At 73.3% G+C, this 47509-nt stretch carries 42 protein-coding genes and 3 pseudogenes; 26 read left to right on the forward strand and 19 right to left on the reverse strand.

Annotated elements, in window-relative coordinates; translation table 11 throughout:
- The first annotated feature begins 135 nt into the window (after positions 1-135).
- Positions 136-498 (forward strand): hypothetical protein, encoded by a 363-nt coding sequence (locus ACWGIF_RS03485; RefSeq protein WP_453490380.1) that lies wholly within the window; start codon positions 136-138, stop codon positions 496-498.
- A 131-nt stretch (positions 499-629) separates the two neighbouring features.
- Here the strand turns inward: ACWGIF_RS03485 and ACWGIF_RS03490 are convergent, their stop codons facing one another.
- Entirely contained in the window at positions 630-1352 is a 723-nt protein-coding gene (locus ACWGIF_RS03490) for a lysophospholipid acyltransferase family protein (protein WP_453490383.1), read from the reverse strand.
- Between the two features lie 233 nt (positions 1353-1585).
- Between ACWGIF_RS03490 and ACWGIF_RS03495 the strand changes: the two genes are divergently transcribed.
- The 5 genes from ACWGIF_RS03495 (at position 1586) to ACWGIF_RS03515 (ending at position 6276) form a co-directional block, all read left to right on the forward strand.
- Entirely contained in the window at positions 1586-1951 is a 366-nt protein-coding gene (locus ACWGIF_RS03495) for a TlpA family protein disulfide reductase (RefSeq protein ID WP_453490386.1), read from the forward strand.
- 294 nt (positions 1952-2245) lie between these two features.
- The gene (locus ACWGIF_RS03500) at positions 2246-2794 is read left to right on the forward strand and encodes a flavin reductase family protein (protein WP_453490477.1); all 549 of its coding nucleotides are present in this window, start codon (positions 2246-2248) and stop codon (positions 2792-2794) included.
- A 200-nt stretch (positions 2795-2994) separates the two neighbouring features.
- Positions 2995-3780, forward strand: coding sequence for an electron transfer flavoprotein subunit beta/FixA family protein (locus tag ACWGIF_RS03505; protein ID WP_453490389.1), 786 nt, complete (start codon positions 2995-2997; stop codon positions 3778-3780).
- A 60-nt stretch (positions 3781-3840) separates the two neighbouring features.
- Positions 3841-4803 carry an electron transfer flavoprotein subunit alpha/FixB family protein gene (locus ACWGIF_RS03510; RefSeq protein WP_453490391.1) on the forward strand — a complete coding sequence of 321 codons (963 nt, stop codon included), beginning with the start codon at positions 3841-3843 and terminating at the stop codon, positions 4801-4803.
- Positions 4804-4977: 174 nt separating this feature from the next.
- The gene (locus ACWGIF_RS03515) at positions 4978-6276 is read left to right on the forward strand and encodes a DUF6986 family protein (RefSeq protein WP_453490394.1); all 1299 of its coding nucleotides are present in this window, start codon (positions 4978-4980) and stop codon (positions 6274-6276) included.
- 185 nt (positions 6277-6461) lie between these two features.
- On the opposite strand, the gene ACWGIF_RS03520 is transcribed toward ACWGIF_RS03515, so the two are convergent.
- Positions 6462-7448 (reverse strand): LacI family DNA-binding transcriptional regulator, encoded by a 987-nt coding sequence (locus ACWGIF_RS03520; RefSeq protein WP_453490480.1) that lies wholly within the window; start codon positions 7446-7448, stop codon positions 6462-6464.
- A 189-nt stretch (positions 7449-7637) separates the two neighbouring features.
- On the opposite strand from ACWGIF_RS03520, the gene ACWGIF_RS03525 reads away from it, so the two are divergent.
- Positions 7638-8675 carry an NUDIX domain-containing protein gene (locus ACWGIF_RS03525; RefSeq protein ID WP_453490397.1) on the forward strand — a complete coding sequence of 346 codons (1038 nt, stop codon included), beginning with the start codon at positions 7638-7640 and terminating at the stop codon, positions 8673-8675.
- Between the two features lie 234 nt (positions 8676-8909).
- On the opposite strand, the gene ACWGIF_RS03530 is transcribed toward ACWGIF_RS03525, so the two are convergent.
- Together ACWGIF_RS03530 and ACWGIF_RS03535 are read right to left on the reverse strand one after the other, a co-directional pair.
- Complete coding sequence (locus tag ACWGIF_RS03530; protein ID WP_453490400.1) at positions 8910-9605, reverse strand: MBL fold metallo-hydrolase; 696 nt, start codon at positions 9603-9605, stop codon at positions 8910-8912.
- A gap of 143 nt (positions 9606-9748) precedes the next feature.
- Positions 9749-11113, reverse strand: coding sequence for a M20/M25/M40 family metallo-hydrolase (locus tag ACWGIF_RS03535; RefSeq protein ID WP_453490403.1), 1365 nt, complete (start codon positions 11111-11113; stop codon positions 9749-9751).
- Between the two features lie 181 nt (positions 11114-11294).
- Between ACWGIF_RS03535 and ACWGIF_RS03540 the strand changes: the two genes are divergently transcribed.
- Complete coding sequence (locus ACWGIF_RS03540) at positions 11295-12779, forward strand: geranylgeranyl reductase family protein (RefSeq protein ID WP_453490406.1); 1485 nt, start codon at positions 11295-11297, stop codon at positions 12777-12779.
- Positions 12780-12936: 157 nt separating this feature from the next.
- Here the strand turns inward: ACWGIF_RS03540 and ACWGIF_RS03545 are convergent, their stop codons facing one another.
- The gene (locus ACWGIF_RS03545) at positions 12937-13395 is read right to left on the reverse strand and encodes a nitroreductase/quinone reductase family protein (protein WP_453490409.1); all 459 of its coding nucleotides are present in this window, start codon (positions 13393-13395) and stop codon (positions 12937-12939) included.
- A gap of 158 nt (positions 13396-13553) precedes the next feature.
- Between ACWGIF_RS03545 and ACWGIF_RS03550 the strand changes: the two genes are divergently transcribed.
- From ACWGIF_RS03550 to ACWGIF_RS03560, 3 genes are all read left to right on the forward strand, one after another.
- Positions 13554-14252, forward strand: a complete 699-nt coding sequence (locus tag ACWGIF_RS03550) for a TetR/AcrR family transcriptional regulator (RefSeq protein WP_453490412.1) — start codon at positions 13554-13556, stop codon at positions 14250-14252.
- Between the two features lie 168 nt (positions 14253-14420).
- The gene (locus tag ACWGIF_RS03555) at positions 14421-15359 is read left to right on the forward strand and encodes a spherulation-specific family 4 protein (protein WP_453490415.1); all 939 of its coding nucleotides are present in this window, start codon (positions 14421-14423) and stop codon (positions 15357-15359) included.
- A gap of 66 nt (positions 15360-15425) precedes the next feature.
- The gene (locus ACWGIF_RS03560) at positions 15426-15935 is read left to right on the forward strand and encodes a hypothetical protein (RefSeq protein ID WP_453490418.1); all 510 of its coding nucleotides are present in this window, start codon (positions 15426-15428) and stop codon (positions 15933-15935) included.
- A gap of 93 nt (positions 15936-16028) precedes the next feature.
- On the opposite strand, the gene ACWGIF_RS03565 is transcribed toward ACWGIF_RS03560, so the two are convergent.
- Both ACWGIF_RS03565 and ACWGIF_RS03570 read right to left on the reverse strand, forming a co-directional pair.
- Positions 16029-16595, reverse strand: coding sequence for a GNAT family N-acetyltransferase (locus tag ACWGIF_RS03565; RefSeq protein ID WP_453490420.1), 567 nt, complete (start codon positions 16593-16595; stop codon positions 16029-16031).
- Between the two features lie 33 nt (positions 16596-16628).
- Positions 16629-17270 (reverse strand): TetR/AcrR family transcriptional regulator, encoded by a 642-nt coding sequence (locus ACWGIF_RS03570; protein WP_453490483.1) that lies wholly within the window; start codon positions 17268-17270, stop codon positions 16629-16631.
- Positions 17271-17381: 111 nt separating this feature from the next.
- Here ACWGIF_RS03570 and ACWGIF_RS03575 point away from each other — a divergent pair, with 111 nt between their 5' ends.
- The 3 genes from ACWGIF_RS03575 (at position 17382) to ACWGIF_RS03585 (ending at position 19955) form a co-directional block, all read left to right on the forward strand.
- Positions 17382-17999 carry a dihydrofolate reductase family protein gene (locus ACWGIF_RS03575; protein WP_453490423.1) on the forward strand — a complete coding sequence of 206 codons (618 nt, stop codon included), beginning with the start codon at positions 17382-17384 and terminating at the stop codon, positions 17997-17999.
- Positions 18000-18102: 103 nt separating this feature from the next.
- Positions 18103-18903 (forward strand): VOC family protein, encoded by an 801-nt coding sequence (locus tag ACWGIF_RS03580; protein WP_453490425.1) that lies wholly within the window; start codon positions 18103-18105, stop codon positions 18901-18903.
- A gap of 158 nt (positions 18904-19061) precedes the next feature.
- Positions 19062-19955: an N-acetyltransferase family protein gene (locus ACWGIF_RS03585; RefSeq protein WP_453490486.1), complete on the forward strand. Its 894-nt coding sequence runs from the start codon at positions 19062-19064 to the stop codon at positions 19953-19955.
- Positions 19956-20054: 99 nt separating this feature from the next.
- Here ACWGIF_RS03585 and ACWGIF_RS03590 read toward each other — a convergent pair.
- The 3 genes and pseudogenes from ACWGIF_RS03590 to ACWGIF_RS03600 form a co-directional block, all read right to left on the reverse strand.
- A pseudogene (locus tag ACWGIF_RS03590) lies at positions 20055-20806 on the reverse strand (helix-turn-helix domain-containing protein); the annotation flags it as partial.
- Positions 20807-20972: 166 nt separating this feature from the next.
- A complete protein-coding gene (locus ACWGIF_RS03595; RefSeq protein ID WP_453490488.1) occupies positions 20973-21224 on the reverse strand; it encodes a DUF6332 family protein in 252 nt (83 codons plus the stop codon).
- Positions 21225-21315: 91 nt separating this feature from the next.
- Positions 21316-22059, reverse strand: coding sequence for a maleylpyruvate isomerase family mycothiol-dependent enzyme (locus tag ACWGIF_RS03600; protein ID WP_453490428.1), 744 nt, complete (start codon positions 22057-22059; stop codon positions 21316-21318).
- A gap of 37 nt (positions 22060-22096) precedes the next feature.
- Here ACWGIF_RS03600 and ACWGIF_RS03605 point away from each other — a divergent pair, with 37 nt between their 5' ends.
- Entirely contained in the window at positions 22097-22768 is a 672-nt protein-coding gene (locus ACWGIF_RS03605) for an alpha-ketoglutarate-dependent dioxygenase AlkB family protein (protein WP_453490431.1), read from the forward strand.
- Between the two features lie 43 nt (positions 22769-22811).
- Complete coding sequence (locus ACWGIF_RS03610) at positions 22812-24071, forward strand: ROK family protein (protein WP_453490434.1); 1260 nt, start codon at positions 22812-22814, stop codon at positions 24069-24071.
- Between the two features lie 309 nt (positions 24072-24380).
- On the opposite strand, the gene ACWGIF_RS03615 is transcribed toward ACWGIF_RS03610, so the two are convergent.
- A complete protein-coding gene (locus tag ACWGIF_RS03615) occupies positions 24381-24926 on the reverse strand; it encodes an ATP-binding protein (protein WP_453490436.1) in 546 nt (181 codons plus the stop codon).
- Positions 24927-25124: 198 nt separating this feature from the next.
- On the opposite strand from ACWGIF_RS03615, the gene ACWGIF_RS03620 reads away from it, so the two are divergent.
- A complete protein-coding gene (locus ACWGIF_RS03620) occupies positions 25125-26270 on the forward strand; it encodes a PLP-dependent cysteine synthase family protein (RefSeq protein WP_453490439.1) in 1146 nt (381 codons plus the stop codon).
- Positions 26271-26466: 196 nt separating this feature from the next.
- Here ACWGIF_RS03620 and ACWGIF_RS03625 read toward each other — a convergent pair whose 3' ends face one another.
- Positions 26467-26955 (reverse strand): SRPBCC family protein, encoded by a 489-nt coding sequence (locus ACWGIF_RS03625; protein WP_453490442.1) that lies wholly within the window; start codon positions 26953-26955, stop codon positions 26467-26469.
- A gap of 178 nt (positions 26956-27133) precedes the next feature.
- On the opposite strand from ACWGIF_RS03625, the gene ACWGIF_RS03630 reads away from it, so the two are divergent.
- Positions 27134-29584 carry a hypothetical protein gene (locus ACWGIF_RS03630; protein ID WP_453490490.1) on the forward strand — a complete coding sequence of 817 codons (2451 nt, stop codon included), beginning with the start codon at positions 27134-27136 and terminating at the stop codon, positions 29582-29584.
- Here ACWGIF_RS03630 and ACWGIF_RS03635 read toward each other — a convergent pair.
- The 5 genes from ACWGIF_RS03635 to ACWGIF_RS03655 all read right to left on the reverse strand — a co-directional run bounded on the left by ACWGIF_RS03635 (position 29526) and on the right by ACWGIF_RS03655 (position 35892).
- Positions 29526-31982: a right-handed parallel beta-helix repeat-containing protein gene (locus tag ACWGIF_RS03635; protein ID WP_453490445.1), complete on the reverse strand. Its 2457-nt coding sequence runs from the start codon at positions 31980-31982 to the stop codon at positions 29526-29528. The genes ACWGIF_RS03630 and ACWGIF_RS03635 overlap by 59 nt on opposite strands.
- Positions 31983-32196: 214 nt before the next feature.
- Positions 32197-32808: an Rv1733c family protein gene (locus ACWGIF_RS03640; RefSeq protein ID WP_453490448.1), complete on the reverse strand. Its 612-nt coding sequence runs from the start codon at positions 32806-32808 to the stop codon at positions 32197-32199.
- Positions 32809-33066: 258 nt separating this feature from the next.
- Positions 33067-33915, reverse strand: coding sequence for an MOSC domain-containing protein (locus tag ACWGIF_RS03645; protein WP_453490451.1), 849 nt, complete (start codon positions 33913-33915; stop codon positions 33067-33069).
- Between the two features lie 51 nt (positions 33916-33966).
- Positions 33967-34467, reverse strand: coding sequence for a DUF6643 family protein (locus tag ACWGIF_RS03650; protein WP_453490454.1), 501 nt, complete (start codon positions 34465-34467; stop codon positions 33967-33969).
- A gap of 246 nt (positions 34468-34713) precedes the next feature.
- Positions 34714-35892 (reverse strand): glycosyltransferase, encoded by a 1179-nt coding sequence (locus tag ACWGIF_RS03655; RefSeq protein WP_453490493.1) that lies wholly within the window; start codon positions 35890-35892, stop codon positions 34714-34716.
- Positions 35893-36895: 1003 nt separating this feature from the next.
- Here ACWGIF_RS03655 and ACWGIF_RS03660 point away from each other — a divergent pair.
- From ACWGIF_RS03660 to ACWGIF_RS03670, 3 genes and pseudogenes are all read left to right on the forward strand, one after another.
- Positions 36896-37687, forward strand: a complete 792-nt coding sequence (locus ACWGIF_RS03660; protein ID WP_453490457.1) for a glutamate racemase — start codon at positions 36896-36898, stop codon at positions 37685-37687.
- 953 nt (positions 37688-38640) lie between these two features.
- A pseudogene (locus ACWGIF_RS03665) lies at positions 38641-39161 on the forward strand (ATP-binding cassette domain-containing protein); the annotation flags it as partial.
- Between the two features lie 615 nt (positions 39162-39776).
- Positions 39777-40250 carry an ATP-binding cassette domain-containing protein gene (locus ACWGIF_RS03670; protein ID WP_453490496.1) on the forward strand — a complete coding sequence of 158 codons (474 nt, stop codon included), beginning with the start codon at positions 39777-39779 and terminating at the stop codon, positions 40248-40250.
- On the opposite strand, the gene ACWGIF_RS03675 is transcribed toward ACWGIF_RS03670, so the two are convergent.
- The gene (locus tag ACWGIF_RS03675) at positions 40220-41167 is read right to left on the reverse strand and encodes an ADP-ribosylglycohydrolase family protein (RefSeq protein ID WP_453490460.1); all 948 of its coding nucleotides are present in this window, start codon (positions 41165-41167) and stop codon (positions 40220-40222) included. The two genes, ACWGIF_RS03670 and ACWGIF_RS03675, sit on opposite strands and share 31 nt — an antisense overlap.
- Positions 41164-41754, reverse strand: a complete 591-nt coding sequence (locus ACWGIF_RS03680) for a TetR/AcrR family transcriptional regulator (protein WP_453490463.1) — start codon at positions 41752-41754, stop codon at positions 41164-41166. Before ACWGIF_RS03680 ends, ACWGIF_RS03675 begins: the two co-directional genes overlap by 4 nt.
- A gap of 200 nt (positions 41755-41954) precedes the next feature.
- Between ACWGIF_RS03680 and ACWGIF_RS03685 the strand changes: the two genes are divergently transcribed.
- From ACWGIF_RS03685 to ACWGIF_RS03705, 5 genes and pseudogenes are all read left to right on the forward strand, one after another.
- Positions 41955-42977: an FAD-dependent oxidoreductase gene (locus ACWGIF_RS03685; RefSeq protein WP_453490499.1), complete on the forward strand. Its 1023-nt coding sequence runs from the start codon at positions 41955-41957 to the stop codon at positions 42975-42977.
- 156 nt (positions 42978-43133) lie between these two features.
- Positions 43134-43649, forward strand: coding sequence for a hypothetical protein (locus tag ACWGIF_RS03690; RefSeq protein ID WP_453490466.1), 516 nt, complete (start codon positions 43134-43136; stop codon positions 43647-43649).
- 279 nt (positions 43650-43928) lie between these two features.
- Positions 43929-45491, forward strand: coding sequence for an apolipoprotein N-acyltransferase (lnt, locus tag ACWGIF_RS03695; protein ID WP_453490501.1), 1563 nt, complete (start codon positions 43929-43931; stop codon positions 45489-45491).
- Between the two features lie 37 nt (positions 45492-45528).
- A pseudogene (locus tag ACWGIF_RS03700) lies at positions 45529-45993 on the forward strand (NUDIX hydrolase); the annotation flags it as partial.
- A gap of 230 nt (positions 45994-46223) precedes the next feature.
- The gene (locus tag ACWGIF_RS03705) at positions 46224-47414 is read left to right on the forward strand and encodes an acyltransferase family protein (RefSeq protein ID WP_453490468.1); all 1191 of its coding nucleotides are present in this window, start codon (positions 46224-46226) and stop codon (positions 47412-47414) included.
- Positions 47415-47509: the final 95 nt, after the last annotated feature.

Here is a 47509-nt window from a genome sequence, read left to right on the forward strand (position 1 = left end):
GGCGACAGGCCCACGCGGTCCTCTAGCGGGGTCGCCGCGACACGTCAAGACACGAGAGGGAGGGACATGACGCGAGGCGGGAGACGGGGCGTACTGGAGGTGTCCGTTCCGCTCTCTCGTCGGAGGAGAACCGTCATGCCCCACCCCGTTCGAACGCGACGCCTGGCCCTGTTCGCCGCCACGACCGCCATGGCCGCCGGAGCCGTACTGGTGCCCACGGCCGCCTTCGCCGCCGCCCCGGCCGCCCCGCACGCGGCCGTGGCGGACCGTCGTGACGCGGACGCAGACGGCCATTCCACCTCGCCGTGGACTGAGAACCGTCCCGGCGAGCGGGGCGACGGCAAGGGGAGGAAGAACGGGAAGTGGGGCGGCAAGCGCCCCGGCAAGGGCGGCTCCCATGGCGGGGCGCACGTTCCGGAGAAGCCGCAATGGCAGTGCATCACCGCTCCGTGCGGTCCCCCCGGCAGCACGGAGGATCACCGCACACCCTCGGGCTGAGCCGCCCGCAGTCCGTCATCGCAGCCCGTCCCCGCAGCCCGTCACGGCGGCCGACCGGCGCGACCGGCAGGCCGCGGCAGTCCTGGCTCCGCTCCCGCCCGGGGCGGAGTCGCACTGCTGTGGGTGGGGACTCAGCCCGCTTCGCGGACCTGGGCCGCCGTCGGCGCGGTGCCGCCCAAGTGGGCCGGCAGCCACCACGAGTCGGTGGCGTCCTTGGGCTTGTCCGGGTAGGCGCGCTGGGCGGCGTCCAGGAGCTCCTGCACGCGGTCGCGCAGGCGACGGGTGATCGCCCCGGCGTACTGGTCGGCGGGAGCGTCCATCGGCTCGCCCACCCGCATCGTCACGGGGATGTGGCTGCGCTTGAGGTTCTTCGGGCGCCCCTTGGTCCACAGCCGCTGGGTACCCCACAGCGCGACCGGGATCAGCGGGACCCCGGCCTCCTGCGCCATGCGCGCCGCGCCCGACTTGAAGCTCTTCAGCGTGAACGACTGGGAGATCGTCGCCTCCGGGAAGACGCCGATGATCTCGCCGGCCCGCAGCGAGTCCAGGGCGTGCTGGTAGGCCGCCTCACCCTGCTTGCGGTCGACGGGGATGTGCTTCATCGCGCGCATCAGCGGACCGGACACCCTGTGCCGGAACACCGACTCTTTCGCCATGAAGCGCACCAGGCGCTTCTGCGGCCGCGCCGTCAGGCCGGCGAAGATGAAGTCGAGGTAACCGATGTGGTTCGACACGAGGACCGCACCGCCCTTGCGGGGGATGTTCTCGGTGCCCTTCATGTCGATCCGGATGTCGAGCGCGCGGAAGAGTCCGTGGGCGGTGCCGATCACGGGAGGGTAGACGAGCTCAGCCATGGTGGGGAGACCCCGCTTTCTGCCTGGGGAGGTTCTCCCGGCCGGAAGTTACGGAAGCGTAGGTACGCGACCATGGGATCGTGCCCCATACGAGGGCTGCTGGCCAGCCCAGAGGCCCGTGCCCGGGGAGATTCTCGTCACGCCGGGAATGTGGTGGGCCCTTCGGGTGCTCCGGTCCACGGACGAGCGTACGAGGATGACGTACGCGGACGAAGACGGCGACGGGAGTGCGGGTGCTCGGGCGGGATGGCGGGCGGGTCGAACGGCCGGAGGGCGGTCCGGACGGTGCGCGGGCACGTCTGGGCGCCGCGGAGCTGGGCGCGGAGCCGGGGGAGCGGGCCACCCTGGTGCAGTTCTCCAGCGCGTTCTGCCAGCCCTGCCGGGCCACCCGGCGGATCCTCGCCGAGGTCGCGGCGATGGTCGAGGGAGTCACGCACATCGAGATCGACGCCGAGGACCGGCTCGACCTGGTGCGGGCCCTCGGGATCGAGAAGACCCCGACCGTGCTCGTCCTGGACGCGGAGGGCCGGATCGTGCGGCGGGCGGCGGGGATGCCGCGCAAGGTGGATGTGATCGCCGCTCTCGGGGCGGCGGTATGACGAGCGGTGCGGGCGGTGCGGGCGGCGCGGCCGGCGGGCGGCCCGGTACCGGGGCGCCGGACGCGCCGGTGCGCGCGCCCGCACGCAGCGTGACGCGCCTGACATCTGCCCGATCTCGCTTGACTGTGTCCGCGGGAGATCGCCAGGCTGGCGGTATGCGGTATGAACTCCTGCTCTACGGACGGGCCCACGTGGACCTGGTCCGCCACGCGAGCGCGCGCTGTCGGGATCACTGAACGCCCCGCCTCCCGATCCCCGACAGTGCCCGCGTGTCCCGCGGCAGAAGGCAGAACCCTGATGAGTGCTCCGACGGTCCCGACCGTCCAGACGGCTGCTTCCACCCGTTCCGGCGTCTTCGCCGGCCACCCCGGCTCTCCCGACCTGCTGCGTTCCGTCTTCCGGCAGCACGCCGCCGGAGTGGCCGTGATCACCGCTCAGGACGGCGGGCGGCCGGTGGGCTTCACCGCGACCTCGCTCAACTCGGTCTCCGCCGACCCTCCGCTGCTGTCGTTCACGATCGGCACCCGGGCCTCCACCTGGCCAGCGGTGCGCGACAGCGAGTACATCGGCGTCCACATACTCGGCGAGCACCAACGGGACCTGGCCGGCCTTTTCGCCCGGAGCGGAGCGGACCGTTTCGGCCCGGCGACCGGCTGGGACGCGGGCCCGCACGGCGTTCCCGTGCTGGGCGGCGTCCTGGCGTGGCTGGTCTGCCGGGTGGTGGCACGGGTGCCCGCCGGCGAACATCGTGTGATCATCGCGGAGGCGGTGGTCGGGGATCCCGCCGGGGAGGGCCGTCCCCTGCTGTACCACCAGGGGCGCTTCAACGCCTTGCGCGACTGAATCGTCCCTGCTTGGGCGGGTCGGAGGGCGTTGGGCAGATCACAGTTCGCCAGCCTTGCGACTTGGCGGGAGCCACGGTGTACTGACGAGTAACATTCCCTTCGGAGCGCGGGCCGCCCCGACCGGGATCCGCCCGACAAGGCGCCTATGCTGCCTGCATAAGGCGGTACCAGAAAAGACGATGCGGTAGGAGAGCCGGCGTGAGCCTGAGGATCGTTGTCTGTGTGAAGTACGTGCCCGACGCCACGGGCGACCGGCAGTTCACCGAGGACTTGACCGTCAACCGTGACGACGTCGACGGCCTGCTGTCGGAGCTCGACGAGTACGCCGTCGAGCAGGCGCTGCAGATCGCCGAAGAGGCCGACGATGCCGAGATCACCGTTCTGACGGTGGGCCCCGAGGACGCCAAGGACGCGCTGCGCAAGGCGCTGTCGATGGGCGCCGACAAGGCCATCCACGTCGAGGACGACGACCTGCACGGCTCCGACGTCATGGGCACCTCGCTGGTGCTCGCCAAGGCGATCGAGAAGGCCGGTTACGACCTGGTCATCACCGGCATGGCGTCGACCGACGGCACCATGGGCGTGCTGCCGGCGATCCTGGCCGAGCGCCTGGGCGTCCCGCAGGTCACCCTGCTCTCCGAGGTCAAGGTCGAGGACGGCACCGTGACCGGCCGCCGCGACGGCGACACCGCGAGCGAGCAGCTGGAGGCCTCCCTCCCCGCGCTCGTCTCGGTGACGGACCAGTCGGGCGAGGCCCGCTACCCGTCCTTCAAGGGCATCATGGCCGCCAAGAAGAAGCCGGTGGAGTCCTGGGACCTGGAGGAGCTGGAGATCGAGGCCGACGAGGTCGGTCTGGAAGGCTCTTGGACCACGGTGGACGCCGCGGCGCAGCGCCCGGCCCGCACGGCCGGCACGATCGTCAAGGACGAGGGCGAGGGCGGCAAGCAGCTGGCCGAGTTCCTGGCCGGCCAGAAGTTCATCTGAGAACTCCGGCCACCCCTCTCATAGCCCCCAGACACTTCGCAATAGCAGGAGAGCAGTCCCATGGCTGAAGTTCTCGTCTACGTCGACCACGTGGACGGCGCCGTCCGCAAGCCCACCCTCGAGCTGCTGACGCTGGCCCGCCGCATCGGCGAGCCCGTCGCCGTCGCCCTGGGCGCCGGTGCCGACGCCACCGCCGCGGTGCTCGCCGAGCACGGCGCGGTCAAGATCCTCACCGCCGACGCCCCCGAGTTCACCGAGTACCTCGTCGTACCGAAGGTGGACGCGCTCCAGGCCGCGTACGAGGCCGTCTCCCCGGCCGCCGTGCTCGTCCCGTCCTCCGCCGAGGGCAAGGAGATCGCCGCGCGCCTGGCGGTCCGCATCGGCTCCGGCATCATCACCGACGCCATCGACCTGGAGGCGGGTGACGAGGGTCCGGTCGCGACGCAGTCCGCCTTCGCCGCGTCGTTCACCACCAAGTCCCGCGTCTCCAAGGGCACCCCTGTCATCACGGTGAAGCCGAACTCGGCCCCGGTCGAGGCCGCTCCGGCCGCCGGCGCCGTCGAGGCGCTCGCCGTCACCTTCGGCGCCCTGGCCACCGGCACCAAGGTCACCGGTCGCACCCCGCGCGAGTCGACCGGCCGCCCCGAGCTGACCGAGGCCGCGATCGTGGTCTCCGGCGGCCGTGGCGTCAACGGTGCCGAGAACTTCCACATCATCGAGGAGCTCGCGGACTCCCTCGGTGCGGCCGTCGGCGCCTCGCGTGCCGCGGTCGACGCCGGCTGGTACCCGCACTCCAACCAGGTCGGCCAGACCGGCAAGTCGGTCTCCCCGCAGCTGTACATCGCCTCCGGAATCTCGGGCGCGATCCAGCACCGGGCCGGCATGCAGACCTCGAAGACCATCGTGGCCATCAACAAGGACGCCGAGGCCCCGATCTTCGACCTCGTCGACTACGGCGTGGTCGGCGACCTCTTCGCGGTCGTCCCGCAGCTGACCGAGGAGATCAAGACGCGCAAGGGCTGACCTGCGCTTCTCTCCGTAGCTTCGCTTCTCCGGGGCCGTGTGGTGATTGTCACCGCGCGGCCCCGAGTCGTTTGTCCAGGACGGCGGAGGGACCATTGACGGAGCGGAACCCCGTGGCTAAATTCTGCTATGCGGATCTAAGCTTCCGTGAAGCGGAAAAGAGGAGAGTGCACGATGGGTCAGCAGGAGAAGGTGGCGACGAGCCTCGCAGGCGCGGTCAGCGAGGGCATCAGCGCCTCCCTCGCGCCGGTGGACGCGGAACTCGCGCGCCACTACCCGGGCGACCCCGGCACCCGGCAGCCCATCCACACGGTTTACGTGCCCGGTGACGTCTTCGCCGCGGACACGATCCGCTCCTGGGGCGACCAGGCCCTCGCCGCGCTCGACCAGCACGCCCCGGACGCCGCCACCTTCGCCACGCTCCTGGGCATCTCCGACGAGCTCGCCGTACCGGTCTACGACCGCGTCCGCGCCAAGCTGCAGCGCGAGCCCGTCGAGGACCTCCGCGTCGACTTCGAGGACGGCTTCGGCGTCCGCTCCGACGAGGAGGAGGACCAGGCCGCTGCCCGCGCGGCGCGCCTCGTCTCGGAGGCCTTCTCCAACGGCACCAACGCCCCGTACATGGGCATCCGCATGAAGTGCATGGAGTCCAACGTCCGCGACCGCGGCATCCGCACCACCGACATCTTCCTCTCCGGGCTGCTGGAGCACGGCGGCCTGCCCGACGGCCTCGTCCTCACCCTCCCCAAGGTCACCTACGCCGAGCAGGTCAGCGCCTTCGTCAAGCTGCTGGAGGCCTTCGAGACGGCCCGCGGCCTGCGCCCGGGCCGGATCGGCTTCGAGATCCAGATCGAGACCAGCCAGTCCATCCTGGCCTCCGACGGCACCGCCACCGTCGCCCGGATGATCGAGGCCTCCAAGGGTCGCGCCACCGGCCTGCACTACGGCACCTTCGACTACAGCGCCTGCGTCGGCGTCTCCGCCGCCTATCAGGCCAGCGACCACCCCGCGGCCGACCACGCGAAGGCGATCATGCAGGTCGCGGCCGCCGGGACCGGCGTCCGTGTCTCCGACGGCTCCACCAACGTGCTGCCGATCGGTACCACCGAGAAGGTCCACGAGGGCTGGAAGCTGCACTACGGCCTCACCCGCCGCGCCCTGGCCCGCGCCTACTACCAGGGCTGGGACATGCACCCGGCACACCTGCCGACCCGCTACGCGGCCGTCTTCACCTTCTACCGCGAGGGCCTCGAGGCCGCCGCCGCGCGCCTGAAGGCGTACGTAGCCAAGATCGAGGGCGACGTGATGGACGAGCCCGCCACCGCCAAGGCCCTGGCCGGCTACCTGGTCCGTGGCCTCGACTGCGGCGCGGTGGGCGCCGAGGAGGTCACCGCCCTGACCGGCCTGACCCGGGCCGAGCTGGACGCCTTCGCGATCCCGCGTCGCTCGGCGACGCTGACGGCGACCGCCTGACCCCGACGCGCCCTACGGCCCGGCCCCGGAGCATCGGAGCCGGGCCTGGGCCGCTCTCCCTCCTCATCGGCGGCGTGCTCGGCCACCTCGGCGGGATCCCGCCCGGGCGGTCCGTGCCCGCCGGGCTGACGGCGGCCGGTGGCGCTGCCGCTGTTCCCGTCGTACCGCGGCTGCTCCGGTATCCGTCAGGGTGCGGGCGGGAGTTCGCCCGAGCCGCGTGCGATCAGGCGGGTCGGGAGTTCGATGCGCGACGTCGGGAGCGCGGCCCCCGCCAGGCGCTGGAAGAGGCGGTCCGTGGCCACCCGGCCCAGCGTCGCCGGGTCCTGGGCGACCACCGTCACGCCGGGGCGGAGCAGGTCGGCCAGCTCGAAGTCGTCGAAGCCGACCAGGGCCACCGGCCGCTCCCGGCCGGCGAGGATCCGTACCACCGTGACCGTCACGCGGTTGTTGCCGGCGAAGACCGCGGTCACCGCCTCCGGACCCTCGAGCATCGAGTTCGTCGCCGCCGCGACCCGGTCGGGGTCCGTCGAGCCGAGGTTGACCCAGGACCCCTCCACCGGCAGGCCCGCCTCCGCCATGGCCGCGCGATAACCGCGCAGGCGTTCCGTCGCCGTGTGGATGCGGGGGTGGTCGCCGATGAAGCCGATCCGGCGGTGGCCGCCCGCGATCAGGTGGGCGACCCCGTTCCGGGAGCCGCCGAAGCTGTCCGACAGCACCACGTCCGCGTCGATCCGCCCGGCGGGGCGGTCCACGAACACCGTGGCCACGCCGGCCCGGATCTCCGGCTCCAGGTAGCGGTGGTCGTCCCCGGCCGGGATCACGATCAGGCCGTCCACCCGGCGGGCGCACAGCGCGAGCGCCAACTCCCGCTCGCGCTCCGGGTCCTCGGCGCTGGAGCCGTTGATGAGCAGCGCCCCGTGCGCGCGGGCCACCTCCTCCACCGCCCGGTTCAGCGGACCGTAGAAGGGGTCCGCGAGGTCTTCCAGGACCAGGCCCACGGTGGCGGTCCGGCCCTTGCGCAGGACGCGCGCGCTGTCGTTGCGGCGGAAGCCCAGCGCGTCGATCGCCTCCTGGACCCGCTTCTCGGTCTCGGGGGTGACGCCCGGCTCGCCGTTGACCACCCGCGACACCGTCTTCAGGCCGACGCCCGCCCGGGACGCCACATCCTTCATGGTCGGCCGGTTGCCGTAGCGGGGCTCGGACGGACGGCGGTTGAGGGGCACGGTGGTGAATCCTCCGGGGCTCTCGGGCAGGGCTGTGACCTTGAGGATAAGCACACGGCCGAGAGTGAGGTTTCCGTGGCAGGGTGGTGCGGGCAAGGCACTGGGGGCTCCGGACGAGCCATGGGGAGAGGGGTAGACGTGATTGTCTGGATCAACGGCACATTCAGCGCCGGAAAGACCAGCACGGCCCGCGAACTGACCGGAATCCTGCCGGACGGCACCCTGTTCGACCCGGAGTTCATCGGTGACGCGCTGCGCGTGCTGCTGCCGCCCAAGCGGCTGGCGGAGGTCACCGACTACCAGGACCTGCCGAGTTGGCGGCGCCTGGTCGTGGACACCGCCGCGGCGATGCTCGCGGAGCTGGGCGGCGTGCTCGTCGTGCCGATGACGCTGCTGCGCCAGGAGTACCGGGACGAGATCTTCGGCGGGCTGGCGGCGCGGCGGATACCGGTGCGGCACGTGCTGCTCGCCCCTGCGGAAACGATCCTGCGGGAGCGGATCGCCACGCGGCGGGAGCCGGGGGAGCCCGAGGAGGTGGACCGCCGGGTCCGCCGGTGGGCATACGACCACATCCCGGTCTACCAGCAGGCCCTCGGCTGGCTCACGGGGGACGCGCACGTCATCGACAACGGGAACCTGACCCCGCGGGAGACGGCGGAGCGGATCGCCGAAGCCGTCCGCTCGGAGGCGGCGCGGGTCTGCGACATCGTGCAGACCCCGGAACCGACGCGGGAGACGGTGGCGGCCGGCGTGCTGCTCTTCGACGAGCAGGACCGGGTGCTGCTGGTGGACCCGACGTACAAAGCGGGCTGGGAGTTCCCGGGCGGGGTCGTCGAAGCGGGCGAGGCGCCGGCGGGCGCGGGCGCGCGGGAGGTCGCGGAGGAGCTGGGTCTCGTACTGGACCGGGCGCCCGGGCTGCTGGTGGTCGACTGGGAGCCCCCGCAGCCGCCCGGGTACGGGGGGTTGCGCCTGCTCTTCGACGGGGGCCGCCTGTCGGCAGAGGCGACGGCCCGGCTCCGGCTGCCGGGTCCGGAACTGCGGGCCTGGCGCTTCGTCACGGAGGCCGAGGCCGCCGGCCTCCTCCCGCAGCACCGTCACGAACGCCTCCGCTGGGCCCTGCGCGCCCGGGAACGCGGACGCCCGCTGTACCTGGAGGCGGGCACCCCGGTCGGCTGAACGGCGTCAGAGCGGACGCATGCGCGGACCCGTGCGCGGGCGTGTGCGTGTGGCGTGTGCGTTGGCGTCCGCGCGTGGATCCGCGCTGGGAACCGGGTGTGGGTCCGTGCCTGGGCCGCGCGGGTATCCGGCATTCTGTTCGACGGGTGATTCACGGGATGCGACTGTGACGGGTACCCTGCAGGCCCCCGGACACGGGCCCCCTCCGACGGATCGTGGGGACGGGCCGGGCGCTCAGGAAGGCGTCTCTGCGGCGGCCTTGGCCAGGGCGGCCGCCGTGTCGACCGTCAGCGGATCGCCGTGGCCGAAGCAGGCGATCGAAGGGGCGAGCCCCGCCAGGTGGTGGAAGGAGTCGATCGCACGGGCCCGGTCCACGTTGAAGACGCCCAGCATCAGCGGCCCGACCGCGGCGATGCAGTCGCCGGTGAACAGCACGCCGTGGCGCGGGAGGTGGACCCCGATGCTGCCGTCCGTGTGGCCCGGGGCGTGCACCACGTACGCTCCGTCCCCGAAGCCCAGCGCGTCCCCGTCCTCCAGCTCACGGTCGACGCGGGTGGGCGGGGCCTCGGGGACGGTCATGCCGTGCGCGTACAGCGGTATCTCCCAGTCCAGCAACACCGGTTCGGGAACGGGCCGCTCGCCTCGGATCACGGGCGCGTCCAGGCGGTGCGCCAGTACCCGCGCGCCCCAGCGGGCGGCGAGCTCACCGGCCGCACCGACGTGGTCGCGGTGGCAATGGGTGAGGACGATCCGCTCCAGCCGCTCGGGCAGCAGCCCGAGGGAACGTATCGCCTCCTCGATCCCGGCGGCGGACTCGACGTTGCCGGCGTCGATCAGGGTGAGGGCCTCGCCGTCCTGCCAGAGATAGGCCTGACCGATGGGGAAGCGGAGCATGTGGAGCCGGTTCGGAAGCACTTCTACAAGATCCATACGGCGAACGTACGCACGGCCCACCGCCCCGTGCACGTGACTTCACCGGGAGCGCAGTACGCCCAGGGCGCACTGCGCCCTGGGCGTACACACACGCGGGCGGATCCGGGCCGCGGCAGCCGCCTCCCGAAACCCGGATCGGTTCAGGCGCGCCGGGACTCCGCGTAGTTGACGAGGAAGAGGGCCTCCGCCACCGACAGGCGCTCCAGTTCTTCGGGCGACACGCTCTCGTTGACCGCGTGGATCTGCGCCTCCGGCTCGCTCAGCCCGATCAGCAGCATCTCCGCGGCCGGGTACAGCGACGTCAGCGTGTTGCACAGCGGGATCGACCCGCCCATGCCGCTGATCTGCATCTCCTGGCCGGGGTACGCGTCCTGCAGCGCCGCCCGCATCGACGCGTACGCCGGGCTGTCGGTGTCCGCCTGGAACGGCTGGCCCTGGCCGACCACCTCGAGTTCGAGGCGCGCCTTCCACGGCGTGTGCGCCTCCAGGTGCGCCTGCAGCAGCTTGACGGCCTCGGCGGTGTCCGCGCCCGGCGGCACCCGCAGGCTGATGAGCGCTCCGGCGCTCGCGTGAACCGACGGCGTCGCGCCGACCACCGGCGGGCAGTCGATGCCGAGGACCGTCACGGCCGGCCGGGCCCACAGCCGGTCCGCGATCGTGCCGTCGCCTATCAGTTCGACCCCGTCCAGGACCTTCGCGTCGGCGCGGAAGTCCGCCTCCGAGTACTGCAGGCCGTCCCACACCGCATCCGAGGCGAGCCCGTCCACGGTCGTCGAACCGTCCGCGGCGCGGAGCGAGTCGAGCACCCGGATGAGCGCGGCCAGTGCGTCGGGGGCGGCGCCGCCGAACATGCCGGAGTGAAGATTGCCGCCCAGCGTGTCGATCTTCACCTTGAGCAGGCACATGCCGCGCAGGGTGGCCGTCACCGTAGGCAGGCCGAGGCGGAAGTTCCCCGCGTCGCCGATGACGATGGTGTCGGCGGCCAACAGCTCCGGGTGCGCCTCGGCGTACTGCTGGAGGCCGCCGGTGCCCTGCTCCTCGGACCCCTCGACGATCACCTTCACGCTCACCGGCACGCCGCCGTTGGCCTTCAAGGCCCGCAGCGCCAGCAGGTGCATGATGAACCCGCCCTTGCAGTCGGCCGCGCCGCGCCCGTACCAGCGGCCGTCGCGCTCGGTCAGCTCGAAGGCGGGAGAGATCCAGGCGGCGTCGTTCAGGGGCGGCTGGACGTCGTAGTGCGCGTAGAGCAGAACGGTCGGCGCGCCCTGGGGGCCGGGCAGGAAGCCGTAGACGGACTGGGTGCCGTCGGGGGTGTCGAGCAGCGCCACGTCCTGGAAGCCCTCCACGCGCAGGGCATCGGCCACCCAGTCGGCGGCGGCCCGGCTCTCGCTCTGCGGGAACTGCGCCCAGTCCGCCACCGACTGGAAGGCCACCAACTCGGTCAGCTCCTGCTTGGCACGGGGCATCAGCGAGGCGACGGTCTCGGCGATCGGATTCCGGGGCATGGGCACGCTCCTTTTGGGTGCGACGTTGTTCTTTGTGTACGCCGCCCGCATCCGCGGGGTGTGCGTATGCCGGGTACGGCGAAAGACAGTCCCGATCCTCGCACAGCAGGGCGAGGCGGCGTCTCGCCGTAGGATTTCACCGGCATCGGAGCAACCGGGTGATCAGGAGCGGCAACACATCGTGAGCAGCGACGACGACGTACGCGACGCAGGTGCGGACGCAGGTGCAGGTGCAGACGCAGGCGTGGGCGCGGGCGGGGACGCAGGCGCAGGCGCAGAGGCGGGCGTCGGCATGGGCAAGGGCGCGGAGCGGGCCGCGCGGGACGCGGGCGACGAGGCGGCCCGGGAGACGGCAGCGGCTGGAGAGGCCGGGGAAACCGGGGAGGCGGGGGAGACCGCTGGTGCCGGGAAAACGGCTGAGCCCGAGGACACCGGTGAGCCCGAGGACACCGGTGAGACCGGTGAGGTGTGGGATGTGGTCGTGGTCGGAGCCGGACCGGCCGGCTCCTCGGCCGCGTACGCGGCGGCGACGGCCGGGCGGCGGGTCCTGCTGCTGGAGAAGTCCGAACTGCCCCGCTACAAGACCTGCGGTGGCGGCATCATCGGCCCTTCGCGCGACGCCCTGCCCCCGGGCTTCGTCCTGCCTTTGAAGGACCGCATCCACGCGGTCACCTTCTCGATGGACGGCAGGCTGGCCCGTACCCGGCGCTCCAAGCAGATGCTCTTCGGACTCATCAACCGGCCGGAGTTCGACGCGGGACTGGTCGCCGAGGCCGAGAAGGCGGGTGCCACTGTCCGTACGGGTACCGCCGTGGCCCGGGTCGAACAGCACGGGGCGGCCGTCCCCGACCGGCGCACCGTCGCCGTGGTGCTCGCCGACGGGGAGACCGTGCTGGCCCGCGCGGTGGTCGGCGCGGACGGCAGCGCCAGCCGGATCGGTGCGCACGTCGGCGTCGAGATGGACCAGGTGGACCTCGGTCTGGAGGCGGAGATCCCCGTTCCCGAGACGGTCGCGGAGGACTGGAAGGGGCGGGTGCTGATCGACTGGGGCCCGCTGCCCGGCAGTTACGGCTGGGTCTTCCCCAAGGGCGACACCCTCACCGTCGGGGTCATCTCGGCCAAGGGCGAGGGCGCCGCGACCAAGCGCTACCTGGACGACTTCATCGCCCGGCTCGGGCTCGCCGGTTTCGAACCGGCCGTCTCCTCCGGTCACCTGACCCGATGCCGCAAGCCAGATTCGCCGCTCTCGCGCGGCCGGGTGCTGGTGGCGGGCGACGCGGCCGGACTGCTGGAGCCGTGGACCCGGGAGGGAATCTCGTTCGCGCTGCGCTCGGGGCGGCTCGCGGGGGAGTGGGCGGTGAAGATCTCCGAGGCGCAGGACGCGGTGGACGCGCGCCGCCAGGCCCTCAACTACGCCTTCGCGGTGAAGGCCGGGCTGGGCGTCGAGATGGGGGTCGGGAAGCGGATGCTGACCCTCTTCGAGGTTCGGCCGGGGCTGCTGCACGCGGTGATCACCGGCTTCCGTCCGGCGTGGAGGGCCTTCGCGCGCATCACGCGTGGCGCGACGACGCTGGCCGACCTGGTCCGTACGTACCCGCTGGCCCGCAAGGCCCTGCAGGTGCTGGACGCCCGCCAGGAGGCGGCGCGGAGCGGCGGCCGGGGGTAGGGAGTCGTGCGCGGGGCCGCGGGGTGGGGGGTGCGACGGTCGTCATGGATCCGGCACTCGACCACCCCGGGCCCGTGGGGCGGAAGGCTGCGGCGGCTTGGCGGCTCGGCGGCTTGGCTGAGCGGTCGGGACGGCCGCCGTCCGCCGTCCGCCGCGGTCAGTTCGACACCGTGATGCGGAAGACCGGGTGGTCGCCGGAGGCCGCCCGGAGCTCCGCCTCGGAGGACTTCGCGGTGACCCCCTGGAAGAACCGGTTGACCTCCCAGCCCCACTTCTCCAGGTAGGTGCGCAGGACGGCGGCCTTCTGGACCGGATCGGTGATCTCCGTGACGGTGAACGTGCGCACCTTGCGGCCCACCCGCAGCTCGCCGCCGCCCGCGACCCGCATGTTGCGGACCCACTGGGAGTGCCCGCGGGCCGAGACCAGGTACTGGGCGCCCTCGTACGTGTGGGGGTTGACCGGGATCCGCTGCATTTCGCCGGACGTGCGGCCGCGGACCGACAGCTCGGCGCTCCCGGCCAGGCTGATGCCGAAGCGGGCGAGCTTGCCGAAGAGCGCGTTGAAGCGCGTGGCGAAGGGGCCGGCCTGGACGTAGTACGGGGTGGGAGCGTTCATCGTGACCTCCGGGGCCGATTTCCACTTCTGTGAGAGCACTGCTCTCGCTTGAGATCAGTGTGCACGGATCGATGCACCAAAGCAAGAGCGGTGCTCTCTTATTAGGTCGGCGCTCTCTTTTTTGGGCACTGATCCTCATGCGTGGCACACTGATCCGCATGAACACCGTGCGAGGGGCCAGGGAACGGGCCCGCACCGAGGTCACCGCCGCCATCAAGGGCGAGGCGCGCCGCAGACTCGCGGCCGAGGGCGCCGCCAAGCTGTCCCTGCGTGCCGTCGCCCGCGAGCTGGGCATGGTCTCCTCCGCCCTCTACCGGTACTTCCCGAGCCGCGACGACCTGCTCACGGCGCTCATCGTCGACGCGTACGACAGCGTCGGCGCCGCCGCCGAGGAGGCCGACGCCCGCGCCCACGCCGCCGGGGCCGCGCCCCGTGCCCGCTGGATCGCGGTCTGCGAGGCCGTCAGGGCCTGGGCACTGGAGCACCCGCACGAGTACGCGCTCATCTACGGTTCCCCGGTTCCCGGCTACAGCGCGCCCGTGGACACCGTCGGCCCGGCCTCCCGGGTCGGCAACGCCTTCATCGGCATCCTGCGCACCGCCTACGAAGGACGCGGCCTCGCCCTCCCCCCGCTGCCGCCCGAGCTGCGTCCCGAGGCCGACCGGATGACCGCCGACTTCGCCGAGGGTCTGCCCCCCGCGGTCACGGCCGCGCTGGTGGCCGCCTGGGCGCAGTTGACGGGTCTGGTCTCCTTCGAGCTGTTCGGCCAGTTCAACCGGGTCGTCGAGGACCGCGCCGCCTTCTTCGCGCATGCGGCCGGCCAGCTGGCGTACGGGGTCGGGCTGTCCGCCGTATGACGCAAGGGCGGGCTGAGGGCCGGCCCGCCCCCTCCCGGAGTTCACAACATGAGGTGATGACTCGCTCGTCAGTTCCTCACACCAATGCGGGCGGTTCAGCCTTGAACGATGGGCCGCCCGTCTAGTGTTCCTCGGGTCGCCCCCCTGCCGCCGCCGGAGGAAACGTTCATGCCCCGCGCCGTGAAGGCCCTGTACGCCGTTCTGGCCATCGCCTTACTGGCCGCGCCGGCGCCGGCCCTCACCGCGTCGGCGCGCGACGCACCCCCAGCCGCCACCGCCGGCCCGCCCCCCACACCCCGGACGCCCGGCGTACGGGGCCTGGAGATAGGCGTCCCCGCGTACGTCTGGGCGAACGACCGCATGCTGACCGACCTCACCACCACCGGCCCGGCCGCCTCGGTGGTCGTGCTGAACCCGGGCAACGGCGACTCCGCGTTCGACGCCCCCTGGCGGGCCCGCGCCGACGCGCTGCGCGGACGAACCACCTCCACCGGCGAGAAGACCAAGGTGCTCGGCTACGTCCACACCGACCACGGCAACCGCGACATCACCGCCGTCGAGGCCTCCATCGACAACTACCTCAGGACCCCCGACGGCCGCCTCCACGTCGACGGCATCTTCTTCGACGTCGTCAGCCGCGACTGCGGCCCGGCCAACGCCACCCGCGACCACTACGCAGAGCTGCGCCGCTACGTCCAGGACGCCATGAACGCCGTAGACCCGGCCGCGCCCCACCTCGTCGTCAACAACCCGGGCACCGCCATAGCCGACTGCTACCTCGAACCGGGCCGCCGGACCGCGGACATCTTCGTCACGTACGAGGACACGTACGCCGCGTACACCGGCGCCGGCTGGCTCGGCGGCAACGTCTTCGACCACCAGTCCGGCTACCGCGCCGGCACCGAACTGGACCCGAGCGGCACGGCGTTCTGGCACCTGGTCCACGACGTGCCCGACGCGGAAGCGATGCGCGCCACCCTCCGCACGGCCTTCGCCCGCGGCGCCGGCTACGCGTACGCGACCAGTGCCGTCATGCCCAACCCCTGGAACGCGGGCCCGACCTGGAAATACCGAGCCCAGACCACTTATGCGGCCACCCTCGGCTAGGCACGCCCCACGGGTGCCTCAGAAGCGGATCACACCGCGAGGCGAGCGAAGGGACGGGAGTGCCGCATGACTGCTCCCAGCATTGACGACGAACCCCCCGAGCACCGGCGCTACGCCGACTACCTGCAGGCCCTGGAGGTCGTCCCGGAGGCGGACGAGGCCGCTCTGCTGGCGGCCGTCCTGCGCGACGACTGCGTGTCGATGGCGGAGTCCGCGGTGAACCGCCACACGGAGCGCCGGGCTGCTGAGCTGCTGACCGATTCCCGCTTCCCCGCCTGGGCCCGGATGATGGCCACAACCATCGGGGACCGGGCCTTCCTCACCTGCCGCCTGCGCGAATGGACCCTGCTCCGAGCGATCGCCCTGGACGAGCCGTGGACAGCCGAGGAGCTCACCAGCGCATCCGACTGGTTCCAGCGCACAGCCGTGGCCGTGGAGTTCGTCATCTCACCCGACGCCCTCAGCCTCCTCGCCGAGCGTGGGCGCACCCGGCGCGTCCGCAACGCGGCGAGCCGCCGTGTCCAGGCATCCCACGGCCACATCAAAGCGCATGCCGACGCGATCCACCCGTCTTGACTCACCCCGTACACAGCTCGCGCCGTCGGCGTCCTCGGAGACCGTCATGTGCCGCAGTGGTGCGTGTGGCCGGTGGAATGTGCGCTCGACGAGCTACTCGATGGTGTGAGGCGGCTCGTACGGGGTGGCGTACATGACCTGCTCCGCACCCCACTCCACGAAGGTGTCGATCAGTCGCATCCCGATGGACTCGAGCAGCCGACGTGAACGCTCGTTGGTCTTCTGGGTGACGGCGACCACCTCGGGCCGCTGGGGTGTCACCTGCTCCAGGGCCCAGCTCACTGCGACGGCGACCGCCTCCCTGCCATACCCGCAGCCCCAGTGCTCCGGCAGCAGTTGATACGACACCTCCGTCCGGCCGTTTCGGGTTGAGCATGGTTGGACCGACACCAGGCCGACCACGGACATGTCCGTCGCCCGGACCACGCTGAACACACCGAAGGCCGCGACGCATCCCTCCTCTCGGGCGCGAAGCGCCTCCCCAGACACAGGCCCACCCAGATAGCGGCGGACCTCGGCGTCCGTCCAGAGCCGCGACACGGCGGCGACGTCAGCGCGCTCGATCGGACGCAAGACGAGGCGGTCCGTGCTCAGCGAAACGGGCCAAAGGGCAGGGGTCGATGACGAAGGCATGCCACTGATCTTCACATCGGAGGGCATGGCAGCGTGATCCCGGGCGATGCGGCGGTGTCATCAGGCCGCGGTGGACGGCCCGTTGCTCAGGGCTGCGCCGAGGAGGGCGCGGAGGTGGTCGGCCTCCGGGATCAGTGTGGCCTCGATCTGGTCGTCGGTCCGGCCGGCCAGGGTGAGTTCCTGGATGCGCCGGAACAGCAGTCGGTCGGCCGCGGCGATCAGGGCCGCGGCCGCCCGGGGTGCGATGGGCGGAACCGGGTCCGGGGCGGTGTCCGGGGTGGCGGCGGCGGTCAGGGCTGCGGCCAAGGCCTCCTCCCGCTGATCGTGCAGTTCGCGCAGCCTGGCGGTGAGGGTGGGGCTGTCGGCGACCATGCGGGCGAACGCGGGGCCGGTGAAGCCGACGACCGGGCTGTGTTCCAGCAGGGCGGTGCGGAAGGTCCGTCCCAGGGCGGTGAGCGGTTCTTCGTCGGGGCCGCGCTCGGCGACGGTCCGGGCCAGGCCCTGGGTGAACGCCTCGTGGTGGTCGAGGGCCAGGTCCTCCTTGCGCGGGAAGTAGTTGGTCACCGTCTTCTTGGCCACGCGGGCCGATGCGGCGATCTCGGCGATGGTGGTCTGCTCGAAGCCCTGCTCGATGAAGAGCCTGGTCGCGCAGTCGGAGATCAGTTGCCTGGTCTCCTGCTTCTTGGACTCACGGAGTCCCATCTCGGTAGCCATGGAGCAATCTTACATCCGTAGCAAATTTAGGCTTGACGGCTTGGGAGGTCCGACCTAATCTTACGTCCGTCGCAAAATTCGCCTGGTTAAAGGAACTGGATGCGCAAGCTCACCTACTTCGTCGGCACCACCATCGACGGCTTCATCGCCTCGCCCGACGGCGAGTTCGACTTCTTCGCCCCGTGCCTCACCGAGGACTACGTGCCGCACTTGGCCGGCGAGTACGCGGATGCGCTGCCGACCCCCGGCCGCGCCGCCCTCGGTGTCGCGGACGCGCCCCTGGCCCGCTTCGACACCGTGCTCATGGGCCGCGGCACGTACGCCCCAGGCATGGCCGCCGGCCTCACCAGCCCCTACGCCCATCTGAGGCAGATCGTGCTCTCCCGCTCGCTCACCACCAGCCCGGACCCGGCCGTCGAAGTCACCGCCGAAGAACCGGTCGCCCTCGTCCGCAAGCTCAAGCACGAGGACGGGCTCGGGATCTGGCTCTGCGGCGGCGCCGATCTCGCGGGCCAACTGCTCTCTGAAATAGATGAGTTGATCGTCAAGCAGTACCCGATCGTGGCCGGCACCGGCATTCCGCTCTTCCGTGCGGCCTTCTCGCCGCGCACCTTCCGGCTCACCGGCAGTCGTGTGTTCGAGGGCGGCAACCTCGTCCTGACCTATGCGAGGGACGCCGATGCGAGCGGGAACCGTTCCTCGGCGCCCCGCGCGTGATGCACCGCCGGAACGCGCAACACACCCGAGCCGCTCACACCCCCGACTCCCAGGAGACGCCCTGAACGTCACCACCTCCACCCTGTCCCTCACCGTCGCCGACGTGGACGCCTCGCGCGCGTTCTTCTGCACCCACCTCGGCTACGAGGTCGCCATGGCCGCCGACGGCTTCGCCTCCCTGACCCGCGGTGACGCCGCCGCCGACATCGTGCTGCTCCGCCGCGGAACCGAGGTGCTCCCGGCCGATCAGCGTGACCGGCAGGCCGGCGGCCTGATCCTGGCGCTCACCGTCGCCGGCCTCGACGCCGAGGAGCGGCGGCTGCGTGAGGCCGGCGCGCCGATCACCATGCCGCTGCGCGAAGAGCCCTGGGGCGAGCGGCTGTTCCAGCTGACCGACCCGAACGGGATCGTCGTCCAGCTCGTCGAATGGGTCACCCCCGACGAGACCCAGCCGAACGACGAGATCGAGCAGATCGAGCAGATCGATCAGGTCGAGCAGACGGATCAGTCCCAGGAGCCAGAGGTGGCCGCCGTGCGCGTGATCATTCCCACCACCGAGAACGTCACCGAGTCCCCGAACGCTCGTATGACCGGCCTGGCCGCTCCGAGCCGGGGCAGTACGGAACTGAGCACCTGGACCGTCGCGATGGAGCCGGGTCAGACCGGCCCCGAACACTCCATCAGCCGCGAACAGGTTTGGACGGTGACCGCGGGCGTCCTGCACGTCACCTGCGGAGGCCGCACCGACGAGATCACGGCCGGGCAGACCTTGATCCTCCCGCCGGACGTGCTCCGCCAGGTCCACGCCCCGCAGGCGGCCGAGGCCCACGTCGCCATGCGCTTGGACGGGGTGGCTTCCGTGCCCGGTACCGAGGGCACCCGCGTCCTGCCCTGGGCCAGCTGAAGGCCCGTGCCGGGTCCCCGGCGCCGAGTGAGTCCCGCCCCGCGCCCGTCCTTTCCGCCCGTAAGGGAGACAGCTTGTCCGTACGCATGACCGCCGAGACCGCCGAGACCGCCGAGACCGCCGAGACCGCGGTGACTGCTGACACCGCCGACACCGACATGACCGCCGAGACCGAGATCGTTCTGGCCGCGTTGGCCGAGCCTGAGGAGACGTCCTCCGGCCGCCGCCTCGTCTGGCTGGCCGCCGGCCCTGACGGCCGCCCCCTCGGGTCAGCCTCCCTGCGGCTGTTCTCCCGCGACGGGCAGCGCCACGTCGCCGAACTGGACGTCCAGGTCCATCCGGCCGAACGACGCCGGCGAACGGGCTCCCTCCTGGTCGACGCGGCCGTCGCGGCCGCCCGCCAGGACGGCCGACGAGCTGTCGTGTCCCAGGCCGAAGCCGGCTCTCCCGGCTCCGCGCTCCTCCTCGCCTGCGGCTTCCGCGCCGCGCTGGCCCTGACCTACGCCCGCCTCGAGCTCGCCGACGCCGACCTTCCCGCGCTCACCGCCGTCGCCGAACAGCCTCAGGCCGCTTACCGCCTGGCGGCGTGGGAGGGAATGGTGCCCGACGCGCTCGCCGACACCTACGTGGCATCGCGCCGGGCCATGGACGACATGCCGATGGGCGCGGTCGACTACGGCACGGTGGTCTGGGACCTCGAACGGGTGCGGGAGGCCGCCTCGGCCGTCGCCGCACGGGGGGACGTCCTCCACACGGTGGCGGCCGTCGACCGGTCGGACGGTGCCATCGCGGGCTTCACCGAACTCGTGGTCCCGGGCAGCGGGACGGGCGACGCCCAGCACTACGGCACGGCGGTGCTGCCCGAACACCGCGGCCGCGGCCTCGCCCGCCGGATGAAGGCCGCCTCGATCGTCCGGGCCCGCGAACGCCACCCCGGCCTCGGCGGCCTGCTGACCGACACCGCCGACAACAACCCGTACATGCGTCGCGTCAACGACGGTCTGGGCTATCTCCCGATGCACACGGCCCACGAGTATCAGCTCGACCTTTAGGCGAACTCCCGCCGGGGCGGCCCGTTTCGTCGGCAGTCGGCAGTCGGCAGTCGGCAGTCGGCAGTCGGCAGTCGGCAGGCGTCGGTCAGGCCCGGTCCGTCAGATCGCCGAGGTGGGAGTGCGGTGACCTCGGAAGGTACGCCGGTAGACGTCCGGCGGCACGCCGAGGGCGCGATGGAAGTGTCGGCGCAGAGTGGCCGCCCTGCCCATGCCGGTGCGGGAGGCGATCAGTTCGATGCTGTCGTCGGTGGTTTCGAGGAGTTCCGGTGCGCGGTGGATGCGCTGGGTGTGCAGCCAGCGCAGGGGAGTGGTGCCGGTGGCGGCGGAGAATCGGCGGGTCAGATTCCGGGTGCTCATGTTCACCTGGCGGGCCAGGTCGGGCACGGTCAGCGGCTCGTGCAGCCGGCCGCTCACCCAGTCCAGCAGGTCTGCGAAGGCGTGGCCGGTGTCGACGACCTGCGGTGCGGCGATGAACTGTGCCTGGCCGCCCGCGCGGCGGGCCGGGACCACCAGCCGGCGGGCCAGCTCGTTGGCGACCGCCGCTCCGTGGTCGGCGGTGACGATGTGCAGGCACAGATCCATCCCGGCGGCCTTGCCGGCCGAGGTCAGCACGCCCCGGTCGTCGATGTAGAGGACGCCCGGGTCGACGCGTACGCCGGGGTAGCGGGCGGCGAGCGCGGCGGTGTGCTCCCAGTGCGTGGTGGCGCGGCGTCCGTCCAGCACTCCCGCGGCGGCCAGCACGAACGCCCCGTGCACAGGGACACGAGCCGGGCGCCGCGGTCGTGGGCCGCGCGCACGGCGTCCACGAGACCGGCAGGCGGGTCCGCCTCGGCGTCGGCGCAGGCCGGGACGGAATCCGACCTGCCCGGCCGGCCACGGCGTATCCGTCGTCGGCGTGCGGACCGGTTCGAACAGAACGGCTCAGGCCGGCGGCCGTCCGCCCCCCGAGGCCCGTCCGGCTGACGCGGATCCGCCGGGGTATCCGCCGTGGGTCTCCGCCACGGGCGGCGTCGAGGCTCAGTCGCCGTCGTTCTCCGGACGGCGGGCGAAGCCCCGGAGGACGTGCGCGATCCGGAGCACGAACACCACCGCCGCGACGCCCGCGCCCGCCAGCGCCAGCACCCGGCCCGTCGCGGGGGAGAGGGAGAACGCCGGCGCGGGGCCGTACACCGCGCCGAAGGCGAGGGCCGCGGCGAAGCAGGCGCTGACGAAGGCGTAGCCGATCTCGATGGTGATCGCGTCCCGGTCCGCCTGCGTTCGCCGCCCCATGCGTGCAGTGTCACAGCGCCCACTGGCCGTCACAAGGGCGCCCTGCACCGCGCACGGCCTCCGGCACTCCGCCCGCCCGCCCGTACCCGGTTCAGATGCCCGCCGTCTCCGTCCACAGCCGGGCCAGCGCCAGGTCGCCCGTCACTCCCGGACCCGCGAGCGGGATCCGGTTCCACAGGGCCGCGTACAGCCAGGCCGCCTCTTCGGTCAGTTCGCAGTCGGCCGCCTCGCCCGTGTCGCCCGAAACCGTACGGGCCGGCGCCGCCGACAGGTGTACGGTCCACGCCGCGCCCGTGTCCGCCGCCCGGACCCGCAGCACCCGGGGCTCCGGGGTCCGCACCCGGCTGCGCGGCCGCGCGTGGAAGCCGGTCAGCAGCTCGTCCACACCGTCCTCCGCGAACTCCGGGTCCAAGGGCGAGAACACCACGCCGCGCGCCGCCTCCGCGTCCATCCGGTGCACGGCGGTCTCATGGGCCTGGCGCCGCGCCCAGAACGCCAGCGGCGACGGCGGGGCGGTCGGGAGGAACGTCCAGCACTGCACGTCGGCCGGGGCCTCGGTCAGGGTGCGCACCAGGTCGGCGTGCCCCTCCCGGAACCACGCCAGCAGCTCGCCGCCGGTCAGCTCCGGCGCGTCCGGGAAGCCCACCGGCTCCAGGCGCCGCTCCGCGACGTACCCCGCCGCCCAGCGGTGCACCGACCCGGTGTGCCGCAGCAGGTCGGTGACGCGCCAACCCGGACAGGTGGGAACGACGGCGTCCGTACCGGCCTGTTCCGCCACGTCGGCGAGCAGCTCGCCTTCCCGGGCCAGGTTCTTCACATGCTCGTTGATCTCCATACCGGGAGTCTTATCAGCCCGCCCCGACAATGGAGAGATGGACGGTGAACTCTTCCCGCGCGAGCGGACCGTGATCGCTCCCGGTGCCGTGCACGTGCCCGGCTGGCTCGGGGACGCACGTCAGGGCGAACTGCTGGCGGCCTGCCGCGCGTGGGCCCGCCCGCCGGCCGGGCTGCGCACCGTACGCACGCCGGGCGGCGGGGTCATGACCGCCCGGCAGGTGTGCCTCGGCCTGCACTGGTACCCGTACGGATACGCCCGCACCGCCGTGGACGGGGACGGGGCGCCGGTCAAGCCGATGCCGGGATGGCTCGCCGAGCTGGGCCGGGAAGCGGTGGCCGCCGCGTACGCGGACCCGTACGAGGAGCCGTCGGCGCCCACGGAGACGTACGCCTACGACATCGCGCTGATCAACTTCTACGACGGCGACTCCCGCATGGGGATGCACCGCGACGCCGAGGAGAGGTCACCGGCGCCCGTGGTCTCGCTCAGCCTCGGCGACACCTGCGTCTTCCGCTTCGGGAACACCGTCTCGCGCGGGCGCCCGTACCGGGACGTGGAGCTGCGCAGCGGGGATCTCTTCGTCTTCGGAGGTCCGAGCCGTCTGGCCTATCACGGGGTGCCGAAGGTCCTGCCGGGCACGGGCCCGGCGGGGCTCGGGCTGACCGGCCGCCTCAACATCACACTCCGCGTCGGCGGGCTGGACTGAGCGGCGGCTCCCGGCACCCTCCGATCATGCGAGGATCGATGCCATGAACGGCAACGGGGCCCCGCCGCGGGTGGGGGATGTGACCACGCCATCCGCGTCCACGACAGCCACGCGGACCAGACTGGAACGGGGTCGCGGCGCGCTCGGACCGGCCCTGGAGCTCGTCCACACCGGCCGCGCCCCGACCCGCGCGGTCCTGACGGCCGAGCTCGGTGTCACCCGCGCCACCGCCGGGGCCGTCGCCGCCGAGCTGGAGGCGCTCGGGCTGATCCGCGTCGACTCCCGCCCCGGAGGCGCCGGCGGCACCCAGGGCCGCCCCTCGCACCGGCTCTCGGTGGCCGAGGACGGCCCGGTGGCGCTGGCCGCCCAGGTGCACTCGGACGGCTTCCGGGCCGCCCTGGTCGGCCTCGGCGGCCGGATCGTGGCCACCGCGCCCGGAAAGGTCACCGTCTCCGCCGACCCGGCGCAGGTGCTCGGCGCGGTGGTGGAGGCGGGCGCGGACCTGCTCGAGGAGAGCGGCCGCCGCTGTGTCGGCGCGGGGCTCGCGGTCCCGTCGGCGGTCGCGGAGCCGGACGGCACGGCGCTGAACCCGCTGCACCTGGCCTGGCCGGCCGGTTCTCCCGTACGGGACATCTTCGCGGAGTGCGTGAAGGCGGCCGGGATCGACGGCCCGGCGCTGACCGGGAACGACGTCAACCTCGCGGCGCTGGCCGAGCACCGGCACGGCGCGGGGCGCAGCGCGCAGCATCTGCTGTGCGTGGCCACCGGGCACCGCGGGGTCGGCGGGGCGCTGGTGCTGGACGGCCGTCTGCACAGCGGGAGTTCGGGCCTCGCCCTGGAGGTCGGCCACCTCACCGTGAACCCCGAGGGCCGGGCCTGCCACTGCGGCGGCCGCGGCTGCCTGGACGTGGAGGCGGACCCGCTGGCCTTCCTCACCGCGGCGGGGCGCAGCGCCGGGCCCGAGGTGTCACTGCTCCAGCAGGCCCGTGACCTGCTGCGCGACGAACCCGCGGAGCCGGCGGTACGGGCGGCCACGGAGGAGCTGATCGACCGGCTCGGCCTCGGCCTCGCGGGCCTGGTGAACATCCTGAACCCGGACCGGATCATCCTGGGCGGGCTGCACCGGGAGCTGCTGTACGCCGACCCGGAGCGGCTGCGCGCGGTGGTCGCGGACCGCAGCCTGTGGGGACGCAGCGGCGGTGTGCCCATCCTGCCGTGCACCCTGGACCACAACAGCCTGGTCGGCGCGGCGGAGCTGGCGTGGCAGCCGGTGCTCGACGACCCGCTGGGAGCGTTGGCCTGAGCCGGGAAGCACCCGGGCCGGTCAGGAGGCAGGGGCAGGCACGGCACGGGCGTGGGGCAGGCGGCCGGGGGACCCGGCGGTAGGCCCCCGGCAGGCAGGCGGCCGGAAGACCTGGCGGTGGGCCCCCGGCAGGCAGGCGGCCGGAAGACCTGGCGGTGGGCCCCCGGCAGGCAGGCGGCCGGGAGACCTGGCGGTAGGCCCCCGGCAGACAGGCGGCCGACCTGCCGGTGGCCCCGGTAGGAGGTCGGCGCACCTGGTCTGCCCCCGGCACGCCGACGGCGCCCGGGGGCCGACATGCGCCGCGGTCGGTCACCCGGGCCGGACGCCGACCGGCGAGGCCACCGGCAGACCCGTGGCGACGGGCGGATCGACGGCGATGACCACCGTGCGCGCGGGTTCTCGTACGGGTTCGGACCCCATCCGCACCGGGTGGGGCGGCGGCGCCGGGGCGGGGGCCGCCGTGAGCGAGAACCACACGGCCTTCCCCGGTCCGTCGGGCTGCTGCCGTGCGCCCCAGGCCTCGCTGAGGGCCGCCACGAGGGCGAGCCCGCGCCCGCAGGTCTCCAGCGACTCCGCCTGCGGCGGGTGGAGCACCGGAAGCCGTGGATCGCTGTCGATGACCGAGACCGTCAGGCGCCCGAGACGGAGTTCGATCTCGACCGTGCAGGTCTTGTCCGGCTGCGCATGGCGGTGGACGTTGCTGAGCAGCTCCGTCACACCGAGCGCGGCCCGGTCGATGAGCGGATCGAGCTGCCAGTGGCGCAGTTGTGCCGAAACGATTCTGCGGATTTGGCCGATCCGCGACGGCAAGGCCTGCAGTTCGACGACGCAGTGCCTGCGGGAATGACTGATCACGGCTGCGACTCCCCGACATGAGTGTTACGGGTGCTGCACCCTCGGTAATGCTCCACCAGGGTCACCCACGGTGCCGCACAGTGCAACCGAACGCGATCGAAAGGGATCCGCATAGAGACCCAAAGTGACTGTTTGTGCAGGTGAGCGAGGTACATTGCGAAAGCAGGGGGCAAGTACACCCACGAAGGAGCGCGGCGCATGAGCACCACCGGCACGACCAGCACCACCGGTACGACTGGCACGACCATCGACGTCGATCGCAGCGACGTGGAGTACCGTGCCTGGCTGAAGGAGGCCGTCCGCAAGGTCCAGGCCGACGCCAACCGCTCCGCGGACACCCACCTGCTGCGCTTCCCGCTCCCCGAGGCGTGGGGCATCGACCTCTACCTCAAGGACGAGTCCACGCACCCGACGGGCTCCCTCAAGCACCGCCTCGCGCGTTCGCTGTTCCTGTACGCGCTCTGCAACGGCTGGATCCGCCCCGGCCGCCCGGTCATCGAGGCGTCGTCCGGCTCCACCGCCGTCTCCGAGGCGTACTTCGCCAAGCTGATCGGTGTTCCCTTCATCGCCGTCATGCCGCGCACGACCAGTCCGGAGAAGTGTCGCCTCATCGAATTCCACGGCGGCGCATGCCACTTCGTGGACGACTCGATGAAGATGTACGAGGAGTCGGCCGAGCTCGCCGCCCGCACGGGCGGGCACTACATGGACCAGTTCACGTACGCGGAGCGGGCCACCGACTGGCGCGGCAACAACAACATCGCGGAATCGATGTACCAGCAGCTGAAGCTGGAACGTTTCCCCGAGCCGGCCTGGATCGTGGCGACCGCGGGCACCGGCGGCACCTCGGCGACCATCGCACGCTACGTGCACTACATGCAGCACGACACCCGCATCTGCGTCCCGGACCCGGAGAACTCCTGTTTCTTCGAGGGCTGGACCCACAACGACCCGGACGCGAGCAGCGATTGCGGCTCGCGCATCGAGGGCATCGGCCGACCGCGGATGGAGCCGAGCTTCGTGCCCGGCGCCATCGACCGGATGATGAAGGTCCCGGACGCGGCGAGCGTCGCCGCATGCCGCGCGCTGGAGACGGCCATAGGACGCAAGGCGGGCGGTTCGACCGGCACCGGCCTCTGGAGCGCCCTGAAGATCATCTCGGAGATGGTGGCGGAGGGCCGCACCGGCAGCGTCGTCACCCTGCTGTGCGACCCGGGCGACCGCTACCTGGACAAGTACTACTCGGACGAGTGGCTGGCGGCGCAGCGGCTCGACATCGCCCCGTACGCGAAGACCATCGAGACGCTGCTGACGACCGGGGTCTGGCGCGAACCGTCCGCCTGACCGCCCGTATCACGGGCGAAACGCTCCTGGCAGCCGACAAAGCACTCCAGCTCGCGGCGAGTCGACTCACCGGGAGGAGGCCGGCGCCGGCGACCAGAAGAAGGTCACGAGCAGCGAGGAAGAACTCGGCGCCGGCGGGCGCCGTCGCCCCGGCTCCGCCCGAGCCCGGGCCCGCCCCACGTGCCCCCTTCGACGGCTACTGATCCGCCCCGCGCCGAGCGGTGAGCCGCCGGTCCAGGTTTCGGACCGCCGCGCGGAACGAGTGGCCCAGGGCCGGGCGGGCGGCGGTCAGGCCGAAACGCAATGGGGCCGAGCCGTCCGCGGCGAAGGTCCAGCGGACGCGGGTGCCGGAGCCGGCCGGCGTCAGCCGCCATTCCTCCAACAGGGCCCGGAAGCCCGGAGCGTTGGTCGTGTCGACGCGGTACGCGTAGCGCTGCTCGGGATCCGCGGCCATGATCGTCTCCTGGAAGCGCACCCCGCCCGCCAATCTGACCTCGCGGCCCGCACCACCGTGCGTGGGGCGGGCCAGGGTCACCGCACCGAACCAGCGCGGCCAGCCCTCCACTTCTTCGGCGAGCGCCTGGTACACGGCCTCGGGCGGCGCCGCGGCCTCGGTGGCGAAGACCAGCCGGACCGGCGCGTCGTCGATGAAGTCCAGCCCCACCGGGCGGAGTCGGCGAGCCATGGCGGTACCCCCTGGGTGAGGTTCTGAACGTGCGTGCGCGTCACCATAGCCGGGCGCCCTCCAGAAGTCCGCTGCGCTCTCGCCCTGTTCTCCGCGCCGGTCCGCCCCCGCGCGACGGATTTCCGCGGCGCGGGGCCTGGGCAGGAAAGCCGCGGCGCGGGATGCTGGATCCGAGCTGATCCCGCCCCGCGAGCGGAGGCCCGCTGTGCCGGACCGCCCCCCGACAGACACGCCCCTCGCCCTCGAACTCCTGGTCCACGGAGTCGCCGGCGCCGCCCCCGGTGAGCTGCTCGGAGACCCTCGCACCGTCCGCGTCACCGGCGACTCCACCGCGGCGGTCTTCCGCCGCACCGAGGACGCCGACGCCGAAGCCCACCCCGAGCGGTACGCCGGGCGGCCCGTCCCCGAGGCCTACTGCTGGTCCCGGCTCACCTCCGGCAACGGCGCCCGCGCCCTGTGGCTGCTGCTCCTGCCCTTCATGGTGGCCAACCTCGCCCACTGGGCACGGCCGGCGACGGCCGCCGCCGACCCCGCGCCGCGCGCGGTGCGCACGTACGGGGTCCTCGTACGGATCCTCGCGCTCAGTCTCACCGTGCTGCTGATCGCGGCCGCCTGCGAGGTCGCGCTCGATCTCTTCGCCTGGCAGTGCGCGGGATCCGGCACCTGTACCGGTTCCCGCTCCCGGCTCGGCTTCCTCGCGCCCGGCGGCGGCTGGTGGGCCCAGCCCGGGCGCCGCCTCGCCCTCTGCGCGCTGGTTCCCGCCGCACTGACCGGGCTGCTCTGGTACCTGTCGAACCGCACCTGGAGCGCCTACGAGTCCCAGCCGCCGCCCGCCGGCGCCACCGACCCGGACACCGCGTCGGACACCGCGCCCGCGCTCGGCCGCCCCGGATTCTGGTACGGACGACGGCTCGTGGCCCGGCTGCGCGCCGCGCACACCGCCGCCGGGCTGCTCACCGTGGCGGTGGCCGTCGCCGTACCCACCGCCCGCTACGACCGCCGGGCCGGCGCCCCCGTCCTCGAAGCCCTCGGCTGGGTCACGCAGGCACTGCTCGCCGTGGGGGCCGTCACCGTGGCCTGGGTCGTCTGCCGGCGCGGCCGTACCGAGGCGCGGGCCGACCACCGGCTCGACCGGGCCGCCGTCACCCTGCTCCCCGGCGCCGCCCTCGTCCTGCTCTCCGCCGTCCTCGCGCACGCCAGCTGGTCGCGCCCCGGCTGGACCTCCGCCGGGCGGCTCCCCGGGGACTTCGCCTTCGGCGTGCTCATGTTGGGGCAGGGCGCCTGCGTACTCGCCCTCGCCGTGGTCGCCCGGTACCTGCACCGCCGGGCCCCCGATCCGGCCGCCGCCCTGCACGGCCTCGGCGGGCCCGCCGTCGCCATGCTCGGCTGCGCGCTCGGCGGGGTGATGTCCGGTGGGGTCGCCCAGCGCGTCGCCGACTGGCTCGACGGGGGAGCCACCCCCGGGATGGCGGGCGCACCACTGCCCGGCCCGCCCGTACTGCTGTCCTGGCAGGCCGCCGTGCTGCCCCCGCTGCTCCTCGTACTGGCGCTGCTCGCCGCCTGGTTCGCGGTGCGCGGAGCCCGCGCCCGGAGCCGGCTGGCCGCGACCGTGGCTGCCGAATATCCCGGGGAGACCCCGGACAGGGCCCGCAGCCGCCGGATCGCCGCGGTGCGCACCGCGGCCTCGCTCACCGACTCCGCGCCCTGGTTCGTGGCGGCCGTCTCCGGGATCACGCTGCTGCTCGGCGCAGGCGCGCTCGCCGGAGCCTGGCTCACCGGAGAGGTGCCGGGTGAGGCGGCCCGGGGGTCCCGGCTGCTGGAGCCGGCCGCCCGCGCCGCCCAGGACGCCGGATCCTGGCTCATCGGCTTGGCCTTCGTCCTCTTCGTCACCTGGGGACGCCGCGCCTACCGGGATGCCGCCGCCCGCCGGACCATCGGCATCCTGTGGGACGTCGGCACCTTCTGGCCACGCGCCGCCCACCCCTTCGCGCCGCCCTGCTACGCGGAGCGCGCCGTCCCCGACCTGACGTGGCGGATGGCCGGCTGGACCGGGCGCACCGGCGGCCGCCTGGTGATCTCCGGCCACTCCCAGGGCAGCGTGCTGGCAGCGGCGGCCGTCTGGCAACTGCCGCCGTCCGCCCGCCGCCGGGTCGGCCTGCTGACGTACGGATCCCCGCTGGCCCGCCTCTACGGCCGATGGTTCCCCGCCTACTTCGGCCCCGGGCCGCTGACCGCCCTGCACCGCGAGGTCGACTGCTGGCGCAACCTCTGGCGGGCCACCGACCCCATCGGCGGCCCGGCGCTTCCCGGCGCGGGGCAGGGCGTGGACCACGGCCCGCTCGCCGACCCGCTGGCCTACGGGCGCAGCGCCCGCTACCCGCTGCCCGCCCCGATCCTCGGCCACTCCGACTACCAGGCCGATCCGGCCTTCGCCGCCGAACGCGAAGCCCTGCTCGCCCGGTTGGACGCCGCCGCACGGGCCGACGTAGCCGAGGTGGCCGCAGTAACCGACGTGACCGAGGTGGCCGTCGTGGCGGACCCGGCCGGCGTACCGGGTCAGCGGCTCGGCATCAGCAAGGAGCGGGCAGAGCGGGCAGCGTCGGCAGATCCGCCGGGAACAGCAGGGTGAGGTCGTCCGTCGTGGGCTCCGACAGCTGGGCCACCCGCCCCGCGTGCCGTTCCACCATCGACTCGAAGGTCTGGCGCGCCGTGCGGCCGTTGCCGAAGGCCGCACCCTTGGGCAGCTCCGTGAAGTAGGTCAGCAGTGCCTCGGACGTGCCCTCCCCGAGCCGGTACTCGTGCTCCTCCGCCTGTTGCTCCACGATCCGCAGCAGCTCCCCGGGCCCGTAGTCGCCGAAGGTGATGGTCCGGGAGAACCGCGAGGCCACACCCGGGTTGACGGTCAGGAAGCGGTCCATCTCCGCCGTGTACCCGGCGACGATCACCACCACCGCGTCCCGGTGGTCCTCCATCAGCTTCACCAGCGTGTCGATCGCCTCGCGTCCGAAGTCCCGGCCCGAATCCTCCGGGGCCAGGGCGTACGCCTCGTCGATGAACAGCACCCCTCCGCGCGCCCGTTCGAACGCTTCCTGCGTCCGGATCGCCGTGGAGCCGATGTGCTCGCCGACCAGGTCCACCCGGGACACCTCGACCAGGTGCCCGCGCTCCAGCACGCCGAGGGAGGCGAGGATCTCCCCGTACAGCCGGGCGACCGTGGTCTTGCCGGTGCCCGGGGAGCCGGTGAAGACCAGATGGCGGCGCACCGACGCGGCCTTGAGGCCGGCCTGCTGCCGCCTGCGGCCCACCTCGATCATGTCCGTGAGCGCACGCACCTCGCGTTTGACGCTGTCCAGGCCCACCAGGGCGTCGAGCTGGCCGAGCACCTCGCCGGAACCCCGCGCGGCCGCCACGCCGTTCCCCTCCGGCCGGTCCGCGGGCCGTGACACCGATGCCGGAGCCATCTGCGCCACAGGGGTCTGCGCCGCGGTGACCGTACGGATCCCCGCCTGGGCCCCGGCGAATGCGCCGCCCGACGCCGACTGGGCCGCCAGACGCGGGCCGGACTCGTCGCTCGTGCACTCCTCGGCGACCGGCCCGTCCTCCGCGAACTCGTAGCCCCCGCGGGCGCAGCGCTCAGTGTGGCAGCGGGCCAGCATGGTGCGGCAGCCGTCGATGACGTGGAAGCCGAAGCCGGAACTGCCCGCCACCCGACAGGCCGTGAAGGTGCCGCGGCCGCCCGCCGACACGTAGAAACCGGCCTCGGCCGGCGAGGTGACCGTGCACCGCTCCAGCGCCGGGTCGGCGCCCTTGGTGACGATCACGCCGGTCTGCACCCCGTCGATGGTGCAGTCGGCGAGCGTGCCGCCGCTGCCGTGGTCGCGGAACCAGGCGCCGGTGGCCGCCTCACGGATCCGGCAGTCGTCGAGCTGCGCCGTGGCTCCGTCGCTCACCGAGACGGCGGTGTTGCGCACCTGGGACAGATCGCTGTCGACCACGTCGACGCGCGACCCCCGGTCCAGCACGAACAGTGCGTCCGGCACGTCGTGGACCCGGCAGGAGTCGAGGGAGGCGGTGGCCCCGTCGCTGATCCACACCGCCGGATAGTCGCCCGTGCTGTCGTGGATCTCGCAGGACTCGGCCTCCACCCGGGTGCCCGGGTCCCACACGGACAGGCCGTTGCGGCCGAAGCGGCGCACCGTCGTGCGGGTGAGGCTGAGCACCGAACGGGACCGCAGATCGACCGCGTTCTCCGGGATGTCGTGGATGTCGCAGCCGGCCAGGGTGAGCACGGCGTCGGTGTCGAGGGTGACCCCGTCGGCCGAGGTGCGGTGCACCGCGCAGTCGGTGAGCCGGGCCGTGGCGCGCGCGGCGATCTGCACACCGGTGCCCTTGACCTCGTACACCTCGCAGCCCAGGGCCTCCAGGCCCGAACCTTCCCCGGTGACCGCGATGCCCGCGCCCGTGGCGTGGTGGATGCGGCAGCGTTCCAGGCGGGGCCGGGCGCCGCCGCGCACCGAGATGCCGGCCTGACCGGCGGCCACGACCTCGCACTCCTCGAAGACCCCGCCGCCGCCGTCCAGTACGGCGATCCCGACGCCGGTGGGGTTCTCCACCGTGCACCTCCGGACCAGGGGCCGGGCCCCGGGTCCCCGGACCTCGATGCCGGCCGCCGAACGGGTGCTCACCCGCAGATCGGTGAGCTCGGGGGAGCCGTCCTCCACCAGCAGCGCGGGCGCCGCCCGGTCCTGGCCCTCCAGATACAGGTCCTGGACCACGGCCGAGGCGCGCACGGTCAGCGCGACCCCGTCGAGCGGGGCGATCCGCACCGATCCCAGCCCGCCCTCCGGCCCGCGCAGGGTGACGGCGTGGTGCAGCACCAGGTTCTCCCGGTACGTGCCGGGGGCGATGGACAGCACGTCTCCGTCGCCCGCGACGGCGAGCGCGGCGGTCAGCGTCGGATATTCACCGGAGCGGCGCCGCCACCGCGTAGACCCGCCGTGCGTCACCTGGACCGTGCCCTGAACCATGGTGCTGTCGTGCCCCCACCCTCGTACTCGCGCTGCCGATACGACCGAAGCCACTGGAATCCGAAGACACCGTGGTCACGGGAACCGCTGAAGCCGTTCAGCCGGTTGACTCAGTGCCATGGGAGCGGCTGAGACCACCGAAGCCACCGAAGCGACCGGAACGACCGATCCGGCCGCTCCACCGTAGCGCGCGCGGAGACGGTGAGCCGCCATGTCAACTGCCCGCACCTGCTCGGCCCCAGTCCGGTCCGGCGGCCGCCCAGGCCCGGTCCAGACGTATGTACCGCCGATGCACGAGGCGTCGTACGACCAGCCGGCGGACCGTCTCGACCAGCGCGGCCACGCAGATTGCGGCGGCCAGGCCCGCCGTGCCCGCGTGGAAGACGGCGGCGGACGGGTCGAGCGGCTGCCCCACCAGCCGCCCGCGCGCGTCGGTCCATATCCGGAACCGGTCGCCGGGGCGCGGCGGTTCCTCCGCGGCCGGCACCGTGCCCTGGTGGCTGCTCCCGTCGGGCGCGGTCCACGCGGCCACGATCCGCGTACGGTGCGGGGCCGTCCGCTGCGCCGACGGATCGGCGGACGCGCCCGCGACCGACTCCGCGACCGGCCGGACCACCACCGCCGGAACGAGATGACGCTCCTGCCGCTGCTCGTGCGCGGCCTGTTGCAAAGTGCCGTCCACCCGCAGGCCCGCGACCCAGCCGATGGCCGGAGCCACCACCAGGACGCACACCATCGCGGCGAACGCCACCCACGCCTCGAAGAGGTCGGTCGGACGGCGCAGCGGATTGCGCCGCCAGCGCCATACACCCATTGCTGTCCGCACGGTCCGGCTCCCCCAACTTGTGCCAGTCTCCGTCTGTCTGCGCGTCCCGGCCTTCCGTATGTCCCGGAGACGCGCATTCCGGGACGTACGAGACATGTGGCATCCGATCCGGTGCCTGCCCGTCTTCCTGTGGGTGCCCACATGTCCTGACTGCTCCAACGGCCTGGTCGTGCCGGTTGGTTCCAGCCTGGGCGCTGAGCCCCCCGAAGGTGTCATTCCGGTCGGCCGGTCGCGTGCCGCGGGACGACTCCCCGGGGGTCAGCCGAGGACGTCGTCCTGGTCTCCATCGAGGACGTGGACCTCGTCGCCGACGCGCACCGTGCCCAGTCGCACCGGCACCAGCAGCCGCCCGAAGGTGAGCGATCTGCCGATCCGCCGGTGCCGGGCCAGGGTCTTCAGCGGTTCCCTGCCCCGCTCCGCCGTCGCCTGGTCGGTGGTGGTGACCACGCACCGGCCGCATTCCCGCGCCCCGCGGAAGACGGCGTCACCGATCGCGACGCGCCGCCAGCCGTCCTCCGCCCACGGCTCGGCCCCGGCGACCACCACGTTGGGGCGGAACCGGTTCATGGGCAGCGGACCCTCCTCGGGATGGTCCCCCTGCGCGATGAGCGAGTTGAGCGCGTCCAGCGAGGCGAGGGTGGTGATCAGCAGGGGATAGCCGTCGGCCAGGCTCACCGTCTCGCCCGGCCGTGCGTAGTCCGGGTCGACGGGACGGCGTACGGCCGGATCGTCCATGTGTACCAGTCGTACCGGTACGCCCAGGTACGCGCTGAACCAGTCGGCCGCCGCGCCCGCCGCGACCACGGTCTCGACCTTCTTCCCGAACAGGGCGACCGGCTCCAGCGGACCCGGCTCGGGCACCTCCACGACCAGCTCCGCCATGCCCGGCGCCGTCACCGCGATCCGACCGCCGCCCGCGGGACGGGCCGCCGCCAAGGCCAGCCGCGCATGACGGCGTTGGGTGATGACCGTGCCCTCGGGATCGATCAGCGCCCACCGCCGGTCCCCGGACAGTCCCCAGGGCTCCACGACCGCTTCCTCGGGAGCGGTCCCCGCCAGCGATTTGACGGGGTGGACGTGGAGCGCCTGGACGTGCAAGTTCGACATGGGGGCATCCTGCCAGCCCCCTCCGCTGCCTCCGCGTTTCCGTGGACCGGGTCAGTAACCACGTCCCTGGTACGGGCGGCCGTAAGGGTCCTCGTACAAGGCGCCCGGCACCGGCGCGGGCACCTGCATCGGACGCGGCGCGGCCGGGCGCATGGCCTCGTAGCCGGTGGCCGTGGCGACCGGGCGGGGCTGCTGCGGCTGGGGCTGCGGCATGTAACCGGCGCGGGCCGCGACCGGCTGCTGCTGGGGGATGTACGGGGCGGGCGCGTGCTGCAGCGGCATCGGCTGCGGCGCGGCCTGCTGCTGGTACGGGTATCCGTACGCCGGAGCCTGCTGAGGGGCAGGCGGAAGGGCGGGCAACGACGACGCGAGGGCCGGGAGGTACCCACCGCTCGAGTAACCGGCGCTCGGGGAGTCGTAGGCGGCCGGGACGCGGATCGGGGCGATCTGCGGAGTGCCGCGTTCGGCGACGAGGGAGTCGTAGATGGGGGTGTCCGGGAAGGAGGGCGCGGAGTAGTAACCGCCGCCATAAGTGGAGCGGGGGGAGGTCATGGGACCTAAGTTAAGCCCACGACTTCACGGGGTCCATAGCGAGGTGTCGTCAACACCGCGCTGACCTGCATATTCGCAGGTCAGAGCCACACCTTTCACTTGGCGTTCACGTGCACGATTCGTCACTTCCACCCCAGCTTGTTCCTACTCGTACTCACCGGTTGTGCGTTGCACCGACTTCGTACTGACGCAGCGTCACAATGCGGTGACCTCGGATGACGCTGTGTCGGGCAGTAGTTCGCGGTTTCAGGCGTCACTCGGCCGGGCATAGGTACGGCCCTTCCAGGACGCGCCGCGGCCCCGGTAGTGCTGAACGGCCGAATCGACGGTCATCAGGAGGTACAGCAGCGCCGTGAACGGAAGCAGTGGAGCCAGCGCGGCCGGCTGCCCGTAGTAGCGCAGCATCGGCAGGTAGGTGCCGGCCATCAGCAGCCAGGCGAGACCGCCGGCCCACGCGAGGACGGGGTGCCCGGTCGCGAGACCCGCCAGGAGGGCGGCCGGGGGCACGAGATAGACGAGCACCAGCCCGGCGACCGTCCCGGCCAGCAGGAGCGGCTGGTGGCGCAGTTGCGCGTAGGCGCTGCGCGAGACCATGCGCCACAGGTCCGCGAGCGCGGGGTACGGGCGCACGCTGTCCACCCGCTCCGCCAGCCCGAGCCAGATCCGGCCGCCGGCTCGGTGGACCGCCCGGGCGAGGGAGACGTCGTCGATGACCGCCTGCCGGATGGAGTCGGGGACCCCTGCTCGCACGGCCGCCTCGGTGCGCAGCAGCACGCAACCGCCGGCGGCCGCCGCGGTGCGGGAGCCGGGCCGGTTGATCCGGCGGAAGGGGTAGAGCTGGGCGAAGAAGTACACGAAGGCGGGTACGACGAGCCGTTCCCAGACGCATGCGACCCGCAGGCGGGCCATCTGGGAGACGAGGTCGAGGTCCGCGGAGGTCGCGGCGGCGACCAGTTCGCGCAGGCTGTCGGGCTCGTGCGCGATGTCGGCGTCGGTGAGGAGGAGGAAGTCGGGCTCGGTGGCGTGCGCGGTGCGGGCGAGCGCGATGCCGTGGCGGAGCGCCCAGAGCTTGCCGGTCCACCCGCGTGCGGGGTCGCCGGGGGAGGTGACGGTGAGCGGAAGCCCCGGGTGCTGCCCGGCGAGCCGGAGCGCGAGGCCGCCGGTGCCGTCCGTACTGCCGTCGTCGACGAGGATCACCTCGGCCTCGCCGGGATAGTCCTGGGCGAGAAGCGAGGGCAGGCTCCGGGGCAGCACCTCGGCCTCGTCCCTAGCCGGGACGACGATCGCGACGGACGGCCAGTGGGTGGGGGCGGTGCGCGGGGGGAGGCGGACGTCGGTCCGCCAGAACATGCCCTGGGCGAGGGTGAGCCAGAGCCAGGCGGCGAGGGAGGCGTAGGCCGCGCAGGCGGCGGTGAGGAGGCCCATGGCGGCAGTGTGCCGGGCCCCGGTGGACGTGTCTCGCATCCAGCCACCCCGGTGCGGCGGCCTCCCGTCCGGTGCAGCCTCCTCCCGTCCGGTGCAGCGGCCTCCCGTCCGGGGTGGGAGCCTCCCGTCCTGCTGGGGCCGGCCTCCCGTCCGGGTGGGGCGGCCCGTCCGGGTCAGGCGTGCGGTCCGGGTGGGGCCTGCGCGTCCCCGGGCGGGATTCTTGGGTGGGGTGCCGGGGTGCCGGGGTGCCGGGGTGCCTTTGGCGTCCGGCCGGGCCGGGTGCTTGGTGGGGTGCAACCTCTCGCGTCTGGGCAGGGCGGGAGTCTGGGTTGGCGAGGTCCACTGGCGCCCGGGCCCATTGGCCTCCCGTCCGGATTAGGCGTGCGGTCCGAGCGGGGCCTGCGCGTCCGGGCGGGACTCTTGGCCAGGGTGCTGGAGTGCCGGGTGCCTTTGCGTCCGGCCGGGCGGGGTGCTTGGTCGGGGTGCACCCTCTTGCGTCTGGGCCGGGCGTGAGTCTGAATCGGGGTGGACCACTGGCGCCCGGGCGGGGTGGTGGGCGGGGCGGCCTCTGGACTCCTGTCAGGGCGGATCTGGGTCGGGTGCGGCCTTGGGTTTGCCGCCAGCCTCAGTGCGGCGGTCTCCGGCCTCGGTGGGGTGGTGGCCTGGGCGGGGCTCTGGTCGGGGTGCGACCGTTGCCGTCCTCGGGCCGACGGCAGCCTGGGTCGGCTTCGTCTCTCGCGCCTGGCGCCCGCCCCCGCGCGGTGGTCTCCGGGCTGGGTGTGCCGTGGTCCGGACGGACATCGGGCCGGGGATGCCCGGGCTCGGGTGTGACCTGCGGCTTTGGGACCTCGGATCGGGGGCGGCCTCTGGCTCGTGTGTGCGGTCTCCGGGCTCGGCGGAAGGTGTGACGGCCCCGGTTTTGCCGGGCTGGCAGGGGTTGTGTTGCGCGGCGGGGCCTCGGGACGGCGGGCCCGGCCAGGACGGTGTCGACTAAGGTGGCCCGGTGAAGATCGCGCTCATGGACTCGGGAATCGGCCTCCTCGCGGCGGCCGCGGCGGTGCGCCGGCTGCGGCCGGACGCGGACCTGATCCTGTCCTCGGACCCCGACGGGATGCCATGGGGCCCGCGGACCCCCACCGACCTCACCGAGCGGGCCCTCGCCGTCGCCCGGGCCGCCGCCGAACATCGCCCGGACGCGCTGATCGTGGCCTGCAACACCGCCAGCGTGCACGCCCTGGCCACCCTGCGCGCGGAGCTGGAGCCCGTCATCCCGGTCATCGGCACGGTACCGGCGATCAAGCCCGCCGCGGCCGCCGGCGGCCGGGTGGCGATCTGGGCCACCCCTGCCACCACCGGCAGTTCCTACCAGCGCGGGCTGATCCGCGACTTCGCCGCCGGGGCCCGGGTCACCGAGGTGCCCTGCCCCGGCCTCGCCGACGCGGTGGAGGCGGCCGACGACGCCGCCGTGACGGCCGCCGTCGCCGCGGCCGCCGCGCTGACCCCGGCCGATGTCACCGACGTGGTGCTGGGCTGCACGCACTACGAGCTGACCGAGAGCCCCATCCGGGCCGCCCTCGCCGCGCGGACCCAAGGAGCCGAGCTGGTCTTCCACGGATCCGCCGAGCCCGTCGCCGTACAGGCGCTGCGCCGTCTCGGCGTCCGGCCCGAGCCCGACCTTCCCTGTACCGGCCGGCTGACCGTCCTGCGCAGCGGGCGGCAGGGGACCCTGCCCGCCGCGGCGCTCGGGTACGCCGAAGGCCGGCTGCTCGCGGGCCACGGCGCGCCTGTCGGCTGACGCCGCCGGTCGCGTTCGGCGCCTGCCTGCCGGCTGACGCATGCCCGTCGCCTCCGTCGCCTCCGTTGCCTGCCTGCCTGCCTGCCTGCCTGCCTGTCGGCTAGCGCTGCCCGTTGCCTCTGGCGTCCCGTCAGCCGAGGTCCGACCCGCTGGATCGTCTGACACCCGGCGTCGCCCTCGGCGCCCGACCGTGGCCGACACCCGTTGCCTTCGGGCCTTCCGAAGCTGAAGGCCGACCCCGGTTGCCGCCGCCGGTCGACGGAGGTTTGCGGGTTGCCGCTCTGGACGCCCGCCCGCGACTGGCGCGTGCCCGTCGCCTTCGGCGTCCTGCCTGCCGGACGGCGCCGCCGGTCGCGTTCGGCGCTGCCTGTCGCGGCGCGTGCCCCTCGCCGCTGGCGCCCGTCAGCTGCGGTCTCACCGCTGGAAGTCGTCCGGCGTCCGGGCTCGGCCTGACGATGGCCGCCGCCCTTCGCCTCCGGGCCTTCCGAGGCTGAGGGCCGGCCCGGGGTGACGCCGCCCGTAGGCGTAGGTTTCTGCGGTCGTCGCTCCGGACGCGCCCGACTGCGGCTGGCGCGTCCCCGCCGCTTCCGGCACCTGCCCGTCAGCTGACGCGCCGGTCGCCTTCGGCGCCTGCCTGGATAGCGCCGCCGGTCGTGGTCGAACCTGCCCACCAGCTGAGGCCCGACTGCTGGATCGTCTGCCGCCCGGCCGCCGCCCTCGGCGCTTCCGTGGCCGCCGCCCGTCGCCTTCGGTCGATCGCGGTTGAGGGCTCGACCCGGACTGACGGCCGCCCGTCGGCGGATGTCTGCGGGGCGCCGCCCCGGCGTGACACCTCGACGCCTCCCCACGAGACGAATCGTCTTGCGGCAGTTCCCTGCCGGGCCTACAGTAAGGCAGCCAAAGAGACGAGACGGCTCGTCTCGTACAAACACACATCCTGAAAGGGATCGCCCTTGCGCACTCCACTCGCCTCCACCCAGATCGTCCTGTCCGAGGTCACCAAGTGCTACGACACCCACGTCGTCCTGGACCGCGTCAGCTGTACGGTCCGGCCCGGCGAGCGGGTCGGTGTCGTCGGCGACAACGGCTCCGGCAAGTCCACCCTGCTCCGGCTCCTCGCCGGGCGGGAAAGGCCCGACCACGGCGAGGTCACCGTGACCGCACCCGGCGCCTCGGGCACCTCGCGCAGACCCTCGACCTCCCGCCGGCCGCCCGCGTCGGCGACGCGATCGACCTCGCGCTCGCCGACCTGCGCGGGCTGGAGCGCCGGATCCGCACCGCCGAATTGCTCCTGCACCGGGCCGGCCCCGAGGAGCTGGCCGCGTACGGGGACCTCCTCGCCGCCTACGAGGCGCGCGGCGGCCGTGACGCCGAACGGCGCGTCGCGACCACCCAGCGCCACCTCGGTGAACGCGACGGGCTCGACCCTGACCGCCGGCTCGCCACCCTGTCCGGCGGCCGGCGCTCCCGGCTGGCGCTCGCCGCGGCCCTGGCCGCCGAGCCGGAGCTGCTGCTGCTCGACGAACCGACCAACGACCTCGACGACGAGGCGGTGGCCTGGCTGGAGGAGCGTCTGTGCGCACACCGTGGAACCGTCGTCGCCGTCACCCACGACCGACTCTTCCTCGACCGCGTCACCACGGCCATCCTGGAGGTGGACCAGGACCGCCGGACGGTCCGCCGCTACGGCGACGGCTACACGGGCTTCCGCACCGCCCGCGCCGCCGAACGGGCCCGCCGGGAGCGGGAGTACGAGGAGTGGCGCGAGGAGGTCCGGAGCGCCGAGCGGCTCGCCGACACCAACATCGGGCGGTTCGCCACGATCCCGCGGAAGCTGCCCCGCGGCTTCAGCGGCGCCGGTGCCTTCCGTGCCCGGTCGCGGACCCACGGCGCCGCGAGCCGTATCCGCACCGCCCGCGAACGGCTGCACCGGCTGACCGGGAACCCCGTTCCGCCGCCACCGCAGCCGATCCGCTTCACCGGCCGGTTCACCGAAGGCTCCGCCGATGTGGTGGAGGTGGCCGGTGCGGCCGTGCCGGGACGGTTCGAACCGCTCTCGCTCACGCTCGCTCCGGGGGAGAGGCTCCTGGTGACCGGCCCCAACGGCGCAGGCAAGTCCTCCCTGTTGCTCCTGCTGGCCGGTGAACTGGAGCCCGCTCGAGGCCTCGTACGGACCCCTCCGCGCGTGGGGCTGCTCCGACAGGACGACCGGTGGGCGCGTGAACCCCGGTCCGCCGTCGAGATGTTCGGCCAGGAGGACGCCGACCAGGTCATCGGATACGGACTGCTCACCCCGCGCGACCTCACCCGGCCGGTACGCGCCCTCTCGGCCGGTCAGCGCCGCAAGCTGGAACTGGCCCGGCTGATGAAGCGCCCGCTCGACCTGCTGCTGCTGGACGAGCCGACGAACCACCTGGCCCCGGCCGTGGTGGAGGAACTGGAGGCGGCCTTGGCCCTGTTCGGCGGGACCATCGTCGTGGTCACGCACGACCGGCGGCTGCGCGCGGCCTTTCCGGGCCGGCGCCTGGAGCTTCAGCGGGAGCCGGCCGCCGCGAGCCGCTGAGCCAGCACGCGCAGGTCGTCCGCGCCCAGGACCCGTTCCCCGAACCCGGGCAGCGGCACGTGGAGCGCGGCCGTCCAGTGCTCCGGGACCGCTCCCTGGCCGTATCGGGCGCCCGCGAGGATCCCCGTCACCGCGGCCACCGTGTCGGTGTCCCCGCCCAGGTCCACGGCGGCCCGGACGGCGTCCGCGAACCCGGTCGTCGTCCGCAGCGCCCACACAGCCGAGCCCAGGCAGGGCCACACCGCCCCGTTGAACTCTGTGGCCAGGCCGGGGTGCCAGTCGGGGGCGAGCACGCGGCCGTACCGCTCGCGGTGGTCCGGGTGCACCGCCGTGAGCGTCGCGGAAAGGGCGGCGAGCGGATCGGTCCCGTCGAGGGCGACGCGAACCAGCTCGTGCAGGACCGCCGTCCCCTCCCACGCGGCCCGGTCGCCGTGCGTCAGCGCCGCGATCCGCCGCGCGGCGTCCATGGTCCCCTCCCGCCCGGCGGCGGCGAAGTAGACCGCCGAGGTGGAGGCGCGCATCAGGGAACCGTTCCCGGCCGCCCGGGCGTTGATCCGGAAGTGCTGGTCGGCGGCGACGTTCCAGGGCTCGCCGTTCGTCAGCACGTCCTCGGTCTGGAGCCCGATGTCCTTGGGGTGACCGGCCGCCCACCGCTGGAACCGGGCGAAGACGTCCGGGAGTTCGAGACCTCCCCGCTCCAGCAGCGACTCGCCGACCAGGACGGCCATCTGCGTGTCGTCGGTCGCCTCCCCCGGATCCCAGCCGCCGCCTCCGCGCATCTCCTCCCCGCGTGCCGTCAACTGTCCGGCCTCGCCGAACTCGTAGGGCGCGCCCAGCGCGTCGCCCGCCGCGGAGCCCAGAACGGCGCCCACCGCCCGGTCGAGCCGGGTGGTCACGGTGTCTCCTGCGACGCTCACGCGGTCTCCTCGGGGCGGACGGCGGCCAGCAGGGTGCGGGCGAAGCGGTCCAGGTCGTCCAGGCCGGCCGCCGCGAGGGTGGCCGGAGCTCCGGTGAGCAGGTGGGGAATGGCGCCGTGCAGGGCGAGGGTGAGGGTGCGGGCCTGCTCCGGTCCGGCCGGCAGCCCGGCCGCGCGCAGCAGGTGCGCGTGCGCCGCGAAGTCCGCCGAGGCGATCGGGTCCAGCAGCGCGGCCAGCCACGGCCGCCTCGTCGCCTCGGTCTGCAGCTCCAGATAGGCCAGGACGCGCGGGCGCCCGGGCCCGGCCACGTCCCGCAGCAGTCCCGCGAGCAGCGCCGCGAGCTGTTGCGCGTCGGCGGGCCCCGGCCCGGCCCCCGCCAGGGCCGCGGCCAGCGCCCGGTACTGCTCCGCGCAGCGTTCGGCCACGGCCCGCAGCAGGGTGTCACGGGTCGGGAAGTAGTTCTTGGCCGTGCCCGTCGGCACGTCGGCGGCGGCGTCGACGGCCCGGTGCGTCAGCCCGCGCCCGCCCGCTTCCGCCAGTACGGCGATGGCCGCGTCCCGCAGCCGGTCCCTCCGGTCCTGATTCACGTTGCCAGCTTAACCACAGCCGTGGTACCACAGATGTAGTACCACGGCTGTGGTGACCGCAGGTCGTACACCGTGGGGCGTGGACCGTGCAGGCGAAGGGGTGAGCCATGGGCACAGAGAACGAGTCCGGGACTGGAACCGGGAGCGGGACCAGGAGCGGGACGCGGCGGGGGAGCGGGCGCGGGGCGCGTACGGCGGTCGTGGTCGGGGCGGGAGTCGGCGGCCTCGCCACCGCCATCGGCCTGCGCCGCGCGGGCTGGGAAGTGACCGTCCTGGAGCGGCGGACCGCACTCGAACGCTACGGAACCGCCTTCGGGATCCATCCCACCGCCCAGGCCGCGCTCGACCGGCTGGGTCTCGGCGACGCGCTGCGGGCGCGCGCGGTCCCGTATCGCGACGCCCGGATCCGGCGCCCCGACGGAAAGGTGCTGGCCTCCCTCCCGCTCGAACGGATCGAGCGCAAGGCCGGCCGGCCGGAACTGCTCATATCCCGGCCCCATCTGATCGACGCGCTGCTCGCCGCGCTCGAACGGCTCGGCGGCGCGCCGATCGCGTACGGGGAGCGCCTCACCGACCCGACCGCACTCGCCGCCGACCTGCTCGTCGGCGCCGACGGGATCAACAGCGTGGTCCGCACGACGCACTTCGGGCGCAACAGCGGACCGCGGCCGATCGGCACGGTCGCCTGGATCGGCATCGCCGGATTCGAGACCGGCCTCTACGGCGAGACCTGGGGCGAGGGCCGCTTCTTCGGCATGACCCCCGTCGAGCCCGGCCGCACCAACTGGTATGCCACCGTCCCCGAGGCCACCACCGCCCGAGAGGTGCGGGACGCCTTCGCCGACTGGCACGACCCCATTCCGCGCCTCCTCGCCGAAACCGACCCCGCGACGTGGATCCGGTACGAGATGCGCCACCTCCACCCGGCCCTCCCCACCTTCGTCGCCGGCGGCCGGGTCGCCCTCGTCGGCGACGCCGCCCACGCCATGACGCCCAACCTCGGCCAGGGCGCGTGCACCGCGCTGCTCGACGCCGAGGCCCTGGCCCGGGCCGTCGCCACCGCCGAGCCGGCCGGGCTGCCCGGAGCCCTGCGCGCGTACGACACCGAGCGCCGCCGCAGCGCCCAGCGCATCGCCTTCGGCTCCCGGAACCTGCACCGCTTCATGACCGCCCGCCGCCCGGCCCTGCGCGATGCGCTCGTCGGCCTGCTCCCCGGCGGCTGAGGGCCGACGGGCGAGGGCAAGGGCAAGGGCAAGGGCAGGGACGAGGCCGACGGCGGATGAGGGATGAGCGCGGCGCCCGGCACCGGGCCGCCGCGCGACGAACCGGGTGGACGACGGACGGTGGCGGTCAAGCGGAACGTGAGTACGCTGCTACACATGACGGTTCACCCCCCGGGGCCTGTCTGGACGGGCCGGGCCTCCAACCGCGTGCAGTGGCTGCTCGCAGGGGCCGGTGCGGCCTGTGTGGCGCTCGGTATCGAACTCGCCGTCGACAACGCCTGGACCTCCGGCTTCGTGCCGCTCCTCATGGCCGTGGCCGGCTGCCTCGCCGCCGGGCTGCTCATCCTCTACGGCACGCTCGCCTTCGTGCACGTCGCCGTCACCATCGACTCCGAGGCCCTGGAAGTGCGCTGCGGCCACATAGGACTGCCGCGCCGCAAGATCCGTTTCACCGAGGTGGCCTCCGCCGAGTTCCTCCCCCGGATCACCCCCCAGCAGTGGGGTGGCTGGGGCTGCCGCTGGCGCCCGGAGCAGGGCACCGGGGTGATCGTCCGGCGGGGCGAGGGACTGGAACTCAGGCTCGTCGACGGCAAGCTCTTCACGGTCACCGTCGACGACGCCGAGAGCGCCGTCCGGGTCATCCGCGCCCGCCTGCGCGCCCTCGCCCGCTGAAGCATGGCTCGCGGATCCTGCCCGCGTCTTGCGGATCCGGCAGGATCCTGCCGGTCTCCCGGTCCCTGCCGTTCCTGCCGTTCCTGCCGTTCCTTCGGACCCTGCCGGGTCTTCCGGTTCCTGCTGGGGCCGCCGGAGCGCTGTCCGGAGGACAGGCCCGGGCGCTTACCGGTCTCCGAGGTGCGGGGACGTACACTCCGCCAGATGAGCAGCAGTGTCACCCGCGCGGCCGGGAACGAGCCCTCGCAGTCCGCCGACGGACCCCCCGCCGAGGCCGCGATGCCCACCGCCACCGGCTCCGCCGGCGCCCCGGCCCCCGCGCAGCGGAAGGGCGCCTGGGTGGTGCGTGCCGTGCTCGCCGCCCTTTCCGGCGGACTGCTCTACCTCAGCTTCCCGCCCCGCCCCCTGTGGTGGCTGGCCCCCCTCGCCCTCGCCCTGCTCGCCGGCTGCCTGTACGGCCGCCGCGCCCGGGCCGGCTTCGGTCTCGGCACCCTCGCCGGACTCGGCTTCCTGCTGCCGCTGCTCGTCTGGACCGGCGAGGAGGTCGGCCCGGTGCCGTGGCTCGCGCTGGGCACCCTCGAAGCCCTCCTCATCGGCCTCACCGGCCTCGGCGTCGCCCTGGTGAGCCGGCTCCCGGCATGGCCGCTGTTCGCCGCCGCCGTCTGGGTGGCGGGCGAGGCCCTGCGCGCCCGGGCACCGTTCGGCGGATTCCCCTGGGGCAAGCTCGCCTTCGGTCAGGCCGACGGCGTGTTCACCCCTCTGGCCGCCCTCGGTGGCACCCCGCTGCTCTCCTTCGGCGTCGCCCTGTGCGGATTCGGCCTCTACGAAGCCCTGCGCATCGCCCGCGACCACCCCGGCCGCACCACGGCAGCCCTGGCCGCCCTCACCATCGCCGCCCCGATCGGCGCCGGCCTCGCCGCCCGTCCGCTGGTCTCGGACGCGGCCGAGGACGGCACCGTCGTGGCCGCGGTCATCCAGGGCAACGTGCCGCGCCTCGGTCTCGACTTCAACTCCCAGCGCCGCGCCGTCCTCGACAACCACGCCAAGCGCACCGTGCAGCTGGCCGAGGACGTCAAGGCGGGCCGTGTCCCGAAGCCCGACTTCGTCGTCTGGCCGGAGAACTCGTCCGACCTCGACCCGTACGCCCAGCCCGACGCCCACGCCGTCATCGACCGTGCGGTCAAGGCCATCGGCGTGCCCGTCGCGATCGGCGCGGTCGTGGCCCCGGAAACCGGCCCGCTGCGCAACACGATGATCCTTTGGGACCCGGTGGACGGCCCCACCGCGACCTACGACAAGCGCAAGATCCAGCCCTTCGGCGAGCGCATCCCGATGCGCTCCTTCGTCCGGCTCTTCAGCTCCGACGTGGACCGGGTGCGCCGCGACTTCGGTCCCGGCACGGCGCCCGGCGTCTTCGACATGGCCGGAAGCGGCATCGGCATGGTCACCTGCTTCGAGGCCGCCTTCGACGACGCCGTCCGCTCCACCGTCCAGGCCGGCGCCCAGGTGATCGCCGTCCCGAGCAACAACGCCACTTTCGGCCGGACCCAGATGACCTACCAGCAGCTCGCCATGGACCGGGTCCGTGCCGTCGAGCACAGCCGGACGGTTCTCGTCCCCGTCACCAGCGGGGTCAGCGCGGTCATCCGCCCCGACGGCAGGATCGTCTCGGAGACGAAGATGTTCACCGCGGACGCGCTGGTCGCCGAGATCCCGCTGCGCTCCGGCCGCACCCCGGCCACCGTCGTCGGACCGCTGCCGGAGTACGTGCTGCTGCTGCTCGCCGCCGGCGGCCTCGGCGGGCTCCTGACCGGCCGGATCCGCGCCCGCCGGGCGGCATGAGGCGGGGGCCGGCCCGGCGGCCTCGTAGGCTCGGGGGATGACCACTCCCGATTTCATCCGTGCGATCCGTGCCACCGCCGGGCACCGGCTGCTCCTGCTGCCCGGGGTCACGGCCATCGTCTTCGACGACCGGGGCCGGGTGCTGCTCGGCCGGCGCTCCGACAACGGGCAGTGGTCCGCGGTCGGCGGCATCGCCGAGCCGGGCGAGCAGCCCGCGGAGACCGCCGTGCGCGAGGTGTTCGAGGAGACGGCGGTGCGCTGCGTCCCCGAGCGTGTGGTGCTCGTACAGATGCTCGACCCGATCACCTACCCCAACGGTGACGTCTGCCAGTTCCAGGACATCACCTTCCGCTGCCGGGCGACCGGCGGCGAGGCGCGGGCCAACGACCACGAGTCCCTTGAGGTGGCCTGGTTCGACGTGGACGCGCTGCCGCCGCTGGCGCCCTTCTCCCTGGACCGGATCCAGCGGGCCCTGCGCGACGAGCCCACATGGTTCGAGGCCCTCGCGGAGAGCGCGGAGCGCGGGGAGACCATGGAGCGCGCGAAGACCATGGAGACCGCGAAGACCATGGAGACCGCGGAGACCGCGTAGCAGGGCGCGCGCCCGGCACACGGGGTGCACGTCCCGGGCTGCCCGACCCGGCCCTGTGGACCGTCCGGACCTGCGCTGTAGGGTTCCCTGATCTTACGGCGGTCATCGGACAGTCGTACTTTCGAGGGGGCGGTCGCGGGATGAGCGCGTGCAGTTCAGCCGGAACATCGCAGCCGGGCGGCCGCACGCGTGCCGGGGCCCCCGGCGGGCGCCTGGCGGTTCTCGACGGCGTCCGGGTCGTCGCCGCACTCGCCGTGCTCTTCTACCACTACGCGGCCCTGGAGAGCGCCTGGGGCGAACCGACCGCCGGCGTCTTCCCCCTCGCCCATCGGTTCGCCGTCTACGGCTGGCTCGGAGTCGAGATCTTCTTCATGGTCAGCGGCTTCGTGATCTGTATGAGCGCCTGGGGGCGCTCGGTGGGCGACTTCGCGGTGTCCCGGGTCTCCCGGCTCTTCCCCGCCTACTGGGCGGCGGTGGTGTTCACCGCGCTCGTGCTGTTCAACTGGCCCGAGGTGAGGCGGGTCGAGGCGTTCAGCGACGTGGTGGTGAACCTGTCGATGCTCCAGGGCGGGATCGGCGTCCCCCACATCGACGACGCGTACTGGACCCTCTTCGTCGAGCTCAAGTTCTACGTCTTGTTCGCGCTCGTCGTCATGCGCGGCGTGACCTACCGCAACTGCGTCCTGTTCTGCGGGATATGGACCCTGGCCGGCGTCGTGGCCCCCTCCGCCGACAGCGATGTGCTGTCCTTCTTCGCGGCCTCGTCCGCCTCCCCGTACTTCATCGCCGGTATCGCCTTCTACCTGATGCGCCGATTCGGGCCGAACGCCGTGCTGTGGGCCGTCATCGGCGTCCAGGTACTCCTCGCGCAGCACTACGTGCACGCCCGCATGCTCGCCAGCCTCGGCCGGGCCACCACCGAGCAGACGCAGGCCTGGCCCGCCCATGTGATCATCCTGCTCGGTTTCATCGTCATGGCGGCCCTGGCGCTCGGCGCCCTCGACGGCATCCGATGGCGCTGGCTCCCGCACGCCGGAGCGGTCACCTACCCGCTCTACCTGATCCACATGCTGGCCGGGCTGACCTTCATCCACCACTTCCGCCGCGAGGTCGCGCCCGTGCCCCTGGTCATCGGGGTGACCGCCTTCATGGTGCTGCTCGCCTGGCTCATCCACCGGTTCGTCGAACGCCCGCTGGGGCGCCTCCTGCGCGACGGCCTGCGGCGCGGAATGCAGGACATCCGGGCGGGCACGCCGAGTCGGCCGTCGATCGCCCTCCTTCACCCGCAGCCCTCCGCTCCCGAGGCGGAACGCATCCCGGCCAGGCGCTAGGTGGGGCGTGTCCTTCGGATCGTGCCGGGCAGCGCGGGCCCGGCACGATCCGAAATACACGCCCCGGGGACGCAACGGCGCCCGGGGCCCGCCGG

The sequence above is a fragment of the Streptomyces sp. NPDC054849 genome (assembly GCF_053610945.1).

Bases quoted from the DNA above. Each gene is read 5' to 3' on its own strand.
- ACWGIF_RS03485 (WP_453490380.1), top strand. From the start codon at position 136: ATGCCCCACCCCGTTCGAACGCGACGCCTGGCCCTGTTCGCCGCCACG.
- ACWGIF_RS03605 (WP_453490431.1), top strand. From the start codon at position 22,097: ATGGACGGTGAACTCTTCCCGCGCGAGCGGACCGTGATCGCTCCCGGT.
- ACWGIF_RS03705 (WP_453490468.1), top strand. From the start codon at position 46,224: ATGAGCGCGTGCAGTTCAGCCGGAACATCGCAGCCGGGCGGCCGCACG.
- ACWGIF_RS03600 (WP_453490428.1), bottom strand. From the start codon at position 22,059: ATGGAGATCAACGAGCATGTGAAGAACCTGGCCCGGGAAGGCGAGCTG.
- ACWGIF_RS03560 (WP_453490418.1), top strand. From the start codon at position 15,426: ATGACTGCTCCCAGCATTGACGACGAACCCCCCGAGCACCGGCGCTAC.
- ACWGIF_RS03595 (WP_453490488.1), bottom strand. From the start codon at position 21,224: ATGGGGCGGCGAACGCAGGCGGACCGGGACGCGATCACCATCGAGATC.
- ACWGIF_RS03645 (WP_453490451.1), bottom strand. From the start codon at position 33,915: ATGTCGAACTTGCACGTCCAGGCGCTCCACGTCCACCCCGTCAAATCG.
- ACWGIF_RS03555 (WP_453490415.1), top strand. From the start codon at position 14,421: ATGCCCCGCGCCGTGAAGGCCCTGTACGCCGTTCTGGCCATCGCCTTA.
- ACWGIF_RS03625 (WP_453490442.1), bottom strand. From the start codon at position 26,955: ATGGCTCGCCGACTCCGCCCGGTGGGGCTGGACTTCATCGACGACGCG.
- ACWGIF_RS03490 (WP_453490383.1), bottom strand. From the start codon at position 1,352: ATGGCTGAGCTCGTCTACCCTCCCGTGATCGGCACCGCCCACGGACTC.
- lnt (WP_453490501.1), top strand. From the start codon at position 43,929: ATGCCCACCGCCACCGGCTCCGCCGGCGCCCCGGCCCCCGCGCAGCGG.
- ACWGIF_RS03510 (WP_453490391.1), top strand. From the start codon at position 3,841: ATGGCTGAAGTTCTCGTCTACGTCGACCACGTGGACGGCGCCGTCCGC.
- ACWGIF_RS03565 (WP_453490420.1), bottom strand. From the start codon at position 16,595: ATGCCCTCCGATGTGAAGATCAGTGGCATGCCTTCGTCATCGACCCCT.
- ACWGIF_RS03545 (WP_453490409.1), bottom strand. From the start codon at position 13,395: ATGAACGCTCCCACCCCGTACTACGTCCAGGCCGGCCCCTTCGCCACG.
- ACWGIF_RS03575 (WP_453490423.1), top strand. From the start codon at position 17,382: ATGCGCAAGCTCACCTACTTCGTCGGCACCACCATCGACGGCTTCATC.
- ACWGIF_RS03635 (WP_453490445.1), bottom strand. From the start codon at position 31,982: ATGGTTCAGGGCACGGTCCAGGTGACGCACGGCGGGTCTACGCGGTGG.
- ACWGIF_RS03570 (WP_453490483.1), bottom strand. From the start codon at position 17,270: ATGGGACTCCGTGAGTCCAAGAAGCAGGAGACCAGGCAACTGATCTCC.
- ACWGIF_RS03520 (WP_453490480.1), bottom strand. From the start codon at position 7,448: ATGAAGGATGTGGCGTCCCGGGCGGGCGTCGGCCTGAAGACGGTGTCG.
- ACWGIF_RS03515 (WP_453490394.1), top strand. From the start codon at position 4,978: ATGGGTCAGCAGGAGAAGGTGGCGACGAGCCTCGCAGGCGCGGTCAGC.
- ACWGIF_RS03530 (WP_453490400.1), bottom strand. From the start codon at position 9,605: ATGGATCTTGTAGAAGTGCTTCCGAACCGGCTCCACATGCTCCGCTTC.
- ACWGIF_RS03650 (WP_453490454.1), bottom strand. From the start codon at position 34,467: ATGACCTCCCCCCGCTCCACTTATGGCGGCGGTTACTACTCCGCGCCC.
- ACWGIF_RS03690 (WP_453490466.1), top strand. From the start codon at position 43,134: ATGACGGTTCACCCCCCGGGGCCTGTCTGGACGGGCCGGGCCTCCAAC.
- ACWGIF_RS03655 (WP_453490493.1), bottom strand. From the start codon at position 35,892: ATGGGCCTCCTCACCGCCGCCTGCGCGGCCTACGCCTCCCTCGCCGCC.
- ACWGIF_RS03620 (WP_453490439.1), top strand. From the start codon at position 25,125: ATGAGCACCACCGGCACGACCAGCACCACCGGTACGACTGGCACGACC.
- ACWGIF_RS03535 (WP_453490403.1), bottom strand. From the start codon at position 11,113: ATGCCCCGGAATCCGATCGCCGAGACCGTCGCCTCGCTGATGCCCCGT.
- ACWGIF_RS03585 (WP_453490486.1), top strand. From the start codon at position 19,062: ATGACCGCCGAGACCGAGATCGTTCTGGCCGCGTTGGCCGAGCCTGAG.
- ACWGIF_RS03550 (WP_453490412.1), top strand. From the start codon at position 13,554: ATGAACACCGTGCGAGGGGCCAGGGAACGGGCCCGCACCGAGGTCACC.
- ACWGIF_RS03610 (WP_453490434.1), top strand. From the start codon at position 22,812: ATGAACGGCAACGGGGCCCCGCCGCGGGTGGGGGATGTGACCACGCCA.